Annotated in this window: 46 protein-coding genes and 2 tRNA genes; 7 read left to right on the forward strand and 41 right to left on the reverse strand. The window is 71.6% G+C overall.

Annotation, left to right across the window (positions count from 1 at the left end; genetic code table 11):
• Nucleotides 1-462 precede the first annotated feature (462 nt).
• A complete protein-coding gene (locus tag BCR15_RS02780; RefSeq protein ID WP_078920395.1) occupies nucleotides 463-1,389 on the reverse strand; it encodes a LysR family transcriptional regulator in 927 nt (308 codons plus the stop codon).
• Nucleotides 1,390-1,459: 70 nt separating this feature from the next.
• Between BCR15_RS02780 and BCR15_RS02785 the strand changes: the two genes are divergently transcribed.
• Nucleotides 1,460-2,458, forward strand: coding sequence for a YeiH family protein (locus tag BCR15_RS02785; protein WP_068750228.1), 999 nt, complete (start codon nucleotides 1,460-1,462; stop codon nucleotides 2,456-2,458).
• 378 nt (nucleotides 2,459-2,836) lie between these two features.
• Here BCR15_RS02785 and BCR15_RS02790 read toward each other — a convergent pair whose 3' ends face one another.
• A complete protein-coding gene (locus tag BCR15_RS02790; RefSeq protein ID WP_068750230.1) occupies nucleotides 2,837-3,457 on the reverse strand; it encodes a hypothetical protein in 621 nt (206 codons plus the stop codon).
• Nucleotides 3,458-3,643: 186 nt separating this feature from the next.
• Here BCR15_RS02790 and BCR15_RS02795 point away from each other — a divergent pair, with 186 nt between their 5' ends.
• On the forward strand, nucleotides 3,644-4,333 hold the full coding sequence (locus BCR15_RS02795) for a hypothetical protein (protein ID WP_141680011.1): 690 nt from the start codon (nucleotides 3,644-3,646) through the stop codon (nucleotides 4,331-4,333).
• 9 nt (nucleotides 4,334-4,342) lie between these two features.
• On the opposite strand, the gene BCR15_RS02800 is transcribed toward BCR15_RS02795, so the two are convergent.
• From BCR15_RS02800 to leuC, 3 genes are all read right to left on the reverse strand, one after another.
• Nucleotides 4,343-5,608, reverse strand: a complete 1,266-nt coding sequence (locus BCR15_RS02800; RefSeq protein ID WP_078919600.1) for an MFS transporter — start codon at nucleotides 5,606-5,608, stop codon at nucleotides 4,343-4,345.
• Between the two features lie 84 nt (nucleotides 5,609-5,692).
• Entirely contained in the window at nucleotides 5,693-6,310 is a 618-nt protein-coding gene (leuD, locus tag BCR15_RS02805) for a 3-isopropylmalate dehydratase small subunit (RefSeq protein WP_068750233.1), read from the reverse strand.
• 13 nt (nucleotides 6,311-6,323) lie between these two features.
• Complete coding sequence (gene leuC / locus BCR15_RS02810) at nucleotides 6,324-7,727, reverse strand: 3-isopropylmalate dehydratase large subunit (RefSeq protein ID WP_068750235.1); 1,404 nt, start codon at nucleotides 7,725-7,727, stop codon at nucleotides 6,324-6,326.
• Between the two features lie 108 nt (nucleotides 7,728-7,835).
• On the opposite strand from leuC, the gene BCR15_RS02815 reads away from it, so the two are divergent.
• The gene (locus tag BCR15_RS02815; protein WP_068750238.1) at nucleotides 7,836-8,561 is read left to right on the forward strand and encodes an IclR family transcriptional regulator; all 726 of its coding nucleotides are present in this window, start codon (nucleotides 7,836-7,838) and stop codon (nucleotides 8,559-8,561) included.
• Nucleotides 8,562-8,627: 66 nt separating this feature from the next.
• Here BCR15_RS02815 and BCR15_RS02820 read toward each other — a convergent pair.
• A tRNA-Glu gene (locus BCR15_RS02820) sits at nucleotides 8,628-8,700 on the reverse strand.
• Between the two features lie 29 nt (nucleotides 8,701-8,729).
• A tRNA-Gln gene (locus tag BCR15_RS02825) sits at nucleotides 8,730-8,801 on the reverse strand.
• Between the two features lie 344 nt (nucleotides 8,802-9,145).
• Between BCR15_RS02825 and BCR15_RS02830 the strand changes: the two genes are divergently transcribed.
• Nucleotides 9,146-10,003, forward strand: coding sequence for a putative endonuclease domain-containing protein (locus BCR15_RS02830; protein ID WP_068750240.1), 858 nt, complete (start codon nucleotides 9,146-9,148; stop codon nucleotides 10,001-10,003).
• A 202-nt stretch (nucleotides 10,004-10,205) separates the two neighbouring features.
• Here BCR15_RS02830 and BCR15_RS02835 read toward each other — a convergent pair whose 3' ends face one another.
• The 3 genes from BCR15_RS02835 to cimA are packed head-to-tail and all read right to left on the reverse strand — an operon-like array spanning nucleotide 10,206 to nucleotide 13,531.
• Nucleotides 10,206-11,126 carry a CPBP family intramembrane glutamic endopeptidase gene (locus BCR15_RS02835; RefSeq protein ID WP_068750242.1) on the reverse strand — a complete coding sequence of 307 codons (921 nt, stop codon included), beginning with the start codon at nucleotides 11,124-11,126 and terminating at the stop codon, nucleotides 10,206-10,208.
• A complete protein-coding gene (locus BCR15_RS02840; protein WP_068750244.1) occupies nucleotides 11,123-11,926 on the reverse strand; it encodes a fumarylacetoacetate hydrolase family protein in 804 nt (267 codons plus the stop codon). Before BCR15_RS02840 ends, BCR15_RS02835 begins: the two co-directional genes overlap by 4 nt.
• A 21-nt stretch (nucleotides 11,927-11,947) precedes the next feature.
• The gene (cimA, locus tag BCR15_RS02845) at nucleotides 11,948-13,531 is read right to left on the reverse strand and encodes a citramalate synthase (protein WP_068750246.1); all 1,584 of its coding nucleotides are present in this window, start codon (nucleotides 13,529-13,531) and stop codon (nucleotides 11,948-11,950) included.
• A 131-nt stretch (nucleotides 13,532-13,662) separates the two neighbouring features.
• On the opposite strand from cimA, the gene BCR15_RS02850 reads away from it, so the two are divergent.
• Complete coding sequence (locus tag BCR15_RS02850) at nucleotides 13,663-14,718, forward strand: 3-isopropylmalate dehydrogenase (protein ID WP_068750248.1); 1,056 nt, start codon at nucleotides 13,663-13,665, stop codon at nucleotides 14,716-14,718.
• A 93-nt stretch (nucleotides 14,719-14,811) separates the two neighbouring features.
• On the opposite strand, the gene BCR15_RS02855 is transcribed toward BCR15_RS02850, so the two are convergent.
• The 15 genes from BCR15_RS02855 to BCR15_RS02925 form a co-directional block, all read right to left on the reverse strand.
• Nucleotides 14,812-15,858, reverse strand: a complete 1,047-nt coding sequence (locus tag BCR15_RS02855) for a zinc-dependent dehydrogenase (RefSeq protein ID WP_068750249.1) — start codon at nucleotides 15,856-15,858, stop codon at nucleotides 14,812-14,814.
• A 2-nt stretch (nucleotides 15,859-15,860) separates the two neighbouring features.
• Entirely contained in the window at nucleotides 15,861-17,828 is a 1,968-nt protein-coding gene (locus BCR15_RS02860) for a PTS mannitol transporter subunit IICBA (RefSeq protein ID WP_068750251.1), read from the reverse strand.
• Nucleotides 17,829-18,030: 202 nt separating this feature from the next.
• On the reverse strand, nucleotides 18,031-19,059 hold the full coding sequence (gene ilvC, locus BCR15_RS02865; protein WP_068750254.1) for a ketol-acid reductoisomerase: 1,029 nt from the start codon (nucleotides 19,057-19,059) through the stop codon (nucleotides 18,031-18,033).
• Between the two features lie 20 nt (nucleotides 19,060-19,079).
• On the reverse strand, nucleotides 19,080-19,586 hold the full coding sequence (gene ilvN, locus BCR15_RS02870; protein ID WP_068750256.1) for an acetolactate synthase small subunit: 507 nt from the start codon (nucleotides 19,584-19,586) through the stop codon (nucleotides 19,080-19,082).
• A complete protein-coding gene (locus BCR15_RS02875) occupies nucleotides 19,583-21,325 on the reverse strand; it encodes an acetolactate synthase large subunit (RefSeq protein WP_068750258.1) in 1,743 nt (580 codons plus the stop codon). The genes ilvN and BCR15_RS02875 overlap by 4 nt, the downstream gene beginning before the upstream one ends.
• A 250-nt stretch (nucleotides 21,326-21,575) precedes the next feature.
• Entirely contained in the window at nucleotides 21,576-22,067 is a 492-nt protein-coding gene (locus tag BCR15_RS14570) for a hypothetical protein (protein ID WP_068750260.1), read from the reverse strand.
• Between the two features lie 115 nt (nucleotides 22,068-22,182).
• Complete coding sequence (locus BCR15_RS02885; RefSeq protein WP_068750263.1) at nucleotides 22,183-22,581, reverse strand: HIT family protein; 399 nt, start codon at nucleotides 22,579-22,581, stop codon at nucleotides 22,183-22,185.
• An 8-nt stretch (nucleotides 22,582-22,589) separates the two neighbouring features.
• Nucleotides 22,590-23,351 carry an imidazole glycerol phosphate synthase subunit HisF gene (gene hisF, locus BCR15_RS02890; RefSeq protein ID WP_068750265.1) on the reverse strand — a complete coding sequence of 254 codons (762 nt, stop codon included), beginning with the start codon at nucleotides 23,349-23,351 and terminating at the stop codon, nucleotides 22,590-22,592.
• Nucleotides 23,352-23,361: 10 nt separating this feature from the next.
• On the reverse strand, nucleotides 23,362-26,124 hold the full coding sequence (locus tag BCR15_RS02895; RefSeq protein ID WP_141680012.1) for a DEAD/DEAH box helicase: 2,763 nt from the start codon (nucleotides 26,122-26,124) through the stop codon (nucleotides 23,362-23,364).
• 45 nt (nucleotides 26,125-26,169) lie between these two features.
• Nucleotides 26,170-27,084, reverse strand: coding sequence for a diacylglycerol/lipid kinase family protein (locus tag BCR15_RS02900; protein ID WP_176715176.1), 915 nt, complete (start codon nucleotides 27,082-27,084; stop codon nucleotides 26,170-26,172).
• Nucleotides 27,081-27,869: a twin-arginine translocase subunit TatC gene (tatC, locus tag BCR15_RS02905; RefSeq protein WP_078920397.1), complete on the reverse strand. Its 789-nt coding sequence runs from the start codon at nucleotides 27,867-27,869 to the stop codon at nucleotides 27,081-27,083. Before tatC ends, BCR15_RS02900 begins: the two co-directional genes overlap by 4 nt.
• A gap of 86 nt (nucleotides 27,870-27,955) precedes the next feature.
• Nucleotides 27,956-28,189, reverse strand: a complete 234-nt coding sequence (locus tag BCR15_RS02910) for a twin-arginine translocase TatA/TatE family subunit (protein WP_068750269.1) — start codon at nucleotides 28,187-28,189, stop codon at nucleotides 27,956-27,958.
• Between the two features lie 57 nt (nucleotides 28,190-28,246).
• Nucleotides 28,247-28,435: a hypothetical protein gene (locus BCR15_RS02915; protein WP_068750271.1), complete on the reverse strand. Its 189-nt coding sequence runs from the start codon at nucleotides 28,433-28,435 to the stop codon at nucleotides 28,247-28,249.
• A 10-nt stretch (nucleotides 28,436-28,445) separates the two neighbouring features.
• Nucleotides 28,446-29,381, reverse strand: coding sequence for a WYL domain-containing protein (locus BCR15_RS02920; protein WP_068750273.1), 936 nt, complete (start codon nucleotides 29,379-29,381; stop codon nucleotides 28,446-28,448).
• On the reverse strand, nucleotides 29,378-30,310 hold the full coding sequence (locus BCR15_RS02925; RefSeq protein WP_068750276.1) for a helix-turn-helix transcriptional regulator: 933 nt from the start codon (nucleotides 30,308-30,310) through the stop codon (nucleotides 29,378-29,380). The genes BCR15_RS02920 and BCR15_RS02925 overlap by 4 nt, the downstream gene beginning before the upstream one ends.
• Before the next feature lie 74 nt (nucleotides 30,311-30,384).
• On the opposite strand from BCR15_RS02925, the gene gluQRS reads away from it, so the two are divergent.
• Nucleotides 30,385-31,275, forward strand: coding sequence for a tRNA glutamyl-Q(34) synthetase GluQRS (gene gluQRS / locus BCR15_RS02930; RefSeq protein WP_068750278.1), 891 nt, complete (start codon nucleotides 30,385-30,387; stop codon nucleotides 31,273-31,275).
• On the opposite strand, the gene BCR15_RS02935 is transcribed toward gluQRS, so the two are convergent.
• Entirely contained in the window at nucleotides 31,259-32,053 is a 795-nt protein-coding gene (locus BCR15_RS02935) for an FKBP-type peptidyl-prolyl cis-trans isomerase (protein WP_176715177.1), read from the reverse strand. The genes gluQRS and BCR15_RS02935 overlap by 17 nt on opposite strands.
• 1 nt (nucleotide 32,054) lies before the next feature.
• Between BCR15_RS02935 and BCR15_RS14875 the strand changes: the two genes are divergently transcribed.
• Nucleotides 32,055-32,267, forward strand: a complete 213-nt coding sequence (locus tag BCR15_RS14875; RefSeq protein WP_068750281.1) for a hypothetical protein — start codon at nucleotides 32,055-32,057, stop codon at nucleotides 32,265-32,267.
• A gap of 37 nt (nucleotides 32,268-32,304) precedes the next feature.
• Here the strand turns inward: BCR15_RS14875 and BCR15_RS02945 are convergent, their stop codons facing one another.
• The 15 genes from BCR15_RS02945 to BCR15_RS03015 all read right to left on the reverse strand — a co-directional run bounded on the left by BCR15_RS02945 (nucleotide 32,305) and on the right by BCR15_RS03015 (nucleotide 45,457).
• Nucleotides 32,305-33,045 carry a pseudouridine synthase gene (locus BCR15_RS02945; protein WP_068750283.1) on the reverse strand — a complete coding sequence of 247 codons (741 nt, stop codon included), beginning with the start codon at nucleotides 33,043-33,045 and terminating at the stop codon, nucleotides 32,305-32,307.
• The gene (gene scpB / locus BCR15_RS02950; RefSeq protein ID WP_068750285.1) at nucleotides 33,038-33,634 is read right to left on the reverse strand and encodes an SMC-Scp complex subunit ScpB; all 597 of its coding nucleotides are present in this window, start codon (nucleotides 33,632-33,634) and stop codon (nucleotides 33,038-33,040) included. Before scpB ends, BCR15_RS02945 begins: the two co-directional genes overlap by 8 nt.
• Nucleotides 33,631-34,458 (reverse strand): segregation and condensation protein A, encoded by an 828-nt coding sequence (locus tag BCR15_RS02955; protein ID WP_068750288.1) that lies wholly within the window; start codon nucleotides 34,456-34,458, stop codon nucleotides 33,631-33,633. The genes scpB and BCR15_RS02955 overlap by 4 nt, the downstream gene beginning before the upstream one ends.
• The gene (locus tag BCR15_RS02960) at nucleotides 34,455-34,796 is read right to left on the reverse strand and encodes a hypothetical protein (protein WP_068750290.1); all 342 of its coding nucleotides are present in this window, start codon (nucleotides 34,794-34,796) and stop codon (nucleotides 34,455-34,457) included. The genes BCR15_RS02955 and BCR15_RS02960 overlap by 4 nt, the downstream gene beginning before the upstream one ends.
• On the reverse strand, nucleotides 34,793-35,632 hold the full coding sequence (locus tag BCR15_RS02965) for a ParA family protein (RefSeq protein WP_078920399.1): 840 nt from the start codon (nucleotides 35,630-35,632) through the stop codon (nucleotides 34,793-34,795). Before BCR15_RS02965 ends, BCR15_RS02960 begins: the two co-directional genes overlap by 4 nt.
• A gap of 144 nt (nucleotides 35,633-35,776) precedes the next feature.
• Nucleotides 35,777-36,691: a site-specific tyrosine recombinase XerD gene (gene xerD, locus BCR15_RS02970; protein WP_068750292.1), complete on the reverse strand. Its 915-nt coding sequence runs from the start codon at nucleotides 36,689-36,691 to the stop codon at nucleotides 35,777-35,779.
• On the reverse strand, nucleotides 36,688-37,308 hold the full coding sequence (locus BCR15_RS02975) for an NUDIX domain-containing protein (RefSeq protein WP_068750294.1): 621 nt from the start codon (nucleotides 37,306-37,308) through the stop codon (nucleotides 36,688-36,690). The genes xerD and BCR15_RS02975 overlap by 4 nt, the downstream gene beginning before the upstream one ends.
• On the reverse strand, nucleotides 37,295-38,947 hold the full coding sequence (pyrG, locus tag BCR15_RS02980; RefSeq protein WP_068750296.1) for a CTP synthase: 1,653 nt from the start codon (nucleotides 38,945-38,947) through the stop codon (nucleotides 37,295-37,297). Before pyrG ends, BCR15_RS02975 begins: the two co-directional genes overlap by 14 nt.
• A gap of 75 nt (nucleotides 38,948-39,022) precedes the next feature.
• Entirely contained in the window at nucleotides 39,023-40,696 is a 1,674-nt protein-coding gene (gene recN, locus BCR15_RS02985) for a DNA repair protein RecN (RefSeq protein WP_068750298.1), read from the reverse strand.
• Entirely contained in the window at nucleotides 40,696-41,592 is an 897-nt protein-coding gene (locus tag BCR15_RS02990; protein ID WP_068750318.1) for an NAD kinase, read from the reverse strand. Before BCR15_RS02990 ends, recN begins: the two co-directional genes overlap by 1 nt.
• Nucleotides 41,593-41,604: 12 nt before the next feature.
• A complete protein-coding gene (locus BCR15_RS02995; protein ID WP_068750300.1) occupies nucleotides 41,605-42,321 on the reverse strand; it encodes a TlyA family RNA methyltransferase in 717 nt (238 codons plus the stop codon).
• Nucleotides 42,318-42,527, reverse strand: a complete 210-nt coding sequence (locus tag BCR15_RS03000; RefSeq protein WP_068750301.1) for a hypothetical protein — start codon at nucleotides 42,525-42,527, stop codon at nucleotides 42,318-42,320. Before BCR15_RS03000 ends, BCR15_RS02995 begins: the two co-directional genes overlap by 4 nt.
• Nucleotides 42,524-43,513, reverse strand: coding sequence for an HAD-IIA family hydrolase (locus BCR15_RS03005; protein ID WP_068750303.1), 990 nt, complete (start codon nucleotides 43,511-43,513; stop codon nucleotides 42,524-42,526). The genes BCR15_RS03000 and BCR15_RS03005 overlap by 4 nt, the downstream gene beginning before the upstream one ends.
• Before the next feature lies 1 nt (nucleotide 43,514).
• A complete protein-coding gene (locus BCR15_RS03010; protein WP_068750305.1) occupies nucleotides 43,515-44,453 on the reverse strand; it encodes a tetratricopeptide repeat protein in 939 nt (312 codons plus the stop codon).
• Nucleotides 44,411-45,457 (reverse strand): hypothetical protein, encoded by a 1,047-nt coding sequence (locus tag BCR15_RS03015; protein WP_176715178.1) that lies wholly within the window; start codon nucleotides 45,455-45,457, stop codon nucleotides 44,411-44,413. The genes BCR15_RS03010 and BCR15_RS03015 overlap by 43 nt, the downstream gene beginning before the upstream one ends.
• Between the last annotated feature and the right edge of the window lie 385 nt (nucleotides 45,458-45,842).

Here is a 45,842-nt window from a genome sequence, read left to right on the forward strand (position 1 = left end):
CAGGGCCATCGGTGTGAACTCCTTCACGGTGGTAGTTGGCGCTACAACCGAGGATCACGCCGATGGCCCCCTCCATCAGCTCAGGACACGCCCTCCCTGAAACCCCACCACTCCACGGGACTCACACGAGGGCCCCACCGCCGAAGGCGCGTGGGCGGCATCCCCCCGCTCCCTGAGGACCCCACCGCCGAAGGCGCGTGGGCGTCTCGAAGGGTCGTAACCCAGCCTGACACGCGGTCGCACTCGAAGGTGCCGGTCACGACCCTTCGAGACGGGCCGCGCCGCTCCGCGGGCGGCCCTCCTCAGGGAACGGGAAACGAGCCGCGCCACTGCGCGGGCGGCCCTCCTCAGGGAACGGGAAACGAGCCGCGCCGCTGCGCGGGCGGCCCTCCTCAGGGAACGGGAAACGGGCCGCCCCGCTGCGCGGGCGGCCCTCCTCAGGGACCGGGGGGACGGCCCTCCTCAGGGACCGGTGGAAGCCTGCGTCGAGGCGGCCACGTCGACCAGGCGCCCCGCAATGCCGCGAGGAGACGGCCCGCCCATCCACACGGCTCGCAGCTCGCGCTCAATCGGCCCGCCCGCGACAGGGACCGCGAGCACCCGGCCGTCCATGAGCGCGCCGCGGACGGCGTGGTTGCTCAACACGGCGGGGCCGAGCCCAGCGGCAACCGCAGCCACGATGGCGGCGTTGCTCGACAACTGCGCCACCGGGGTGGCCCGCGTCGACACCCCCGCGCACGCGGCCGCCCGGTCGAGGAAGCGACGGGTCCCCGAGCCGGGCTCCCGCTCGACCAGCGGAGTGGCGGCCAACTCCGAGACCGTCACCGCCCCGCGACGCTCGGCCCACGGGTGCTCCGGCGGAATGATCACCATCAGCCGGTCGCGGCCCACCAGACGGCTCGACACGTCGTCGGGCACCTCCGGCGACTCGACGAACCCGACGGCCACCCGCGCGTGACGGACTGCCTCGATCACCGCGTCGGAGTTGAGGATCTCGAGTGAGACGGCGGCGTCGGGGTGTGCGCGCCGCAGCGCGGCGAGCCACACGGGCGCGAGGTACTCGGCGATCGTCATGCTCGCCGCCACCGTCACCGCTCCCCCGGCGGTGGCCGTCACCGCGCCGGCGCCCGCCATGAGCCGGTCCATGGCTTCGACCACCTCCCGCGCCCAGCCCACCACCAGCGCGCCCTCGGGCGTGACGTCGGAGCCGGCCGCGCTGCGCCGCACGACGGCGAAGCCCAGCCGCCGCTCCAGCCCGGCCAGGGCGCGGCTGGCGTTGGACTGCGCCATGCCGATCTCCCGCGCCGCCGCGCCCAGCGATCCGTGCTCGGCGACGGCGACCAGCAGGCGCAGCGCCGGGAGGCCGGGCTCATCGGGAAAGATGGTCATATCGCGATCATATGACCTGCTGCGCGGATCGGGTTACCGGCCGTGGGTCGATCGGGCGCACGGTAGCTGCGTGACCAGCTTCCGCGCCGCCATCCCTGGCCTTGCCGCCTGCCTGGCGGCCGCCGTTGCGTCCGTCGCGGTGAGCCGGGTCGTCCCGCTCGCCAGTCCGCTGCTGGTGGCGATCCTCGCGGGCGTCGCCTGGCGGACGGCACGCGCCACGACGGCGTCCTGGGCCCCCGGGGTGGGCGTGGCCGGCCGGCAGTTGCTGCGCGCGGGAATCGTGCTGCTGGGCCTGCAGGTGTCGCTGGTGACGGTGGTGGGTCTCGGACCGGCGACGCTCACGCTGGTCGCCGCGGCCGTGGGCGTGACCTTCGCCACCACCGCCTGGCTGGGGCGGCGGCTGGGTCTGGGCGCGGAACAGTCGCTGCTGGTGGCCGCGGGCTTCTCCATCTGCGGTGCCGCGGCGGTCGCGGCTGCTGAAGGCGTGACCGACTCCGACGAGGAGGAGGTGGCCACGGCCGTGGCCCTGGTGGTGGTGTTCGGCACGGGGATGATCGTCGCGTTGCCGCTGCTCGCGACGGTCCTGGGGCTGACTCCGACCGCGGCCGGGCTGTGGATCGGCGCCTCCACGCACGAGGTGGCGCAGGTGGTCGCGGCCGCGGGCCTCGTGGGGGCGGAATCCCTCGGTGTGGCGGTGACGGTGAAGCTCGCCCGGGTGGCGCTGCTGGCGCCGGTCATGGGGGTCCTCGCGGGCCGGGAGCGGCGCCGGCTGCGCGCCCTGCCGGGCGCCGGTGCCCGCGACCTGCGGCTGCCGCCCGTCGTCCCGCTCTTCGTCGTGGGGTTTCTGGCGGCCATGGCCGCGCGGACCGTCGGGCTCGTGCCGGAGTCCGCGCTCACGGTCCTGGGCCAGGTCCAGCAACTCCTGCTGGCCGCGGCGATGTTCGCCCTCGGGTTGGGGGTGGACCTGCGCGCGTTGGCGACCGTGGGGCGACGTCCGCTCCTGCTCGGCGCGGCTGCCACGCTCCTCATCGGCTCGATCGGGCTCGCCGGCGCCGTCGCGATCGCCTAGCTGGTTGAAGCGGGGAGCCCTCCCGGGGCCGAACATCTGCGGACACGAACGAAGGCCGAGCATTGATTCAATGCCCGGCCTTCGCAATGTGTTCGGGGGAGGACGGCTCCCGGACTCGAATGGCTCTGAGACCTACCCGTCCGTCTCGGCGGGTGTCGGCGATGATCGTCGGCAATACATCTGGAAACCACTCGACCGCTTCGTCCATCTCTACGTCTCCTAGTGGATCTGCTTCGATGGCTTCTGCGTACCCACCATTAGACGCCTCCCGCGGCACCGGCACAAGAGCCGGAACAGAAGAATCTCCTGAGATTTTCTTACGCTGCCCGGAGTGTCGCTTGACAGGCGTCGACACAGCGCCGACGGAGGCGCACCGGGTCAGAGGGACGCCTCGGGAGGCACGAAGCGGGCCACCTCCGCCAAATCCAGGTCGGCCTCCGGAAGCTCCACGTCGAGCTCGCGGCCCCGCCACCAGAACAGCGTGGCGTGATCCTCCCAGTCGAAGATCCCACACACCCCCCGGCACCCCTCCAGCAGGCCCACCATCACCCGGCGCACCGACTCGGATTCGGAGAACATCGCGCTCATCTTCGAGCCGGTCGTGCCGAACTCGAACAGCACCAGGTCGTCGGACCCTCCCGCGGCCCAGTCCCCCATGTGCCGGTGCAGGGTCAGGTAGATGTAGCCGATCTCGTGGCGACCGTGCGCGTCCAGCCGCGGGTCGTCGCGCTGGTACCACCGGATCGCATCGTCGGGCTCGAAGGCCAGGACGATCGCGAAGTTCCACTCCGGGGTGGGGTCGTCCCACCACAGGTGCGACGGCGTCCCGGCCGTCGCCCGGAACGGCAGGGCCTCGGCGCGGTACGGGATGTCGCCGGGGGCCGGAACCTCCACGGACGTCTCGCCGGGTCGGCCCGGCGAGATGCCGGCCAGCCGGCCGAGGGCGTCCATCTCCGCGTCGCGCTCGACGAACAGCAGGTAGCGGTAGTCGAGGCCCACGGCCGATCACCTCCCTGCGCCGCCGTCGCAGTCCGAACCTCCCACGGAGGCGGCTGACCCGAGCCTAACGCGGTCGGGGGCGCCGCTGGGCGGTTCCCGTGCGGGCCCGGCGTCCCGGGTGGATCATGAGGGTGAGGGTCAAGGAAGGCCACAGCCATGAGCAGCTCTGGATCCATACGTGCGAGCATGGCTGCACGTCGAGTTCCCGCCCGTCCGGCACCCGGGCGGCGCTCCCGGTTGCTGTGGGGCGTCCTGCTGGGGATGTCGGTCCTGGTGTTCGTAGGCGGCTACCTGGTGACGAGGCCCCCGTCGAGCTATGAGGCGGTGGCCGGGCCGTCGGAGCAGGGCGTCAACACCGAGGGGGTGTTCCGGCCCGGCGGCTACATCGACATCGAGTTCCACCCCGGCATCGCCTCCATCCGCGGTCACTACCGCGGCACCGCGCAGATCCGTCTGTACCAAGGCGGCGACTCGAGTGACGCCTGGCTCGACGTGCAGATGCCGATCGGGAAGGACTGGCCCAACTCGTTCTCCGGGGACCCGGACGAGGAGGACTTCACCGTCGAACACCGGGTCTATCTCCCTGACGACGAGGTCCACCCGGGTCGGGCGGAACTCGTCCTCAACTACCAGCTCTTCTACCCGGTGGATGCCGGGCCCGGGTCGGCGCTGACCAGCTACTTCAAGGACGCCTCGGGCCGCGAGCACGTCAGCGTGCCCGTCGAGCTGTCGGCCGAACGCCTCTCACCCGCCGAGGTGGCGTGGCTGGACAGGGTCAGCGCGTGGTCACCGGTCCTCGACACGGCGGCGGCAGTGGCGCTCGTCGTCGGCATCTCGTCGCTCTTCATGCTGGCGATCAGGAGGCCGAAGCGCTGAGCCGCCTCGTCACGCCCCGGGGGCAGACGGCCGGTGGGTCGCCGCGCCGAGCGCGGCCGCCACCGCGCCCACCGCCGCCAACGCGGGGATGAGCGTGAACGCCAGGTGCACCCCGACGGCGTCCGCCAGCACGCCCAGCACGAACGGCACCACCGCCACCGCGACACCGAGCGCCACCATGATCAGCCCCTGCGCCGAGTCCTTCGACCCACGCGCCGTGGAGAGCATCAGGCTGGCCGCGAACGGATACAGCAGGCCGCAGCCCATCCCGGCGACGGCGAGGCCCAGCACCGCGACCGTCGGCGACGTCGCCAGCCACAACACGAGCCAGCCGAGTGCGTTGACCCCGAACGCCGCGACCACCAGCCTGGCCGGCGCCCACCTCGCCGTGAACCACCAGGACACCAGCCGCGACGTCGCCATCCCGCCGACGAAGGCCGCCGTCGCGGCCGCCGCGACGGCCGTACCCGCCGACGTGCGCTCCGTGATGAGGGTGAGCGCCCAGAACGTCGTGGCGCTCTCGATGGCCACGCCGAGCAGCGCCGCCAGCAGGAACCACCAGCCCGACGGCGGCAGCTGCCGCACCGCGCGCCGCAGCACTCCCCCACCCGCCGGTCCTGCCTCCGCGGGACCGGGCCCGGCCGCCGCCGTCCGCGGACCCCGGGGAGTCATGCCGCGCGACGCCGGCATCCGAAGCCAGATCACGATCGCGGCGACGCCGAGCGGGACGGTCGACAGCACCACCGGCCGCCAGCCGAAGCCCGCCGCGACACTCGCGCCGATCGCCACCGGCCCCAGCAGCCCCACCAGGGTGCCCAGGCCGTTCGCGGTGGTCACGGCGTCCGCGGGGCGCGGCGAGTGGTAGACCACGAGTCCGGTCTGGGCCGCCGCGATGGCCATGTTCCCGCCGACGGCCAGCACCACCGTCGCGGTCAGCGTCCCCGGTAGCGACGACAGCAGCGCCAACCCCGCCGCGCCCACCGCCACGAGCGCGGCGCCCAGCACCAGCGCCCCCCGCCGCCCGAGCACCCCGACGACGGCGGCCAGCGCCCCACCCGCCAGGGCCGTCCCGGCGGCCATGGCCGTGCCGTGCAGCCCGATCTGCGCCGCGGTGAACCCCACCTCGCGGCCCAGGATCTGGATCACCGGGCCGAACGCGTAGAGCAGCCATCCCCAGAGCAGGAAGGCGCCGTACATCCCCAGGCTGAAGCGGTCGAACCGGCGGGGCTCCGTCGCGCTCGCGAGGGCGGTCGGCACGTCATCCGGGAGGGTCACAGTCGAAGTGTAGGGACCGCCGACAGCGACGCGGCGCGGGCACCAGTCTCGCTGATGCCCGCGCCGCGCGGTGTGGATGACTCGTCAGGCGACGGTGTCGGCCGTCCTCGCCGGCAGCGTCTTCGGCTTGAACGACGGCCGGGTGGCCTCGTAGGCCGCGATGTCGCCCTCGTGCTGCAGCGTCATCGAGATGTCGTCGAGACCCTCGAGCAGGCGGTGCCGCGTGAAGTCGTCGATCTCGAACGGGATCTGCGTGCCGTCGGCGAGGACGACCCGGCGCTCGACGAGGTCGACCTCGATCTCCTGGCCCGGGTTCGCCTCGATGTAGTCCCAGATCCGGTCCACCGTCTGCTCGCTGACGACACCCACGACGAGGCCGGCCTTGCCGGCGTTGTTGCGGAAGATGTCGCCGAAGCGGGCCCCGATGATCGCCTTGAAACCGTAGTTCTGCAGCGCCCACACGGCGTGCTCACGCGACGATCCGGTGCCGAAGTCCGGGCCCGGCACCAGGATGGAACCGTTGCGGAACGCGTCCTGGTTCAGCACGAACTCGGGGTCGTTGCGCCAGGCGGCGAACAGGCCGTCCTCGAAGCCGGTGCGGGTGATCCGCTTGAGGTAGACGGCGGGGATGATCTGGTCGGTGTCGACGTTGCTGCGGCGCAGCGGCACGGGCACGCCGACGTGACGGGAAAACTTCTCCATGATGCGGGGCTCCTCAGGCTGAGAGGTCGGCGGGGGCGGACAGGTGGCCGGTGATGGCGGTGGCGGCGGCGACCGGCGGCGACACCAGGTGCGTGCGGCCGCCCTTGCCCTGGCGGCCCTCGAAGTTGCGGTTCGACGTCGAGGCCGCCCGCTCACCCGGCTGCAGCTGGTCGGGGTTCATGCCGAGGCACATCGAGCAGCCGGCGGCGCGCCACTCGGCGCCGAAGTCCAGGAACACCTTGTCCAGGCCCTCGGCCTCCGCCTGGAGCCGCACCCGGGCCGAGCCCGGCACGACCAGCATGCGCACGCCGTCGGCGATGCGGCGGCCCTTGAGCACCGACGCCGCCAGGCGCAGGTCCTCGATGCGGCCGTTAGTGCAGGAGCCCAGGAAGACGGTGTCGACCTTGATGTCGCGCATCGGGGTGCCCGGCGTCAGGGCCATGTACTCCAGCGCGCGGCGGGCCGTGGCCTGCTCGACGTCGGACTCGAAGTCCTCCGGGTTCGGGACAACGGCGCCCAGCGGCACGCCGTGGCCCGGGTTGGTGCCCCAGGTGACGAAGGGGGTGAGCTGGGTGGCGTCGATGTCGACCTCGACGTCGAACGTGGCGTCGTCGTCGGTGCGCAGCGTCTTCCAGTACTCGACGGCGGCGTCCCAGTCCTCGCCCTCCGGCGCGTGCGGCCGGCCCTTGAGGTAGGCGAAGGTCGTCTCGTCGGGGGCCATCATGCCCGCCTTAGCGCCCCACTCGATGGACATGTTGCAGATCGTCATCCGGCCCTCCATCGAGAGCGCCTCGACGGTCGAGCCGCGGTACTCGACGATGTAGCCCTGGCCGCCGCCGGTGCCGACCTTCGCGATCAGCGCCAGCACGACGTCCTTGGCGGTGACGCCGTCGGGCAGCTCGCCGTTGATGTTGACCGCCATGGTCTTGGGCTTCTTCTGCGGCAGCGTCTGGGTGGCCAGCACGTGCTCCACCTCGGAGGTGCCGATGCCGAAGGCCAGCGCGCCGAACGCGCCGTGGGTGGAGGTGTGCGAGTCGCCGCAGACGATCGTCATGCCCGGCTGGGTGACGCCCAGCTGGGGGCCGATGATGTGCACGACGCCCTGGTCGCGGTCACCCAGCGAGTGGATGCGGACCCCGAAGTCCTTGGCGTTCTGCCGCAGCGTCTCGACCTGCTTGCGCGAGGTGGGCTCTGCGATGGGCTTGAGGATGTCGAGGGTGGGGGTGTTGTGGTCCTCGGTGGCCAGGGTCAGGTCCGGCCGGCGGACGGGGCGGCCCGCGAGCCGCAGCCCCTCGAACGCCTGCGGGCTGGTCACCTCGTGGACCAGATGCAGGTCGATGTAGAGCAGGTCAGGCTCTCCCTCGGCCGTGCGGACGACGTGCGCGTCCCATACCTTCTCGCTCAGGGTCTTGCCCATGGGTCCTCTTCTCGACAAACGATGCCTTCAAAAGCTGCGCCAAGTATGTCCGAGGACACGCGCGGATCCAGTTTGCATGTCCACAATGTGGATTGTTAATCTCACGATATGGACGATACAAGTGGCGTCGGCGTACTCGACAAAGCGGCCGCCGTGCTGGCCGCCCTGGAGCGCAATCCCCTGACCCTCGCGGGGCTGGTCTCGGCTACCGGCCTCGCCCGCCCCACCGCTCACCGCCTGGCGGTGGCCCTCGAGCATCACCGGCTGGTCGGGCGCGACCTGCAGGGCCGGTTCGTGCTCGGCCCGCGGCTCATCGAGCTGGCCGAGTCGGCCGGCGAGGATCCGCTCCTGGCGACGGCCGGCCCCATCCTGACGCGCCTGCGCGACATCACGGGCGAGTCGGTGCAGATGTTCCGCCGCCAGGGCGACATCCGCATCTGCGTGGCCTCCGTCGAGCGCCCCACGGGCCTGCGCGACACCGTCCCCGTCGGCGCACAGCTGTCGATGACCGCCGGGTCGGCGGCGCAGGTGCTGCTCGCGTGGGAGGAGCCGGAGAAGCTCGAGAAGCTACTGGAGCACGCGTCGTTCACGATGTCGACACTGCAGAGCGTGCGGCGTCGCGGCTGGGCGCAGTCGGTCGCGGAGCGGGAGGCGGGCGTGGCGTCGGTGTCGGCGCCGGTGCTGGCGCCGTCGGGCAAGCTCATCGCGGCGGTGTCCGTGTCCGGGCCCATCGAGCGGTTGACGCGCTCCCCCGGCCGGCTGCACGCCCCGGCGGTGCTCGCGGCGGCCGAGCGGCTGAGCGAGGTGCTGCGCCGCAGCGGGGCGCCCGAGTGATGTCTCGCTGACCCTGAGAACAGCGAAGGTCCCCCAGCCGATATCGACTGGGGGACCTTCTGTTTGTAGCCCCGACGGGATTCGAACCCGCGCTACCGCCTTGAGAGGGCGGCGTGCTAGGCCGCTACACAACGGGGCCCTAGCGAGTGGAAAGCTTAACACCTTCCGCAGGGGTACTAGGACTCGAACCTAGACTGACGGAACCAGAATCCGGCGGGCTGCCAATTACCCCATACCCCTGTGCTACCGGCGAGCCGGGCACGAGTAGGAACAGTACACGATCGCGCTCACGGCCCGCAAACCGGCCCCGGTCACGGAGCGGGCGCCCGCCGTCGAGGCTGGTCCGCTGTTGCCGGCCCTACCCTCTCGTCGGGCCCCCCTGCGGCCCTGTGGGGGTTTGAGCAGATGGCACCAGTCGCTGCCGTTCAGACGCTCAGGCTGAGCGGCAGCGTCGCGACGAGTGGTGCCATCTGCTCAAACCCTCAGACCCCACCCCACCCCACTCCCGCCCCCGAGACCGCTGGTTATCCACAGGCGGGGAGTCGCCCCTTGTCCGCGACGGCGCGCGTCCCGAGACTGGGCGCATGGACCCCGAGATCGCAGCTGCGGTGCGCGACGGCGTCGTCACGGCCAAGCTCACGCCCCGCAAGGCGCGGGCTCTCAACGCCTACGCCTGCCGCGGTCAGCTCGAACGGGTTCTGCCTGGGGTCTACGGCCTGCCAGGTGCCGCGTCGTCGATCCACACACGCCTCCAAGCCGTCCGGGCGTACGGCGACGACCTCACGCTCGTCAGACGCAGCGCGGCCGCCCTGACGTTCTGGCCCGAGGTCGGAGACGACGACGAGCTCCACATCGCCTGCCCCCGAAAGCTCACCCCGGGTTACGGCCTGGCGGTGGAGCAGCGTCTCATCCCTCCGGAACTGCTGACGCGCCGTGAGGGCGTGCTGTGCACGGTGCCCGAGCTGACCGTGCTGGACCTGATCCCCGAATTCGGGGGCGACGTGATCCAGGAGGCGCTCCGACGGCGGGCCTGCACGCTCAAGCAGATGCGCCGCGCTCTCGCCCTGACCCCTCGGCGTCGTTTCAACAGGCTCCGGCGCGACCTGCTGGACCAGTCCCGGGACTCGCCATGGTCGGCGCTCGAACTGAGGGCGCATGCGGCACTCCGCGAGGCGGGGATCACCGGCTGGATCTCCAACCTGCCCGTCACCGCGTGTGGGCGTAGGCACTACGTGGACGCGGGGTTCAGGAAGGAGATGGTCGCCTTGGAGATCGACGGCTACGAATTCCACGGGTCACGAGAGTCCTTCCATCGCGATCGGGCGCGGGATATCGACCTCATGCGGGCCGGCTGGCTGGTCGCGCACTTCACCGAGAAGACCCTTCCCTCCCTCGTGGACACCACGCGTGCGCTGCTGGCGCAGCGCGGGCGGCCGACCTAACAGCTGACGCTGACCCGTGGGTCATCGTCGACCCATCGCACAGCGTCCCTCGCCAGGCAATCTTGAGCAGATGGCACCACTCGTGCGGCGTCGCACGCTCGGCCCCTGCGTGACTCCCGCGACGAGTGGTGCCATCTGCTCAAACCCCACCGGCCCACACCCGCCGCACCACACACCACGCCCGCCGCCCACCGGGAGCGAGTCACGGGGTGAGCGTCGCGACCCGCATCCGGCGGCCGATCCACCACGCCGCGACACCGAACAGCGCGAACCCCGCGATGTTCCACGCCGCCTCGTCCCACGCGATGGACGTCACCCCCCGCAGCTCGGCCAGCGACGTCGTGAACATCGCGTACCCGTACGCGGCCAGGTTGTTGACCACATGCGCCGCGACACCGGCCTCCAGCCCCCCGGTCACCACCACCAGCGCCCCGGCGATCAGCCCGAACACCAGCCGGTGCGTGAACAGCGCCGGGTTCTGCAGCCCGTGCAGCAGCGCGAACACCACCGCGGACCCGACGACGCCCACCCACGCCCGCCCGCTCGCTGACCCGATGGTCTGGAGCAGATAGCCGCGGAAGAAGACCTCCTCGGCGGCTGCCTGCAGCGGCGACGTCACCAGCACCATCGCCAGGAACGCCGGCCACCCCGTCTGCCCCGCATGGAACTCGGGCACCCCGCGCACCGCGAACGACGCCCACAGCACCGCGTTCAGCAGCACCGCCGCGACAACGAGTGTCGCCAGCAGGTAGCGCCACCGCACCCCTGGCTGCACCGACGCCACCCACCGCGGCCGGACCCGGTGCAGGTAGCGCACCAGCAGCAGCACCACCGGGATCAGCGCGGCCAGCGCCAGGTGCCCGGCGGCGGGGCCCTCCGGCAGTTCGTACGCCGACGCCGCCCGCTGGTATGCCGCGAAGTCGCCGCCCCCGCGCACCAGGAAGCCGACCCGCAGCACCAGCGCCGAGATCACCGGCACCAGCACAGCGAACGCGCTGAACGCGAGCAGCGCCCCGAAGCCCGCGACCATCCCGGCACCCGGCCGGCGCAGCACCAGCGGATACCCCACCCCCGACGGCGGGTCCACCGGCTCGCCCCCGGGGAGCAGCGGCGCCAGGCTCACGCGTCGGCGACGGGGTTGCTGAGCGCCCCCAGCCCGTCGATCTCGACGGTGACCCGGTCCCCCGGCTCCATCGCCCCGACGCCGGCCGGCGTGCCCGTCAGGATGAGGTCGCCTGGCAGCAGGGTCGTGAACGACGAGATGTAGCTGACCAGCTCGGCGATGCCGCGCACCATCTGCGAGGTGGACCCCTGCTGGCGCACCTCGTCGTTCAGGCGAGTCTCGAGGCCGAGGTGCTCGGCCTCCTCGATGGTCAGATGCGTGTTCATCCACGGCCCCAGCGGCAGGAACGTGTCGGAGCCCTTGGCGCGGGCCCACTGGCCGTCGGTCGCCTGCCAGTCGCGGGCGGTGACGTCGTTGGCGATCGTGTAGCCGAAGATCACCTCGGGCACGCGCTCCACCGGCACCTGCTTGCAGATGCGGCCGATGACGATGGCCAACTCACCCTCGAAGTGCAGGTTGGTGCAGCCCTCGGGGCGCAGGATCGTGTCCTCCGGCCCGATGACCGACGTGTTCGGCTTGAAGAACAGCAGCGGCGACTCGGGCACGTCGCCGCCCATCTCCTTGGCGTGGTCGGCGTAGTTCTTCCCCACCGCGACCACCTTGCTCCGCGGGATCACCGGTGCCAGGAACCGCACCTCGTCCAGGTGGTGCCGCTCGCCGGTGTAGTTGACCGGCACGCCGGCCAGCGGGTCGGCCGTCAGGACCGCCACCGTGTCCGGGTGCTCACCCCCGTCGACGGCGAGCTCGATGATCCCGTAGGCCGGGTCCTGACCATCCTTGACGAAACGTGCGATGCGCATGGCGCCCAGCGTAGTGGAGGGCTACCCGGCGTCGACGTGCGTGAGGATGCCGTAGGCCAGCGAGTCCATGAGCGCCTCCCACGACGCCTCGATGACGTTGGTGCCGACGCCCACGGTCGTCCACGTGTAGCCCTTGTACGACGTGTCGATGAGCGTGCGCACCGACGCGTCGGTGCCGTGCCCCTCGTCGAGGATCCGGACGCGGTAGTCGGTGAGTTCGAAGTCCGCGACCTCCGGGAAGGGCGTGGCCAGCGCCTGGCGCAGCGCGCCGTCGAGGGCGTTGACGGGGCCGTTGCCCTCCCCGACGACCATGTGCCGGTCCCCCTTGGCGGTCAGCTTCACGGTCGCCTCGGAGATGTTGACGCCGTCGCGCTCCTCCGTGAACACGCGCCAGGACTGCACCTGGAAGGGGAGCTCGAGGACGCCCAGCTCGTCGCGCAGCAGCATCTCGAACGACGCATCCGCCGACTCGTAGGAGTAGCCCTCGGATTCCTTGGCCTTGACCCGCTCGGTGATCTTGGCGGCGGTCCCCCGGTCGGCCAGGTCGAAGCCGAGCTGCTCGCCCTTGATCTGGATGTTCGCGCGGCCGGCCATGTCGGAGATGAGCATGCGCATGTCGTTGCCGACCAGCGCCGGGTCGACGTGCTGGTACAGGTTCTCGTCGACCTTGATCGCCGAGGCGTGCAGCCCCGCCTTGTGCGCGAAGCTGGAGTGCCCGACGTAGGGCTGCCGGCCGAGCAGCGGCTGGTGCGCCACGAGCGCGATCGCGTGCGCCACGCGGGTGAGGTCCGCCAGCTGGTCCGCCGGCAGGATGTCCCAGCCGTACTTGAGCTGCAGGTTGGGGATGAGCGCCGACAGGTCCGCGTTGCCGGTGCGTTCGCCGTACCCGTTGAAGGTGCCCTGGATGTGCATGACGCCAGCCTCGACGGCGGCCAGCGTGTTCGCGACCGCGCAGGCGGTGTCGTTGTGGCAGTGCACGCCCAGGTTCGCGCCGGTGGCCGCGGCCGCGGCGACGATCTCGGCCATCCAGCTGGGCAGCATGCCGCCGTTGGTGTCGCACAGCACGACGACCTCGGCACCGGCGTCGTGCGCCGTCTGCACGACCTTGATGGCGTACTCGGGGTTGGCGCGGTAGCCGTCGAAGAAGTGCTCGCAGTCGACGAACACCCGCCGCCCCTGCGAGCGCAGGTACTGCACCGTGTCGGTGATCATCTCGAGGTTCTCCTCGAGCGTGGTGCGCAGGGCCCGGTACACGTGCTCGTCGTGCGACTTCGCGACGATGCAGATGACCTCGGTGTCGGCGTCCACCAGCGCCTGCGTCAACGCATCGTCAGCGGCCCTGGCGCCGGCCTTGCGCGTGGCGCCGAACGCGACGAGCTTGGAGCGCTGCAGGTTCAGCTCCTTCGCCCGGACGAAGAACTCGGTGTCGTTGGGGTTGGCGCCCGGCCACCCGCCCTCGATGAACGTGACGCCCAGCTCGTCGAGGTAGCCGGCGATCCGCAGCTTGTCCGCCACCGACAGGTGGATGCCCTCCTGCTGCGCGCCGTCGCGCAGGGATGTGTCGAAGATGTGGAACTCGGCCGGGCGGGTCGGCAGGGTCGGCATTGATCTCTCCCAGGGGTCGCGGGTCAGAGCGAAGGATACCCGCCGAGCCCCGCTGTGCCGACGTCTCAGCCAGTGGACGGGCACCGTGCGCCCCTGTCCGCCGACGGGGGCAGGCCGTAGGGTCTGCAGGCATGACTGAGACCCGTACCCTCGCCGTCATCGGCGGCGACGGCATCGGCCCCGAGGTGACGGCGGAGGCGCTGAAGGCGCTGACCGCGGTCGCGGGCCCGGACGCCTTCGACTTCGTCCACTACGACCTCGGCGCCGAGCGCTGGCAGCGCACCGGCGAGGTCCTGCCCGACTCGGTCCTCGAGGAGCTCAAGACCGTCGACGCCATCGTGCTGGGCGCGGTCGGCGCGGCCCCGGGATCGAAGGCGATCCCGAGCGGGCTGCTGGAGCGCGGCCTGCTGCTCAAGCTGCGGTTCGCGTTCGACCACGCGATCAACCTGCGCCCCTCGAAGCTGTACCCCGGCGTGCCCACTCCCCTGGCCCCGCGGATCGTCGACGGCAAGTCGGTCGACTTCGTCGTCGTCCGCGAAGGCACCGAGGGCCTGTACTGCGGCAACGGCGGCGCCGTGCGCGTCGGCACCCCGCACGAACTCGCGACGGAGGTGTCGGTCAACACCGCCTACGGTGTCGAGCGGGTAGTCCGCGACGCCTACCGCCGGGCCCAGTCCCGCCGCGGCCAGCTGACGCTGCTGCACAAGCACAACGTGCTCGTCAACGCCGGCAGCCTGTGGAACCGGATCTTCACCGAGGTCGGCGAGGAGTTCCCCGACGTCGAGCGCCGTTACCTCCACATCGACGCCGCGATGATCGCCATGGTGGTCGACCCGGCGCAGTTCGACGTCATCGTCACCGACAACCTGTTCGGCGACATCGTCACGGACCTGGCCGCGGCGGTCACCGGCGGCATCGGCCTGGCCGCGTCGGCCAACATCAACCCCTCCGGCGAGTTCCCGTCGATGTTCGAGCCGGTCCACGGCTCGGCGCCGGACATCGCCGGCCAGGGCATCGCCGACCCGACGGCCGCCATCTCGTCGATGGCGCTGCTGCTCGATCATCTCGGTCGCCCGGAGCTGGCCGCCCGCATCGACGAGGCCGTCAGCGCCGACATCGCCGACCGCGGCGCGGAGCGGTTCCGCACCACGGAGATTGGCGACCGCATCGCGGCCCGCCTCGCCTGAGGTTCACACAACGACACCCCGGCTCCCTGCCCCCGACCGCACCTGGCGAATCGGGGACGGGAAGCCGGGGTGCGTTCGTCCCGGGCGCCGTCGTCAGGGCTCGACGGTGACCTTGATCGCCTCGCCCTTCGCGACGATGTCGAAGGCGGTGAGCGCCTCGGCCAGCGGCACGCGGCGCGTGATGAGGTCACGCACCGGGATGCGACCGGACGCGATGTGGTCGAGCGCCGCCCGGTGGTGGGCCGGGGCGGAACCGTTCGCGCCGTGGATGTGCAGCTGCCGGTAGTGGACGAGGTTGCTGTCGCACGTGATGGTCGGGTTCGTCTTCGGCAGCCCGCCGAAGAACGAGATCCGCCCGTTGCGGGCCGCCATCGCGATGGCCTGCTCCTGGTTCACGTTGGCCGGCGTGGCCGTGATCACGACGTCGGCGCCGCGCCCGTCGGTCAGCCGCAGCACCTCCGCCACGGGATCGACGCTCGACGCGTCGATCGTGACGTCCGGCGCGACGGCGTCGGCCGACATCGCGAGCCGGTCGGCGTTGATGTCGACCATGATGACCCGGCCGACCTTGTGGACGCCGCGGGCGATGCGCACGTGCATGCACCCGATGGGCCCGGCCCCGAAGATGACGACGGTGTCGCCCTCCTCGATGCCCAGCTGCTCCTGCGCGTTGATGGCGCAGGCGAACGGCTCGACGGCGGAGGCCTCGTCGAATCCGACGCCGTCGGGGATCAGGTTCAGCCCGTCGACCTTGAGGACCTGCTCCGGCACGATCATGTACTCGGCGAAGCCGCCGTCGTACTGGTAGCCGACGGAGGTCTGGTTCTGGCACACGGCCATCCAGCCCTTGCGGCACTCGTGGCAGTCGCCGCAGGGCACGGCGGCGATGACCTGGACGCGGTCGCCTGCCTTGAAGCCGCCGCGGGCCTCGGGGCCCACCTCGACGACCTCACCGGCGATCTCGTGGCCCATCGTGGTCACGCGGGTGATGTTGACGTGGCCGTTGGCGCGGATCTTGACGTCGGTGCCGCAGGTCGAGCAGTTGCGGACCCGGATCTTCACCTCCGCCGGGCCGCATTCGGGCTCCGGGACGTCCTCGAGCCGGACGTCGCCGGGGGCGTGGAATCTCAGTGCGAGCATGCTCACTCCTCAGTGGGGGTCAGGAGGCTGATGACCTCGTCGGGGGTACGGGCGGTGCGGAGGCGCTGCGAACGCTCCTTGTCGGCCAGGACGCTCGCCAGCGCGGCCAGGATCGACACGTGCTCGTCGCTGTTGGACGCGATGGGGATGACGACGTTGACGGTGTGACCGTCCCAGTCGACCCCGTCCGGGAACTGCAGGAAGCCGAGCGCCGCGGAGCGGATGTGGGTCCGCGACTCGTTGGTGCCGTGCGGGATCGCGACGCCCTGACCGAGGAACGTCGAGGTCTGGTGCTCGCGCAGGAGCATGCCGTCGATGTAGGCGGGGTCGGCAGCACCGCTGGCCACGAGCACGTCGCCGGCCTGGCGGATCGCGTCCTCCTTGGCGACGCTGGCCAGCCCCATCCGGACGTTGGAGGCCGGGAGGATGCCGGGGGCCAGCTTCTTCTTCGGCCTGGTGAGGGTCGCGGTGGCGGTGGCGCCGGCCGCGGGCTGGGCGACCGCCGACGGTGCGGCCTCCCCGATGCCGGCGGCGGTCAGGAGTCGACCCTCGCGGATGGCGAGTTCGACGCGGTCGAAGGCCGGGTCTCCGAGGTAGGACGAGAAGGGCACGACGAGGGCGCCGGCCGCCTTGGCCTCGGCGCGCTTCGCGAGGCCCTCATGGGTGAGGACGACCTGCGCGTCGACGGGGATCTGGTCGACGGGGGTGTGGACGACCTCGACGCCGTAGGGGGCCAGCCGCTTGCGCATCTGCCCGGCCACCATGACCGAGGACCCCATGCCGGCGTCGCAGGCGATGACGAGCTTGGTCACGTCGGAGCCGAGGACGGCCGAACCGGACTCCATGGACTCGATCGCGTGCACCTGCTCCTCGACGACGTCATCCTCGGCGCCGCGGCCGAACTTCAGCAGCACGGAGGCCACGAGGAAGGACACGACGGCGGCCGTCAGGACGGTGGCAAGCATGGGCAGGTGGCCGCCGGGAGGCGTCACCGCGAGGTACGCGAGGATCGATCCGGGCGACGGCGGGCCGGCGAGCCCGGCGCCGAGCGTGGTGGCGACGAACAGGCCCGACATCGAGCCGGCGATGGTCGCGAGGATCATCACGGGGCGCATGAGGATGTAGGGGAAGTAGATCTCGTGGATGCCGCCGAGGAAGTGGATGACGATCGCGCCGGAGGTGGAGGCGCGCAGCGACTTCGGGCCGAACAGCATGAAGGCGGTCAGCAGGCCGAGGCCGGCGCCGGGGTTGGACTCGACCATGTAGAGGATCGACTTGCCCGCGGTCTCCACGTCGATGGCCGCCAGCGGCGTGAAGATGCCGTGGTTGATCGCGTTGTTGAGGAACAGCACCTTGCCCGGCTCGACGAAGATCGACGCCAGGGGCAGCAGGCCGGCCGCGACCAGCGCGTTGACGCCGGCCGACAGCACCGCCACGATCGCGGCCACGACCGGGCCGACGCCCAGCGTGCCGACGATGGCGAGGATCATGCCGATGATGCCGAGCGAGAAGTTGTCGACGACCATCTCGAAGCCAGCCCGCACCTTGCCCTCGACGGCGCGGTCGAACAGCCTGAGCAGGTAGGCGGCGGCCGGGCCCATGATCATGGCGCCGAGGAACATCGGCGTGCCGCTGAGGGTCGCGAACTCGGTGATGCCGCCGATGATCACGCCCGCCGTCGCGATGGCCCCGACGACGGCGCCGCGGTGGCCGTGGACCATCCGGCCGCCGGTGTGGCCGATGAGGATGGGCAGCAGGAAGTACAGCATCGGGCCGACGAGGCCGGCGAGGGTCGCGTTCGGCAGCCAGCCGGTCTCGATGAACAGGGCGGTGATGAGGCCCCAGGCGATGAAGGCCCCGATGTTGGGCATGATCATGCCGGCCAGGTAGCCGCCGAATTTCTGGATCCGGGCGCGCACGCCGGATCCCTCCAGGTTCTTGTTGACGCGTGCGTCGGGAAGAGCCGTCATTGTCTTCTCCCATGGTCGCCGCCCCACGCCCCTATGCGTACAGCGGATGGACCCCCTGGTCCACGGACCCCATCTTGGGCCCAAACCAAAGCGATGTCAAGTAATCATCTACATGTAAATGTTGTTTCGCATTGTTTTGGTCCTCCCGGCATGACAAAGGGCCCGCGACCGGGTGTGGTCGCGGGCCCTTGCCTGGACGGGGTCAGCGGGCGGCTGAGCCTTCCACGTAGTCCGAGTCATCGGTCTTGACCCAGCTCATGAGCTTGCGCAGCTCGCGGCCGGTCTCCTCGATCGGGTGGGCCTCGCCCTTCGCGCGCAGTTCCTTGAACTCCGGCGCGCCGGCGTCCTGGTCGTCGATGAACCGCTGGGCGAAAGTGCCGTTCTGGATGTCGGTGAGGACGGCCTTCATGTTCTCCTTGACGCGCGCGTCGATGACCCGCGGCCCGGAGACGTAGTCGCCGTACTCGGCGGTGTCGGACACGCTCCAGCGCTGCTTGGCGATGCCGCCCTCGTACATGAGGTCGACGATGAGCTTCAGCTCGTGCAGGCACTCGAAGTACGCGACCTCGGGCTGGTAGCCGGCCTCGACCAGGGTCTCGAAGCCTGCCTGGACCAGCGCGGACGCGCCGCCGCAGAGGACGGCCTGCTCGCCGAACAGGTCGGTCTCGGTCTCCTCGGTGAAGGTGGTCTTGATGCCGCCCGCGCGCAGCGCGCCGATGGCCTTCGCGTAGCTCAGCGCCAGCGGCCAGGCGTTGCCCGTCTCGTCCTTCTCCACCGCGATGATGGCCGGGACACCGCGACCGTTGGCGTATTCGCGACGCACCAGGTGGCCGGGGCCCTTCGGGGCCACCATGCACACGTCCACGCCCTCGGGCGGGGTGATGTAGCCGAAGCGGATGTTGAAGCCGTGCGCGAAGAAGAGGGCGTCACCCTTGGTCAGGTGCGGCTCGATCTCCTCCTTGTAGAGGGTCCGCTGCACCTGGTCCGGCGCCAGGATCATGATGAGGTCGGCCTCTTCGACGGCCTCGGCCACCGGCAGCACCCGCAGTCCCTCCGCCTCGGCCTTCGCCGCGGACGGCGAGCCGGGGCGCAGGCCGACGCGCACGTCCACCCCGGAGTCGCGCAGCGACAGCGCGTGCGCGTGGCCCTGCGAGCCGTAGCCGATGACGGCGACGTGGCGACCCTGGATGATCGACAGGTCGGCGTCGGAGTCGTAGAACATTTCTGCCATGGGTTCTCCTTGTTGGGTTTCTACTTCGCTTTGTTCTCGGACATGCTCTTGGAGCCGCGGCCCAGGGCGACCTGGCCGGACTGCACGAGCTCGATGATCCCGTGCGGCGCGAGCATCTCCAGCAGCGCCGCGAGCTTCTCGTCGCTGCCGGTGGCCTCGACGGTGATGGACTCCGCCGACACGTCCACGGCCTTGCCGCGGAACAGGCTCACGACGTCGATGACCTGGCTGCGGGTGTTCACGTCGGCGCGCACCTTCACCAGCATCATCTCGCGGCGGACCGCCGACTCACCGAGCTCGAGGACCTTGCGGATCTCGATGAGCTTGTTCAGCTGCTTGACGATCTGCTCGAGGGCCGCGTCGTCCTCCACCTGCGCCACGACCGTCATGCGCGACACCTCCTCGCGCTCCGTCGGTCCGACGGCCAGCGACTGGATGTTGAACCCGCGGCGCGAGAACAGCGCCGCGATGCGCGTCAGGACACCTGGGCGGTTCGAGACCAGGATGCTCAGGGTGTGGGTCTTCACAGCACTTCCTCTTCCCAATCGGGGGCCATGTCGCGGGCCACGCGGATCTCATCGTTGCTGACACCGGCCGGCACCATCGGCCACACCATGGCGTCCTTGTGCACGACGAACTCGACGACGACGGGCCGGTCGTTGATCTCCAGCGCCTGCTGGATCGCCGCCTCCATCTCCACCTCGTTCGTGGCGCGGAGCCCCACGCAGCCCATGGCCTCGGCGAGCTTCGGGAAGTTCGGCAGCGACTCGGTCATCAGGTCGGTGTTGGAGTAGCGGCCCTCGTAGAACAGGGACTGCCACTGCCGCACCATGCCCAGCGCGTTGTTGTTGATGATCGCGATCTTGATCGGGATGTTGTTCAGCGCGCAGGTGACCAGCTCCTGGTTGGTCATCTGGAAGCAGCCGTCGCCGTCGATGCCCCACACCGTGGTGTCCGGGTTGGCCACCTTCGCGCCCATCGCCGCCGGCACGCAGAAGCCCATGGTCCCGGCCCCGCCGGAGTTGATCCACGTGTTCGGCTTCTCGTGCGGGAGGAAGTGCGCGCACCACATCTGGTGCTGCCCGACCCCGGACACGTAGATGGAGTCGCTGGGGCTGAGCTGCCCGATGCGCTGGATGACCTCCTGCGGGGACAGGCGGCCGTCGGGGGCTTCGTCCCAGCGCGGCTGGTAGCGGGACTTCATGATGCCCAGCTGGCGGCGCCAGGCATCGGCCTCCGGCGCGGGATGCGCCTCGACCGCCTGGTTGAGCTGGATGAGGGTCTCGCGCACGTCGCCGACGATGGGGATGTCCACCGGCTTGTTCTTGCCGATCTCCGCCGGGTCGACGTCGGCGTGGATGATCTTCGCGTGCGGCGCGAAGCTGTCCAGCTTCCCCGTGACCCGGTCGTCGAACCGCGTGCCGAGTGCGACGATCAGGTCCGCCTTCTGCAGCGCGCCCACCGCCGCGACCGTGCCGTGCATGCCGGGCATGCCCATGTGCAGGTCGTGGCTGTCGGGGAACTGCCCGCGGGCCATGAGCGTGGTCACGACAGGGATCCGCGTCTTCTCCACGAACTCGGCCAGCTCGGCCGAGGCCCGCGCCAGCGCGACGCCGCCGCCGACGTACAGGACCGGCCGCTTGGACTCCGAGATCAGCTTGGCCGCGGCCCGGATCTGCCGCGAGTGGGGCTTGACCGTCGGCTTGTAGCCCGGAAGGTCCAGCTCCTCGGGCCACACGAAGGGCGCCGTCTTGACCAGGGCGTCCTTGGCGATGTCGACGAGGACCGGGCCCGGGCGGCCGGTGGCGGCGATGTGGAACGCCTCCTGGATGGCCAGCGGGATGTCCTCGACGCGCTTGATGAGGAAGCTGTGCTTCGTGATCGGCATGGTGATGCCCCGGATGTCGGCCTCCTGGAAGGCGTCGGTCCCGATGGCGTGGCTGTTGACCTGGCCGGTGATCGCGACGAGCGGCGTCGAGTCCATGTACGCGTTAGCGATGGGGGTCACGAGGTTGGTGGCGCCCGGCCCGGACGTCGCGATGCACACACCCACGCGTCCCGAGCTCATGGCGTAACCCTCGGCCGCGTGGCCGGCGCCCTGCTCGTGACGCACCAGGATGTGGCGGATCGTCGAGTCGAACAGCGGGTCGTACGCCGGGAGAATCGCACCGCCGGGGATACCGAACGCTACGTCGACACCCATCCGCTCGAGCGACTCGACGAGCGCCTGCGCCCCCGTCATGACCTGACCGTCTGTCTGTGCCATCGCCTCTCCCTTCAATCGTTCGCCGGCTGTCGTGTGCCATGAAAAAACCCCCGTTGCCCGGAATGGGCACACGAGGGAGCGCTTCGGTTCGTCTGCGGGCCGAAGCGCTTATGGAATGACTACGAGCCGGGTGATGGGCATGCGACAACCTTCGTGGCTCCGCCCCGTCGTGTCAAGCACCGCCGCACCTGGTCCCGACATGTAAGACGGCGGGCCGGGAAACCCGACCCGCCGCCTTCAGAGGTGGTGCTCAGACGCGGTCCGCCACAGGGGTGGTCCCGACCGTCTTGATGGTGGTCAGCGCCCAGCCGATGAGGCCGAACAGGAAGCCCAGGCCGATGACCAGGGCGGCGACGCCGTAGGACACGACCGAGGTGAACAGCGACGCGCGCAGGAAGGAGCCGTTCATGGCCGTGGTCCGCTGCGCGGTGTACTCCTCGGCCGCGGCCTCGTCGCCCGCCTCCTTGGCCTCGCGGGCCAGGGCGCCGAGTTCGGCGTAGGTCTTGCCGTCGGCACCGGCGAGGGCGTGGGTGTTGATGATGTCCGCCTGCGCGTAGGCGCTGAGCGGCCCGGCGACCTGCTTGCCGGCGTAGGCCCCACCCATGAAGGTGGAGTCGGCCGGAACGGTGATGTTCTCAGCCTTGAGCTGCGAGGAGACGGTGCCCCACACGAGGGCGCCGGCGATGATCATGACGATCCCGGCGACGATCGACACGATGCCGACGATCTTGGTGGCCTTCATTGAGGTCCCTTTCTGTATCTGTTGCGGACGCGTCCACGTCCCGATGCAGACCAATCTAGACCTCCTCGGTATACCCATTACCGGGGGGTGGTATTAAGCCCTGCGGGGGTATGGGTTAGGGTGCCCGCCGCAGCCGCTCCTCGACCGCATCGAGATCGCTGTCGACCGGGCCGCGCATGCCCGTGATGCCCGGGTTGTCGGCGTAGCGGGGCAGCACGTGGACGTGGGTGTGAAGGACCTCCTGGCCCGACACGGGGCCCGCGTTGGACAAGATGTTGCACGCCTGCGCCCCCAGTCGCTCCTTGAGGAGGCGGCCCACCCGTGCCACCGCCGGAGCGATCTCGGCGAGTGCCTCGTCGTCGGCCAGCGCGTCGACGGAGTGCCGGCGCGGCACCACGAGCGTGTGCCCCTCCTGCCAGGGATGGATGTCGAGGAACGCGATCGCGACCTCGTCCTCGTAGATGCGCCGTGCCGGGATGTCCCCGGCGACGATGGCGCAGAAGAGACAGTCCATGGTTCCTCCTAGCGGACTTCGAACCCGGCCTCCCGCAGACCGGTCTTTACCTCGTCGATGCTGAGGGTGCGGTAGTGGAAGACGCTGGCGGCGAGCACGGCGTCGGCCCCGGCCCGGGCGGCCGCCACGAAGTGCTCGATGCGCCCCGCTCCCCCGGACGCGATGAGAGGCACGTCGACCACCTCGCGCACGGCCCGGATCATCTCCAGGTCGAAGCCGTCGGTGGTCCCGTCGGCGTCCATCGAGTTGAGCAGGATCTCGCCCACCCCCCGCGCGCACGCCTCGCGGGCCCATTCGATGGCGTCGACCCCGGCGGAGCGGCGGCCCCCGTGGGTCGTGACGCCGAAACCCGACGGCATGCCCTCCTCACGGCGGGCATCGACGGACAGAACGAGGACCTGGTCGCCGAACGTCCGTGAGATCTCGTCGATGACCGCCGGGCGCGCGAGGGCGCCCGTGTTGATGCCGACCTTGTCCGCGCCGCTGCGCAGCAGGCGGTCGACGTCGGCCACCTCCCGCACGCCGCCCCCCACGGTCAGCGGGATGAACACGGTCTCCGCACAGCGGGCGACCATGTCGCGGGTCGTGGCCCGACCGTCCGACGACGCGGAGATGTCGAGGAACGTCAACTCGTCGGCGCCCTCCGCCGAGTACTTCGCGGCCAGCTCGACGGGGTCACCCGCGTCGCGCAGCGACCGGAAGTTGACGCCCTTGACGACCCGGCCGTCGTGGACGTCCAGGCAGGGGATCACGCGCAGTGCTACGGCCATGCGCGCCAACCTAGTCCTCGGTCAGATCCGCCGCCACCACGCCGCGGCGCATCTCATCGGCCGCGATGAGGCAGGTCCGGCGCAGGTCGCCCGGCCCGGCGGCGGCCGCGAGCTGCCCGGCGAGGTCGATCACCTGGCGCACCCAGCGGACGAAGTCGCCGGCCGACAGCCCGGTGTGCAGCAGCACCTTGGCCAGATCCTGCCCGCTCGCCCACCGCCAGGCGGCCTCCGCGAAGCCGATGTCGGGCTCGCGTCCGCGGTCGATGCGGTGCTTGCGCTCGAGGAGGCCGACCTCGCGCCAGACGGACCGGAGCTCGGACTGGGCCCGCTCGGAGGCCGCGTCGGGCATGCGGGGTGCCACGGCGTCGCGGGTCGGCCGCGACTCGTACAGCAGCGTCGACAGCACCGCCGCCAGCTGCGGCGGGGTGAGGTCGGCGAAGACGTCGCGGCGCACGCACTCGGCCGCGACGAGATCCAGTTCGTTGTAGATGCGCCGCAGCATGCGGCCCGCGTCGGTGAGGACGTCGCCGTCGAGGTAGCCGAGCTCCTCGAGGACCGCGGTGATGCGGTCGAACTGGACGGCCAGCGAGTTCGCGCGGGCGACGGCGTCGACCTCGACCCGTTTCGCCTCCCGCTCCAACCGCAGGGCCCGGGCGGCCTCGACCGCGTGCAGCTCGCGGTCCGGGCACTCGTGGCAGGGGTGCGCGGCCAGGTCTGCCCTGAGATCGGCGATCTCGCGGGCGACGTCGTCGTCGGTCGGGACCGTCAGGTCCGGCACCGCCGGATCGAGTTCCTCGAGCTTGGCCGACATCGCCGCCAGCAGCGCCCGGCGGTCGCGGCGCTCGCGCAGCGAGAAGTCCTTGGGGATCCGGACCCGGCCGACCGGCTCTACCGGGCCGCGCAGGTCATGCGGCTGGAGCTTGAGCACCGTGTGATCGCCGGCGATGACCTGGGCCCACGGCTCGGCGTCGCGGTGGTTCTTCCGCCCGGTGCGCAGCACCACCACCCATTCCTGCCGCGGCAGGTGGATGACGTCGCCGGGAGTCAGTGCGCCGAGGCTGTCGGACACGGCCTCGGCGTGCTGGGCCTTGCGGGCCCTCGACGACGTGGCCTCCAGTTGCGCGATGCGCTCGCGCAGCTGCGCGTACTCCATGAAGTCGCCCAGGTGGCACTGTGCGGCCTCGACGGCGGCGCGCAGGTCCGCCGTGAACCGTCGCCCGGTGCGGGCCGCCGTCACGACGGACTTGTCGGTCTGGAACTGGGCGAAGGACTGGTTGAGCAGGTCCCGGGCCCGTTCGCGGCCCAGGGTGGCCATGAGGTTGACCGCCATGTTGTACGTGGGCGCGAAGCTGGACCGCAGCGGATACGTGCGCCGCGACGCGAGACCCGCGACCGCCCGCGGGTCCATCCCCGACTGCCACAGGACGACGGCGTGGCCCTCGATGTCGATGCCGCGGCGCCCGGCGCGGCCCGTCAGCTGCGTGTACTCGCCCGGGGTGATGTCGACGTGGCTCTCGCCGTTGTACTTGACGAGCTTCTCCAGCACCACGGTCCGGGCCGGCATGTTGATGCCCAGCGCCAGCGTCTCGGTGGCGAAGACGATCTTGAGCGCGCCCGTGGCGAAGCTCTCCTCGACGATGGCCTTGAACGCGGGCAGCTGGCCGGCGTGATGCGCCGCGACACCCGCCATGAGCGCGTCGCGGAAGTCCTCGAACCGCAGGGCCTCCAGATCCGCGACGCTCAGTCCCGCGACGTGCTTGTCCGCGATCCGCCCCAGCTGCGCGGCCTCGGCGCGGGAGGTCAGCGTGATGCCCGCGTTGTAGACCTGGCCGACGGCGGCGTCGCAGCCGACGCGCGAGAAGATGAAGTAGATCGCCGGCAGGAGCTCGGCGCGGTCCAGCACGACGGCGACCTCGCCGCGGCTGGTGGGCCGGCCCGCGAAGCGGGAGTGGGCGGCGCCGCCGAACTGTCCCGATCCCTGCCCCGGCCGGTCCTTGCCGCGGCCGCTGCGGCCGCGGGGACGGCGCGAGTCGTCGCGCACGCGCGACGCCTCCGCCTTGCTGACCTGGAGCAGCTCGCGGTTGACCTTCGCCATCCGCTCGGCCGGTACCTCCTGCGCGGTGGGCGCGACGCCCTCGAAGAGATCCACCAGCCGGCGGCCGACGAGCACGTGCTGGAACAGTGGCACGGGGCGGCGCTCGGACACCACCACGGAGAACTCCCCGCGGACCGTGCGCAGCCACTCGCCGAAGTCCTCGACGTTGCTGACGGTCGCCGACAGCGCGACGATCTGCACCGACTCGGCCAGGCCCAGGATGACCTCCTCCCAGACCGCGCCGCGGAAGCGGTCGGCCAGGTAGTGCACCTCGTCCATGACGACGTAGCCCAGGTTGCCGAGCGTCGGCGAGGCCGCGTAGATCATGTTGCGCAGGACCTCGGTGGTCATCACGACGATCTGGGCCTCGGCGTTGACCGAGGTGTCGCCGGTGAGGAGCCCGACGCGGTCAGGTCCGTAGCGGTCGACCAGGTCGTGGTACTTCTGGTTCGAGAGCGCCTTGATGGGCGTGGTGTAGAAGCACTTGCGTGAGCGCCCCGTCGCGAGGTGGACGGCGAACTCCCCCACGACCGTCTTGCCGGAGCCCGTCGGCGCGGCGACGAGCACGCCACGGCCCTGGGCGAGCTCGTGGCAGGCCTCAAGCTGGTAGTCGTCGAGCCCGAACGGGTAGAGCTCGGCGAACTCGCGCACGTCGTCGGAAAGGGCCTCTGTGCTCACCAATCCAACCTAGCAGCCGCGCCGGAAGGCGCCGGCGGACTTGGGTCAGGCGACGATGAGGCGCAGCACGCCGGGGCGGCACTCGACGCGCCCGGGGACCTCGCCCATCTCCTCGCCGTCGCCCATGAGGAACAGGTCGTCGCCGTCGATCCGGACGGTGCGCGCCCGGACGCGCTCCACCAGGGGCGAGCGGACGAAGCCGCCGGTGTACACCTGTGGCAGGAGCCTCAGCAGCGTGGCGCGGGAGGCCTTGTGGATGATGGTGACGTCGAGGAGACCGTCCGCGGCGTCCGCGTCCGGCGCGATGCGCATGCCGCCGCCGAAGACGCCGGTGTTGCACACCGCCACGAGCATGGCGTCCAGCTCGCGCGTCTCGCCGTCGAGGGTGAGCCGGTAGTGCAGCGGCTCGAAGTGCGCCAGCTCTCGCAGCGCGATGTAGCCGTAGCTGAGCGGCCCGAGCCGCAGCCGGATGTCGTTGGTGGCGCGGTTGACGCGCGCGTCGTAGCCGCTGGAGACAACGGCGCCGACGTACCTCCCGCCGGCGGCGTTGGTGAGGTGGGCCAGGTCCATGACCCGGGTGCGGCGGCCGACGAGCGCCTCGACGGCCTCCATCACGGACCCCGGCACACCGGCGCCGCGGGCGAAGTCGTTGCCGGTCCCGGCCGGGATGATGGCCAGCGTGGCCTCGGTGTCGGCGCAGGCGTTGAGCCCCAGGTGGGCCATGCCGTCGCCGCCCATGACCGCGACGATGTCGCCGTCGCGCGCCGTCAGCGCGGCGGCGCGCGTGAGGTCGCGGGCGTCCTCGTAGGAGCGCGACGTCACCACATGCAGCTCCGCGTCGTGGAGGCCCTCGTGCAGACGGCGGGCGACCTTCGGCAGCACCCGCCCCGCGCGACCGCCACCCGACGCCTCGTTGCAGACGACGGTGACCAGCCGCCGCTTGGCCAGCTCGTAGCTCACTTGCCGTCGTCCAGGTCGACGGCGAACTCGGCGGCGGTCTCCTCGGTGATGCCGCGCTTGCGGTCCATCGACCGGCAGATCAACTCGGCGATGAAGAACATCACCGACAGCGGCACGGCCAGCGCGAGCATGGAGAAGGGGTCAGTCGACGGGGTCGCGATGGCGGCGAACACGACGCTGCCGAAGAGGACGAACTTGCGGGCCCGCTTGAGCTGGTAGCCGCGCACGACGCCCGCCATGTTGAGCGCCACCAGGACCACCGGCAGCAGGAAGGAGATCCCGAACACCAGGATGACCTTCAGCTCCATGCCGAGGAAGCTGCTCATCTCGAGCAGGTTGACGATGTCCATGTCCTCTGGCGTGAAGCTCAGCAGGACGCTGATGCCCTTGGGCCATACGAGGTAGCCCAGCGCCGCCCCGGACAGGAACAGGGGCACGGCGGCACCGATGAACGCCAGGGCGTAGCGCTTCTCCTTCGACAGGAGGCCGGGCGCGATGAACGCCCACACCTGGTACAGCCACACGGGGCTCGACAGCACGATGCCGCCCGACACGCAGGCGATCACGGCGAGCGTGAACGGGGAGACAACCCCGTCGTTGACGATGAGGGTCTGGGCGTCCGGCCGGGACTGCTTGAGCTCTTCGACGGCCGCGTAGTACGGCGCCATGATGACCTCGATGAGCTCGCGGTAGAAGAAGATGCAGGCGATCGAGGCGAGCGCGATCGCGAACGAGGCGATGGTCACGCGGTAGCGCAGCTCCCGCAGGTGATCCGTCAGCGACATCGTCCCGTCGGGCCCGCCCTGCGGGGGCCGCAACCACGAGAAACGGCCGGGCTTGGCGACCGGTTCAGTGGGGGCGGCGGACACGCTCAGCGCTCGGGGTTGTTCTTGCGGTCGATCTCGGGCTGGACGATCTCGGCGTCGACGACCTCGTCCTGGCGACGGGGCTCGTCGACGCTCTTGACCTCTTCCTTGAACTCACGGATCGAGCGGCCGACGCCCTTGCCGAGGCCGGCGAGGCGGGAGCCGCCGAACAGCAGGAGGGCGACGATGAGGATGATGACCCATTCCATCCCGCCGAGGGTGAAGAGAAGCGTAGGCATGTGACTCGTGAACCTTTCGTCGGCAGTGGCCGCGCCGCTGCGGTGGCATGGACCAGTCTAGTGGCGCCGGAGACGGTCGAGCTCCAGGCGCTCGACCAGGGCGCGCGCCTGGGCGCCGTGCCCGGCCAGGACGGCCAGCTCGGCGGCGACGTCCTCGACCTTGTGCCTGAGCGACGCCGCGTACACCGCCAGCGCCGCGGCTCCGGCAAGCGCGACGGCGAGGATGGCAACGACTACCCAGATCACGAGGGCGATGCTACCCCAGCAAGTCTTCGGGATAGTGCGCCAGTGCGGCCGCGGCCCGGGAGCGGGCGGCCGCCTCGATCGCGGGATCCGAGACCGCCCGCACCCGGCCGCCCAGGCGCAGCAGCAGCGAGGTGGCCCAGTCGGTGGAGGCGACGGGGAACGTCACGCTCAGCCCCTCGGGTCTCTCGGCGACGGCGGTGGTCGGGTAGTACTCGCTCACCCAGCGGGCGGACGGGTCGAGCAGCAGTGTGAGATGCACGGGAGCGTCCTCGAACCAGCCCGCGGGCGGATCGCCGTGCTCGCCCGCCGGCTCGGTGGTGGCCTCCACCGCCTCTACGCGGTCCAGCCGGAACGAGCGCCACGCGCCCCGCACCCGGCTCCACGCGTCCAGGTAGGTGTAACCGTCGACCACGTGGAGCCGCGCGGGCTCGACGACCGCCTCCGACACCCCCGGACGCCCGGGAGTCCGGTAGCGCAGCACGACCGCCGTGCCGGCCGCGACCGCCGCGCGCAGGACGGCCCTGTGGCCCGCGTCCCCGGCGGCGAGGGCAACGGTTAGCCGGTCCCCCTCGCGTCCGACGGCGGCCTCGAGCTTGTCGAGCGCCGAGCGGGCCGCGGCGGATTCCCCGGCCACTTCCACCACGACGCGCAGCGCGGCGAGGAGTCCCGCCGCCTCCGCCGGCCGGAGCCGCAGCGGCCGCGCCAGGACGTCGGCGTTGCGGAAGAAGATGTGACCGTCCTCGCGGGCGCCCTCGATGTCGACGTCGAACAGGTCGTCGTAGAGGCCGCCGGGCAGGCCGCAGAACTGCAGCACCTCGAGGTCCTTGAGGATCTGGCGCGGCGTGGTCCCGAAGACCGACGCGGTCTCGGTGACCGTGACGCCCTGGTGGGCGGTCAGGTAGGGCACGAGGCGCAGCAGGCGCGCGACCTGGGCTTCGGATCTCATCCGGCCATCCCCCTCAGTCTCGCGATCAGTCGGCGGCGCAGGTCCTCGGGGGCGAGCAGGATCGCGTCGGCCCCCGCGGCCGCCACCTCGTCGATGACGAGGTCCTCGTTGCCCTGCCGCACCCGGTGGGCCGTGAATCCCGCGGGCAGCGGGCCGGCCCAGTCGGCGGGCTCGGCCTCGGGCCAGCTGTGCGGCACGCCGTCGCGCAGGGCCACCACGGCCTCGACGCCCACGACGGGTTCGAGCCGGGCCGCCCGCTCGTCGGCGTCGTCCGGCACGACGACGGCGCCCACCCGTCCGGTCGGCTCGGCCGCGGCGGTGAAGCGCGACAACTTGAAGAAGCGATCCTCCCCGCGGTCGGGGTCCAGGCCGAACACGTACCACTGACCCCGGCGCTGGATGAGTTTCCACGGCTGGACGCGACGCGGGCGGCCGGCGTAGCCGAAGCTCAGCTCGCGGCGCGTCGTCACCGCCTCGTAGGCCGCCTCGAAGTTCGCGTCGCGCACGGCGATGCGGGGGTGCACCGTCGGCAGCAGCGCCGGGTCCGGTGCCGCTCCCCCGGCCTGCAGCGCCTCGATCGCCTGCGCCGTGTGTGTCGCGGCGACGCTGTCCTGCCACACCTGGGCCGCGACGCCGAGCGCGGCCAGTTCCTCGGCACTGAACGCCAGCGGAGGCAGCTCGAAGTCGGCGCGGTTGATGCGGTAGCCGTATTCCTCGTCCGTGTCCGCGGTGTTGGCGCCGGTCTCGATGGGCACGCCGAGCTGGCGCAGCTCCTCCTTGTCGCGTTCGAACTGGCGCTCGAACGACGCCACCGTCCCGCCGCGGTAGCCCTCGATCATCTCCCGCAGTTCGTGCTTGGTCAGGTAGCGCCGGGTGCTGAGCAGCGCAATGAGCAGGTTCAGCAGCCGTTCGGATTTCCTCGCCGACATGACACCTCCGACGGTCAGGGTATCCGCACCTGCCGCCGTGCGGCGGCGACCCGCCCGGTGGCAGCATGGGCGCCATGCACATCGACCGCTACGCGCCCAGTCCGACGTCGGACCTGCACCTGGGCAACCTGCGCACCGCCATGGCGGGCTGGCTGCTGGCGCGCCGCGAGGGCGGGCGCTGGCTGATGCGGGTGGAGGACCTGGACAGGGCGCGGGTCCGGGCGGCGGACGGGACGGAGCGCCGCCAGCTGGACGCGCTGCGTCGGCTGGGGCTCGAGTGGGACGGCGAGGTGGTGCGGCAGTCCGAGCGGCTGGAGCTGTACCGGGCCGCGGTGGCGTCCCTGCCCACGTACGAGTGCTTCTGCACGCGTCGGGAGATCGCGGAGGCGTCCTCGGCTCCGCACGGCGGCTATCGCCCGTACCCGGGCACCTGCCGCGGGCTATCCGGCGCCGAGCGGTCCCGGCGCAGGGACGAGCGGCCGCCCGCGATCCGGGTGGACTCCGGTGGTGCGGAGTTCACGGTCATCGACGCCACGGCCGGCGAGGTGACGGGCCCGGTCGACGACTTCGTGCTGGTCCGCAACGACGGACAGTTCGCGTACAACCTGGCCGTGGTCGTCGACGACATCGACATGGGGGTGACGCACATCACCCGCGGCGTGGACCTGCTGGAGTCAGCGCCGCGCCAGGCGTGGCTCACCCGGCAGCTGGGCGGCTCCCCCTCGAGGTACGCCCACATCGGCCTGGTGGTCAATCCCCGCGGCGAGCGCCTCGCCAAGCGCGACGGCGCCGTGACGCCCAACGATCTGGGCCTGGAACCGGCGGAGGCGGTGGCGCTGCTCGCGTCGTCGCTGGGGCTGGGTCCGTGCCGGAGCATGGACGAAGCGCTGGCCGCCATGCCAGGCGACCAGCGCTTCGTCGAAGGCGCGGTGTGGTCCGAGGGGACGCTCAGCCCGTCACGTTGAGCAGGTCGATGACGTAGATGAGCGTCTGACCGGGGGCCAGCGACGGGGTGGCCTGCGGCAGGCCGTCCGGGTACGCCTTGTCCGGGGGAACGACGAGCAGGACGCGCGATCCGGCGGTCTGCCCGATGAGACCCTCGCTCCAGCCCGCGATGAGGTCGGCGACGGGGCCCTCCTGCGGCTGCCACGCGTCCTGCCACAGCGTGCCGTCGTACGTCCACGCCCGGTAGCGGACCTGGATAGTCGACTCCGCGGTCACGGGGGCGCCGGGGCCCTTGATGAGCGGCTGCACCGTCAAGGTGGTGGGGGCGGCGGTGCCTGCGGGCACCGCGACCTCCGGCTTGCCGTCGGTCATCGTCAAGGTCGGCAGGCCCGCGGCGGGCGCGACGGTCTCGCCGGTGGCGTCGTCGAAGTTGGCCGACAGGATGTCGACCACGAACACGATGCTGTCGCCCGCCTGGATGCTGCCGTCGGGCGTGCCGTCAGGGTAGCCATCCTCGCTGGGCATCCCGATGAGCACCCGGGACCCGACGGCCTGGCCCTCGAGCCCCTTCTGGAAGCCCGGCACGACGCCCTGCAGCGGGAAGGTGGCCGGCTCGCCGCGCTCGTAGGAGCTGTCGAAGATCTCGGCCGTGGTGCCGTTGACGCCGACGTAGTTGATCGTCACCACCGAGGACTCGGTGAGCAACTGCTCGCCACCCGGCCTGAGGACCTTCGACTGCGTCGACGCGATGCCCCACGGCGCGGGCACCGTGACCTCGGGGGTCTCGCCGTCGCTCACCGTGACCAGGCTGAGGTCCGGCGACGGGCTCACCGACTGCGCCGGGCTGGGGCTGACGCTCGGGCTGGCGCTCCCGCTGGCCGAGGGCGATGCGGACACCGACGGCGACGCGCTCGGCGAGGCCGTCTCGTCGGCGTCCGAGCAGGCGGACAGGGCGATCAGGGACACGGCGGCCGCGCCGGCCAAGGCTCGGCGGAGCGTACGGGCGGAGTGAGTCACGCCCGGAATGCTAGCCCAGGGCCCCAAAGGACCTACAGCTGGACCAGGTCGAGCAGCGCGCCGAGCTCCTCGCGGGTGAGGTCGCGCGTCTCGCCGGAGCGCAGATTCCCGAGCCGGATCGGGCCGATGCCCGTGCGCGACAGCCGGTCGACCGGATGCCCGACGGCGTCGAACATGCGGCGCACCACGCGGTTGCGGCCCTCGTGCAGCGTGACCGAGACCATCGTGCGGTCGGCGGCGCGGGAGATCAGCTTGACCTTGTCCGGCTTGACCGGCCCGTCCTCGAGCGTCACGCCCTTCTCGAGCCGCTTGAGCGTGCGGTTGTCCATGACGCCGGCCGCCTGGACGACGTAGGTCTTGGGGACCTCGTAGCTGGGGTGGGCGAGCCGGTGCGCGAAGTCGCCGTCGTTGGTCAGGACGATGAGGCCCTCGGTCTCGGTGTCGAGGCGTCCGACGTGGAACAGCCGCTCCTTGGTGCGCGGCAGGTAGTCCGCCAGCGTCCGGCGCCCCTCCGGGTCCTCCATGGTCGACACGACGCCCCGGGGCTTGTTCAGCACCAGGTACAGGTGGCGGCGCGGCGGCGGGATGCGGGCGCCGTCGACGCGGATGTGGTCGGTCTCGGGGTTGACCCGGCGGCCCTGCTCGGTCACGACCTGGCCGTTGACCTCGACCCGCCCCTCGTCGATGAGGATCTCGCTGGCGCGCCGCGAGGCGATCCCGGCTGAGGCCAGCACCTTCTGCAGGCGGATGCCCTCGGTCTCGTCGTCAGCCATCGCTCGTCTCCTTCGTCACCTGGGCGGCTTCCGCCGCCTCCGCCGCGGCCATCTGACCGAGCTCAGCCTCCAAGGCTACGGCGTCGGGCAGGAGCGGTGCCAGGTCGGGCAGTTCCCGCAGCGAGTTCAGGCCCAGCTTCTGCAGGAACAGCGGGGTCGTGCCGAACGTCACGGCGCCCGTGACGGGGTCCTCCCCCGCCTCCGTGATCAGCCCGCGGACCAGCAGCGTCTTGACGACGCCGTCGACGTTGACGCCGCGCACCGCCGCCACCCGGCCGCGCGACACGGGCTGCAGATAGGCGATGACCGACAGCGTCTCCAGCGCGGCCTGCGTGAGCCGGGACCGCTGGTCGGACACGAGCCAGGCCTCGAGGACGTCCGCGACCGCGGGGTCGGTGGCGAAGCGCCATCCCCCGGCCACGGCGCGCAGGCGGATGCCGCGGCCGTGCTCGTCGTAGAAGTCCGCGATGGCCGCGAGCTCCCGCTCGACCTCGGGCAGCGGCGCGTCCAACGCCGCCGCGAGGTCCGCGGCCGCCACCGGCTCGGTGGCCATGAGGAGCATGGCCTCGAGGGCGGGGATCAGACTCATGTGTCCTCCAGTTCCGGTTGGGGGCCGTAGTCGTCGACGACGTCCGCGGTTCGCTCGTCGCCGGCCGTCCAGCGCACGGTGAGCTCGCCGAGCGGGGTCAGCTGTTCCAGGGCCACCTGCCGGGCGCGGAAGAGCTCGAGCACCGCCAGGAAGCGCACCACCACCGTGAGCCTGTCGCAGCCATCGACGAGGGACCGGAAGGTGGCGCCGCCTCCGCGGCGCAGCCGGTCCGCGATGTGGGCGACCTCATCGGCGAGGCTGACCGAGCCGCCGTGCAGATGGGTCAGTTCGACGACGGGCTCGGGCCGCGGCGCCATCGCGGCCGCAGCGAGCCGGGCGACGTCCTCGGGCGTGAGCGGCAGCTCCACCTCTGGCATGACCGCGCGGAACTGCTCCTCCAGCCCGCCCGGCCGCCAGTGCGTGGTCTCCGCCGCGGTCATGGTCGCCTCGATCCACGCGGCCACCTGCTTGAACGCCCGGTACTGCAGGAGCCGCGCGAACAGCAGGTCGCGGGCCTCCAGCGCGGCGATGTCCTCGGGATCGGTCACCTCGCCTCCCGGAAGCAGCCGGGCGGCCTTGAGGTCCAGCAGCGTGGAGGCGACCACCAGGAACGCGCTCGTCTTGTCCAGGTCCCACACCTCGCCGCCGACCTTGACGTAGGCGATGAACTCGTCGGTCACCTGGCTGAGCGCCACCTCGGTGATGTCGAGCTCGCGGCGCGTGATGAGCTGCAGCAGCAGGTCGAACGGGCCCTCGAAGTTCGTGAGGCGCACCTCGAAGCCCGCGACGGCGTCGGGGCGCTCCGAGGAGCGGGAGCGGCTCACTGCCGCTCGGTGAGCTCGCTGACCAGGAAGCTGTCCGCCCCGTTCGCGGCGAGGTCGGCCACGGCGCGCGCCACGGCCACGCGGACGATGCGACCGCGGTCGACGCGGATGCCGTGCGCGCGGCGCAGGTCCAGGTTGGCGTCCTCGAGGGCCAGCAGCTCGTCGTCGCTGAAGTAGACCGTGATCTTCTGGGTGTGGCGGACGCGGCCCGTCGGTGCCGGCTGGGCCGGCTCGGCGGCGTCCGGCGACGGCTCGGCGGGCCGGGCCTCGACGGGGGCGGGCTGGCGGGTGGGCCGGAACAGCTCGGAGGCGCCGGGCAGCGAGGCGCGCCGGTTCACCGGTCCTGGCATCTGAGCAGCACCTCCCGGGCCAGCTGGCGGAAGGCGTCGGCGCCGGGGGACGCCGAGGCGTACGTGGTGATGGGCTCGCCCGCCACCGTCGTCTCGGGGAACTTGATGGTGCGGCGGATCACCGTGTGGAACACGTCCTCGCCGAACGCCTGCACGACGCGCTCCAGGACCTCGCGGCTGTGGAGGGTGCGCGAGTCGTACATGGTGCCCAGGATGCCCAGCAGTTCGAGGTCCGGGTTGAGCCGGTCCTGCACCTTGCCGATGGTGTCGGTGAGCAGCGCCACGCCGCGCAGCGCGAAGAACTCGCACTCCAACGGGATGATGACGTGGTCGCTGGCCGTCAGGGCGTTGATGGTGAGCAGGCCCAGGCTGGGCGCGCAGTCGATGAGGATGAAGTCGTAGTCGCCGCGCAGCTTCGACAGGACCCGCGACAGGGTCTGTTCGCGGGCCACCTCGCTCACCAGCTGCACCTCGGCCGCAGACAGGTCGATGTTGCTGGGCAGCACGTCGAGGCCGTCGACCGAGGTGGGGGTGATGACGTCGTGCGGGTCCACGCCGCGCGTCAGGAGCAGGTTGTAGATCGAGGTGTCGAGCGTGTGCGGGTTGACACCGAGCCCCACGGACAGCGACCCCTGGGGGTCGAAGTCGACCAGGAGCACGCGGCGCCCCAGCTCGGCCAGCGCGGCGCCCAGGTTGATGGTGGTCGTGGTCTTGCCCACGCCCCCCTTCTGGTTGCACAGCGAGATGATGGTGGCGCGCTTGCGTCCGGGCGCCACGGGGGGCGGCTCGGGGAAGTCGGGTAGGGGGCGGCCCGTCGGCCCCATGACGCCGGTGTCCACGAGGGTGGACGACTCCGGCGCGTCCGGGACGCTGAACCGTGGCTCGTCGAACAGCCCGTCTTCCGCCACCTGGGCCTCCTCGTCTCGGGTGCGAACCACCCTAGTATGCCCGCACTACGTTCGCCGTGGTCACCGGGCACGGGGGTGCGCCGCCGCATGCACCTCGCGGAGGTGCTCGATGGTCACCAGGGTGTAGATCTGCGTGGTGGCGACCGAGGCGTGGCCGAGCAGTTCCTGGACGGCGCGCAGGTCCGCGCCGCCGTCGAGCAGGTGGGTCGCGAAGGAGTGACGCAGCGAGTGCGGGGATACCTCGACGGTGAGGCCGGCGGCCCGCGCCGCCTGCTGGAGGACGGCCCAGGCCGACTGGCGGCTCAGGCGTCGCCCCCGCTGATTGAGCAGCAGCGCGGGATCGTGCCGCGCGGCCGCCGCGGCGAGCGCCGGCCGGGCGCGCACAAGATAGGCCTCGACGGCCGTCGCCGCGTAGCTGCCGAGCGGCACCATCCGTTCCTTACCGCCCTTGCCGCGCAGGAGCAGGCCGGCATCGCGGTCCGCGAGGGCCGTCGACACCTCGTCGACGTCGAGCCCGCACACCTCGGAGACGCGGGCGCCGGTGCCGTAGAGCAGCTCGAGCAGCGCCGCGTCGCGCAGGCCGACGACGTCGTCGCGGTCCGGCGCGTCGAGCATGCGCGTCACCTCATCGACGGTGAGGGCCTTGGGCAGTCGCTGGGTCAGCTTCGGCGGGGAGACGTCGACCGCCGGGTTGCCCGGGGCCAGGCCCTCCGCCGCGGCGAAGCGGTGCAGGGTGCGGACGCTCACCACCTGCCGGGCAACCGACGACCGGGCCTGCGTGGCGCTGAGGTGGCGCACGAACTCGGTGACGTCGACCGGCGTGACGTCGTCGAGGTCGGTGACGCCGCGGTCGGCGAGGAAGCCGGTGTAGCGGGCGAGGTCGCGGCGGTAGGCGGCCACGGTGTTGGCGGCCAGCCCACGCTCGGCCCGCACGTGGTCCAGGTACTGCGCGACCGCGTCCGCGACGCCGGTCACCGCCGGATGGGCCAGTCTGCGTCCGGGGACCGCAGGCCCTGGAGCCGCCCGGCCAGGCGGCTCGTCTCGAGCGCGAGCACCCCCGCCACGAGGGTGGGGCTCTGGCAGCGGCCGTCGAGGATGGCGGCCACCAACTCGCCCCGGTCCACCCAGTCCCAGCTCATATGGGCCTCCTCCCCCTCCAGCACGAAGCCGTCCGGGCGGGAGGCGGGGCGCAGGTCGCGGGCGAGGAAGATCCGCAGGGACTCCTCGCAGGCGCCGGGCGTGGTGCACATGTCGACGAGTACGTCCCAGCGGTCGGCGGCGAGCTCGGCCTCCTCCGCGAGTTCCCGCTGCGCGGCGGTCACCCACGACTCCCCGTCGAGGTCGAGGAGCCCGGCCGGGATCTCGACCAGCTCCATGCGCACGGGGTGCCGGTACTGGCGCAGTACGGCGATCCGGTCGGCCTCCTCGTCCCAGGCCACGACGGCGACGGCACCCGGGTGCGTGAGGTATTGACGCGCGATGAGGTCCCCTGACGGGGTCTCGATCTCCTCGTCGACGAACGCGGAGACGCGGCCCTCGCCGAGGACCTTGCGCGACCGGACCGGCCAGCTCATCGGTTCATCGGTCACCATGGGCGCCCTCCTGTCGGGTGATGGCCGCCGCGATCAGGCCCGCGAACAGCGGATGCGGCCGCGTGGGTCGGGACTTCAGCTCGGGGTGGGCCTGGGTCCCAACGTAGTACGGGTGGACGTCGGCGGGGAGCTCGACGAACTCGACGAGGGCCCCGTCGGGCGAGGTGCCGGAGATGACCAGCCCGGCCGCGGCGAGCCGGTCGCGGTAGGCGTTGTTGACCTCGTAGCGGTGGCGGTGCCGCTCCGTGACGTGCGTGGCGCCGTAGGCGCGCGCCACCTGGCTGCCCTCGGTCAGCGTCGCCGGGTAGGACCCCAGCCGCATGGTGCCGCCGAGGTCGCCGCCGCCGCCGACGATGTCGACCTGTTCCGCCATCGTCGCGACGACGGGGTCGGGCGTGTGGGGGTCGAACTCGCTGGAAGCGGCGTCAGGGATACCGGCGAGGTTGCGGGCCGCCTCGATGACCATGCACTGCAGACCGAGGCACAGGCCGAGCGTGGGGATTCCGTGGTCGCGGGCATAGGTGAGGGCGCCGAGCTTGCCCTCGACGCCGCGGATGCCGAAGCCGCCGGGGACGCACACGGCGTCGACGTCGCCCAAGCGCCCGGCGGCGCCGTCGGGGGTCGCGCAGTCGTCGGACGGCACCCACCGGATGTGGACGCGGGCGCGGTGGGCGAATCCGGCGGCGCGCAGTGCCTCCGAGACCGACAGGTAGGCGTCCGGCAGGTCGATGTACTTGCCGACGAGCGCGACCGTGACGTGGTGCTTCGGGTGCTCGACGCGGTCGAGCAGGTCGTCCCAGGCCCGCCAGTTGACGTCGCGGAAGCTGAGGTTGAGCCGGCGCACGACGTAGGCGTCGAGGCCCTCGCCATGCAGCACCCTCGGGATGGCGTAGATGCTCGGGGCGTCGGGGCAGCTGACGACCGCCTCCTCGTCGACGTCGCACATCAGGGCGATCTTGCGCTTGAGGCCCTCGGAGATGGGCTTCTCGGATCGGCACACGATGGCGTCCGGCTGGATGCCGACCTGGCGCAGCGCGGCGACCGAGTGCTGCGTGGGCTTGGTCTTCATCTCGCCCGACGGCTTGATGTACGGCACGAGGGAGACGTGCAGGAAGAAGACGTTGGCGCGGCCGATCTCGTGGCGCACCTGGCGGGCGGCCTCCAGGAAGGGCAGGGATTCGATGTCGCCGACCGTGCCGCCGATCTCGTGGATGACGACGTCGACCCCGTCGGCCTCCATCGCCATCATGCGGTCACGGATCTCACCGGTGATGTGCGGGATCACCTGGACGGTGTCGCCGAGGTAGTCGCCGCGGCGTTCCTTCGCGATGACCGTGGAGTAGACCTTGCCGGTGGTGACGTTGGCGTCGCCGCTCAGATCGACGTCGAGGAAGCGCTCGTAGTGGCCGATGTCGAGGTCCGTCTCCGCCCCGTCCTCGGTGACGAACACCTCACCGTGCTGGAAGGGGTTCATGGTGCCGGGATCGACGTTGAGGTACGGGTCGAGCTTCTGCATGGTGACGCGCAGTCCGCGGGCGACGAGCAGGTTTCCCAGGCTCGAGGCGGTCAGTCCCTTGCCGAGCGAGGAGACGACGCCCCCGGTCACGAACACGTGCTTGGTGATCTTCGAGTTGTCCACGGAACTCCAGCCTATGGCGCGGCGGCGGGCGGTGCCCCGGCGCGCCGTGCCCGAAACGAGACCGTAACACCCGGCTCAGGCGCGGCGGGCGCGCGCCAGCAGCTCGGCGGCGTGCTCCAGGCCGGACGCCGATGCCGCGTCGCCGCCCATCATCCGGGCCAGTTCGGCGGCCCGCTCCTCGTCGTCGAGCGCCCGCACGCCGGAGGTCGTCACCTGGCCGTCGGAGGCCTTGTGCACGACGAAGTGCCGGTCGGCGAACGCGGCCACTTGGGCCAGGTGCGTCACGACGATGACCTGGGACACGGCGGCGAGCCGCTGCAGCCGCCGCCCGATCTCCACGCCGACGGCGCCGCCGACACCCGCGTCGACCTCGTCGAACACGAACGTGTGGCCGGCCGAGTCGTCCGCGAGCACCACCTCGAGGGCGAGCCTGACGCGCGACAGCTCACCGCCGGAGGCCACCTTCGCCAGGGGCGCGGGCGCGGAGCCGGGGTTGGCCGAGAACAGCAGCTCGATGCGGTCGGCGCCGTGGGGTCCGAGGGGGGCCTCGTCGATGGCGAAGCGCAGCTGGGCGTGCGGCATGGCGAGCGCGGCGAGTTCCGCCTTGACGCGCGCTTCGAGGTCGAGCGCCGCCGCCCGGCGGGCCGTCGAGATGTCCGCGGCGTCGGCTGCGAGCTGCCGGTCCAGCGCCGCGACCCGTCCGGCGAGCTCGTCGATGCGGGCGTCGCTACCGGTGAGCGCCTCGAGGCGGGAGCGGGCGTCGTCCGCCCAGGCCAGCACATCGTCGATCGTGGCACCGTACTTGCGGGTGAGCCCGGCGAGCTGGGCGCGGCGCTGCCCGACTGCCTCGAGGCGCAACGGGTCCGCGACGAGGTCGTCGAGGTAGCCCGCGACATCAGCCGCGAGGTCCGTGACGAGCATGGCTGCCTCGACGGAGCGGGCGGCGAGCGGCGCGGCGGCGTCGTCGCGGTCGGCCAGCGTCGCCAGGGTCTTGCGGGTCTGCCCGATGAGCGCCACGGCGCTGGGCAGGTCGAAGTCGGATTCGGAGCCGCTCAGCGCGGTCTGCGCGGCGGCCGCGAGGGCGCGGAGGTCGTCGAGGTCGCTGAGCCGGGCCTGCTCCGCGGCCAGCGCATCGTCCTCGCCAGAGACGGGCTCCACGGCGTCGATCTCGGCGAGCCCGAACCGCAGCAGATCCTCCTCGCGCGCCCGTTCGATGGCGGCCGCCCGCAGCGCGGCCAATTCCGCCTCGGCCGCGCGACGCTCGGCGTACGCCGCGCGGTAGGGCTCGAGCCTCGCCGGCCGGGCGTGCTGGTCGAGGACCTCGCGTTGGCGTTCGGGAGTGGACAGCCGCATCTGCCCGGACTGGCCGTGGATCGTGGCGACCTCCCCGAGGAGGGCCGCCAGCGTCGCCACCGGCACCCCCGCGCCACCGACGACGGCCCGGGAGCGGCCCTGCTGTGACACCTGGCGCAGCGTGACGACCTCGTCGTCGTCCGCCTCGCCGCCCAGCTCGCGGACCCGGTCGACCAGGTGGCCGGGCAGCACCCAGCGGCCCTCGACGACTGCCCGGTCCCTGCCGCGGCGCACGATGCCGGAGTCGGCGCGGGTGCCGAGTAGGTGGCCCAGGCCGGCGACGAGCATGGTCTTGCCGGCTCCGGTCTCGCCCGTCAGGGCCGTGAGCCCGGGCCCGAGTTCGAGGTCCGCCTCGTCGACGACCCCGAAGGCCGTCAGGCGGAGGGAGGCGAGCATCAGCGCTCGCTGCGGCGGTGCCGCCAGCCGTCGACGGGGAGCGCGAACTTCTTCACGAGTCGGGTCGTGAACGGCTGCTCACCGATGCGGGCGATCCTGACCTGATGCTGGTGGGAGCGCACGCTGATCCACTCCCCCGGCGCCAGGTCATGGCTCCGGCGCCCGTCGCACCACAGGATGCCCGGGGTGCGGGCGCCGTCGGGGAGTTCCAGCCGCACCTCGGACGAGGGGCTGAGGACCATGGGTCGGTTGAAGAGGGCGTGCGCGGCGAGCGGGACGACCAGGATGGCCTGGACGTCGGGCCAGATCACCGGCCCGCCCGCCGAGAAGCCGTAGGCGGTCGATCCCGTGGGGGTCGAGACGAGGACCCCGTCACAGCCCCACCGCGACAGCGGACGGTCGTCGACGCTGACCAGGACGTTCAGCATGCGCTCGCGGGCGATCTTCTCCAGCGACACCTCGTTGACGGCGTGCGAGACCCAGGTCAGCCGGCCATCGGGGTCGCGGACCTCCACCTGGAGCGCGAGGCGCTCCTCGACGAGGTAGAGCCGGTTCGCGACGACGCCGGGCAGCGCGTGGATGTCCGAGGGCTCGAGTTCGGCCAGGAAGCCGACGTGGCCGAGGTTGACCCCGAGCAGCGGGACGCCCAGGGGCATGGCCCACTCCGCGGCACGCAGGATCGTGCCGTCGCCGCCGAAGACGACGGCCAGCTCCGCGGGCGTCCCATCCAGCGGGTGCACTTTCGCGTCCGGGACGCGGGCCCGGATGCGCTCCAGGTCGCCGGGGAACACGACGAAGCCGAACCCCATGGCGTGGAGGTCCGCGATGAACTGGGTGGCCTTCTCGATCGCCTCGTCGCGCTCGGGGTGGACCAGGACGGCCACGGTTCGCTGCATCACGCGTCCACCCTACCGAGTGAGATGCACGAAGTACTCGACGTTGCCGGAGGCGCCGGGCAGGGCGCTGATGCCGCGCCACCGTTCGCGCCAGCCCAGGCGGTTCGCGTCGGCCACCACGGCGTCGACACACGCTCGCCTCAGCGCGTCATCGCGGACGACGCCACCGGCGCCGAGTGCCTCCCGGCCGACCTCGAACTGCGGCTTGACCAACAGCAGCGCCGCGCCGTCATCGGTGAGGACCGCCAGGAGGGGCGGGAGGAGGAGGCGCAGGGAGATGAAGGAGACGTCGCCGACGACGAGGTTGACGGGTGCGCCGTCGAGGTGGTCGAGGGTGAGGTCGCGCAGGTTGAGCCCCTCGTGGACGCGCACCCGCGGGTCGTCGCGGACTGGAGCCGCGAGCTGGCCGTGACCGACGTCGACGGCGTACACCACCTCGGCGCCCCGCGCCAGGCACACCTGGGTGAATCCCCCGGTGGAGGCCCCGGCGTCGAGCACGCGGCCGCCGACACGGACGCCCGACGACTCGAGCGCTCCGATGAGCTTGTGGGCGGCCCGCGAGACCCAGGGCTCGACGTCGGCGGCGATGTCGTCCCGGTCGGCCACCCGCTGCGCGGCCTTCGAGGCGGCCGACCCGTTGACGGTCACCCGGCCCGCGGCGATGAGCTCAGCAGCCTGGGCTCGGGAGCGGGCGAGGCCGCGCGCCACGAGCGCCAGGTCGAGTCTCACGGGGCGACGCCGGGGATCCCCAGCTGCCCGACCCCAGGATCGTTGTTGAGGATGGCGGCCAGCACCCGCTGTGCCTCCCCGAGACGTGCCACCTGCGCCTCCAGAGGGGCGTCCTCGACGCCGTCCAAGGCTGCCACGACCTCCTCGACCAGCTGGATCCGCCTAACGTCCGACGGGGCCGCGCTGCGGGGGGTGGGGACGGTCATCGCAGGGTGTCGAGCGAGTTCAGGACGCCGGAGATGTCGACGCCGTAGCGCCAGCGGGCCTGCAGCGCAGCCCACAGTGCGTCGAGCTGCTCGTCGCGCGTGACGGGCCGCGTGGAGAGGAAGCCGCCGGCGTCGGTGAGATCGATCTCCTGGTACCCGCACACGAAGCGCGAGCCGTTGACGTGGGCCTCCCGCGCGGGCTCGAGCAGCGCGGACGCGTCATAGCCGATGTAGGTCGGCCGGTACTCGGGGGCCGCCTCCGCCAGGTCCGCCTTGCCGTGCGCGCCGGTGAACACGAACAGCGAGTCCATGCCGACGTTGTTGGCCCCGAGGATGTCGGTGTCGGTGCGGTCCCCCACGAAGATGGGATGCGACGCCGACAGGCGCAGCACTGTCTCGTCGAGCAGGGGTCGGTACGGCTTGCCGGCGATTCGAGGGTCGACGTCGACACACGCCCGCACGACCGCGATCTGGGATCCCAGTCCGGGCACGATGCCACGATCGGAGGGCCGGGTGAGGTCCGGGTTCGTGGCGTACCAGGCGGCGCCGCGCTGGACCGCCAGGGCGGCCTCCTCGAGGCGCTGCCACGCGATCGTGGGGTGGTAGCCCTGCACCACCGCGTCAGGCGCGTCGTCGAGGGATGCGACGACGGTGAATCCGGCCTCGCTCAACTGCTGCACGAGGGCGTCGGTCCCGACGGCGAGGATTCTCGCCCCCGCGGGGAGGTCGGCGCCCAGCATGCGCAGCGTGGCCTGGGTCGAGTTGACCACATCGTCGGCATCCGCCCGGATTCCGAGCTCGGTGAGGTGCTCGGCGACCGCGGCCGGCGTGCGGGCGGCGTTGTTGGTGACGAAGCCGAGGTGGGTTCCGCGCGAGCGGAGCTCCTCGAGCGCCACGGCCACACCGTCGACGGCGTAGGGGCCGAGGTAGATCACCCCGTCGAGGTCGAACAGGGCGGCGTCGTAGTCGGCTGCCAGTGCCCGCATGTCAGTGCTGCTCCTCGTCGCTGTCTGGTGCCTGCGCGTCGAACGCGCGTTCGGCATCCTCGTCGTGCTCGTCATCGTCGGCCGGAAGGCCGTCCGCGTCGTCGTCGGGCTCTGCCTCGGCCTCGACGTCGGACTCATCGTCCTCGTCAGCCTCATCGTCGGTGGGCTCGTCGCCCTCGTCGTCGATGGGCTCGCCGGCCTCAGCATCGGTGGACTCGTCGGCCTCGTCGGCCTCCTCGGCGATGGGCTCGTCCTCGTCCTCGTCCTCGTCGAGGAAGTCGGGCAGGACCACGCCGTCGAGTGTGGCGAGGCGGTCGGAGATGTCGAGTTCGGCGTTCTCATCGAGGGCCGCGGCCGAGGTGAACCACTCCCGCGCGCCTGCCAGGTCGCCGTCCTCCTCCAGGAGGTTGGCGTAGGCGTAGCGCAACCGAGCCTGTCCGAACGGCGGGCCGACGCGGCGGCTGATGGCCGCCTGCAGCAACCGCTTGGCCTCGGCGCGCTGACCGAGATCGGCGCGCACGCCGGCCTCGACGAGGAGGCACTCGATCCGCAGCCACACGTCCTTCGTGGTCGGCGACAGTTCGCCCAGGACCTCCAGTGCGTCACGGGGACGCCCCAGAGCTCGCTCGCAGTCCGCGATGACGGGGATCAGCTCGTCACCGCCACTGAGCCGACGGATGGCCCGGAACTCGCGCAGCGCCACAGCGAACTCGCCTGCGGCGTAGGCCGTCTCGGCGGCGGCCTCGCGGACGATGGGCAGACGACCGGCCCTCCGGCGCGCGGCCTCGGCGTGGCGGAAGGCCAGGTCCGGGTCGACGTCGACGTAGCGTCCGGCGGCCCAGATGTGGGCGCCGACGATCTCGGCCAGTTCCTTGGGCAGACCGCGCAACTCGGCCTTCACGCCCGCCGGGAGCTGGGACTCGACGAAGTCCTGCGGCACGTCGGGCTCGTCCGCGCGGGGGGCGGTGCCGGGATGCGGGACGTAGGGCTGTTCCTCGGTGCGCGGACCCCTGTCGTCCCGGCGCGGGCCTCTGCGGTCGTCGTCGCGACGCGGGCCGGAGCCACGGTTGTCGTCGCGGTTGCCCCAGGGGCGACGCTCACCCTCCTGACGCGGACCGCGCCGGTCATCGTCGCGGCGCGGGCCTCGGCGGTCATCGTCACGGCGGGGACCAGATCCACGGTTGTCGTCGCGGTTACCCCACGGACGACGCTCGCCCTCCTGACGCGGGCCACGCCGGTCATCATCACGGCGGGGACCAGATCCACGGCTATCGTCGCGGTTACCCCACGGACGACGCTCACCCTCCTGACGCGGACCACGCCGGTCATCATCACGGCGGGGACCAGATCCACGGCTATCGTCGCGGTTACCCCACGGACGACGCTCACCCTCCTGACGCGGACCACGCCGGTCATCATCACGACGGGGGCCGGAACCACGGCTATCGTCGCGGTTGCCCCACGGGCGACGCTCGCCGTCCTGACGCGGGCCGGAGCCACGGCTGTCGTCACGCTTGCCCCACGGGCGACGCTCACCCTCCTGACGAGGGCCGGAGCCACGGTTGTCGTCCCGGTTACCCCACGGGCGACGCTCACCCTCCTGACGAGGGCCGGAGCCACGGTTGTCGTCACGCTTGCCCCACGGGCGACGCTCACCCTCCTGACGCGGACCACGACGGTCATCATCACGGCGCGGACCGGAGCCACGATTGTCATCGCGGTTGCCCCACGGGCGACGCTCACCCTCCTGACGCGGACCACGACGGTCATCATCACGACGCGGACCGGAACCACGATTGTCATCGCGGTTGCCCCACGGGCGACGCTCACCCTCCTGACGCGGACCACGACGGTCATCATCACGGCGCGGGCCGGAGCCACGGCTATCGTCCCGGTTACCCCACGGGCGACGCTCACCCTCCTGACGCGGACCGCGACGGTCATCATCGCGCCGCGGCCGTCGATCGTCTCCGCCCGAGCGGGGGCCGCCCTCACGGCGGGGACCGCCGCGCCGATCGTCCCGAGGATCGTGGCGCGGGGTGCGGTTATCGCTAGACATAACGACCATCATCTCAGCACATCGCCGCGGGACCCAAACGGCGCGGGCACGGCGAGGGGGACGGCGCGTTCAACGCCTTGCCGACCGCACACGCGCGCGGTGACCGGTCCCTCATCTGCGTGTGGGCATGAAAAAAGCGAGGAGGAAGACACACACACCGGCCAGGCCGGCAGGGTGTCTTCCCCCTCGCTGTATTCAAGTAAGTGTCCGGCGGCGTCCTAGTCTCCCACAGCGTCCCCGCTGCAGTACCATCGGCGCTGAAAGGCTTAA

Source organism: Tessaracoccus lapidicaptus (genome assembly GCF_001693815.1).
Classification (GTDB): domain Bacteria; phylum Actinomycetota; class Actinomycetes; order Propionibacteriales; family Propionibacteriaceae; genus Arachnia; species Arachnia lapidicapta.

Bases quoted from the DNA above. Each gene is read 5' to 3' on its own strand.
- BCR15_RS02945 (WP_068750283.1), bottom strand. From the start codon at position 33,045: ATGGCTGACGACGAGACCGAGGGCATCCGCCTGCAGAAGGTGCTGGCC.
- hisF (WP_068750265.1), bottom strand. From the start codon at position 23,351: ATGGCCGTAGCACTGCGCGTGATCCCCTGCCTGGACGTCCACGACGGC.
- BCR15_RS02830 (WP_068750240.1), top strand. From the start codon at position 9,146: ATGGACCCCGAGATCGCAGCTGCGGTGCGCGACGGCGTCGTCACGGCC.
- ilvC (WP_068750254.1), bottom strand. From the start codon at position 19,059: ATGGCAGAAATGTTCTACGACTCCGACGCCGACCTGTCGATCATCCAG.
- BCR15_RS02855 (WP_068750249.1), bottom strand. From the start codon at position 15,858: ATGCTCGCACTGAGATTCCACGCCCCCGGCGACGTCCGGCTCGAGGAC.
- BCR15_RS02780 (WP_078920395.1), bottom strand. From the start codon at position 1,389: ATGACCATCTTTCCCGATGAGCCCGGCCTCCCGGCGCTGCGCCTGCTG.
- BCR15_RS02875 (WP_068750258.1), bottom strand. From the start codon at position 21,325: ATGGCACAGACAGACGGTCAGGTCATGACGGGGGCGCAGGCGCTCGTC.
- BCR15_RS03005 (WP_068750303.1), bottom strand. From the start codon at position 43,513: ATGCGGGCACTGGCAGCCGACTACGACGCCGCCCTGTTCGACCTCGAC.
- leuD (WP_068750233.1), bottom strand. From the start codon at position 6,310: ATGGAGAAGTTTTCCCGTCACGTCGGCGTGCCCGTGCCGCTGCGCCGC.
- BCR15_RS02990 (WP_068750318.1), bottom strand. From the start codon at position 41,592: ATGCAGCGAACCGTGGCCGTCCTGGTCCACCCCGAGCGCGACGAGGCG.
- tatC (WP_078920397.1), bottom strand. From the start codon at position 27,869: ATGTCGCTGACGGATCACCTGCGGGAGCTGCGCTACCGCGTGACCATC.
- gluQRS (WP_068750278.1), top strand. From the start codon at position 30,385: ATGCACATCGACCGCTACGCGCCCAGTCCGACGTCGGACCTGCACCTG.
- BCR15_RS02840 (WP_068750244.1), bottom strand. From the start codon at position 11,926: ATGCGCATCGCACGTTTCGTCAAGGATGGTCAGGACCCGGCCTACGGG.
- BCR15_RS02860 (WP_068750251.1), bottom strand. From the start codon at position 17,828: ATGACGGCTCTTCCCGACGCACGCGTCAACAAGAACCTGGAGGGATCC.
- BCR15_RS02920 (WP_068750273.1), bottom strand. From the start codon at position 29,381: ATGAGATCCGAAGCCCAGGTCGCGCGCCTGCTGCGCCTCGTGCCCTAC.
- BCR15_RS14570 (WP_068750260.1), bottom strand. From the start codon at position 22,067: ATGAAGGCCACCAAGATCGTCGGCATCGTGTCGATCGTCGCCGGGATC.
- recN (WP_068750298.1), bottom strand. From the start codon at position 40,696: ATGCTCGCCTCCCTCCGCCTGACGGCCTTCGGGGTCGTCGACGAGGCG.
- BCR15_RS02795 (WP_141680011.1), top strand. From the start codon at position 3,644: ATGGCTGCACGTCGAGTTCCCGCCCGTCCGGCACCCGGGCGGCGCTCC.
- BCR15_RS02965 (WP_078920399.1), bottom strand. From the start codon at position 35,632: ATGGGGCCGACGGGCCGCCCCCTACCCGACTTCCCCGAGCCGCCCCCC.
- BCR15_RS03000 (WP_068750301.1), bottom strand. From the start codon at position 42,527: ATGACCGTCCCCACCCCCCGCAGCGCGGCCCCGTCGGACGTTAGGCGG.
- BCR15_RS02850 (WP_068750248.1), top strand. From the start codon at position 13,663: ATGACTGAGACCCGTACCCTCGCCGTCATCGGCGGCGACGGCATCGGC.
- scpB (WP_068750285.1), bottom strand. From the start codon at position 33,634: ATGAGTCTGATCCCCGCCCTCGAGGCCATGCTCCTCATGGCCACCGAG.
- BCR15_RS02885 (WP_068750263.1), bottom strand. From the start codon at position 22,581: ATGGACTGTCTCTTCTGCGCCATCGTCGCCGGGGACATCCCGGCACGG.
- cimA (WP_068750246.1), bottom strand. From the start codon at position 13,531: ATGCCGACCCTGCCGACCCGCCCGGCCGAGTTCCACATCTTCGACACA.
- BCR15_RS02925 (WP_068750276.1), bottom strand. From the start codon at position 30,310: ATGTCGGCGAGGAAATCCGAACGGCTGCTGAACCTGCTCATTGCGCTG.
- BCR15_RS02910 (WP_068750269.1), bottom strand. From the start codon at position 28,189: ATGCCTACGCTTCTCTTCACCCTCGGCGGGATGGAATGGGTCATCATC.
- BCR15_RS02975 (WP_068750294.1), bottom strand. From the start codon at position 37,308: ATGGTGACCGATGAACCGATGAGCTGGCCGGTCCGGTCGCGCAAGGTC.
- BCR15_RS02815 (WP_068750238.1), top strand. From the start codon at position 7,836: ATGGACGATACAAGTGGCGTCGGCGTACTCGACAAAGCGGCCGCCGTG.
- BCR15_RS03015 (WP_176715178.1), bottom strand. From the start codon at position 45,457: ATGACCGTCGCGGTCCGCGTCAGGAGGGTGAGCGTCGCCCGTGGGGTA.
- leuC (WP_068750235.1), bottom strand. From the start codon at position 7,727: ATGGGCAAGACCCTGAGCGAGAAGGTATGGGACGCGCACGTCGTCCGC.